The sequence below is a fragment of the Pseudoalteromonas citrea genome (genome assembly GCF_000238375.3).
Classification (GTDB): domain Bacteria; phylum Pseudomonadota; class Gammaproteobacteria; order Enterobacterales; family Alteromonadaceae; genus Pseudoalteromonas; species Pseudoalteromonas citrea.
Map to the genome: position 1 here is coordinate 115344 of NZ_AHBZ03000021.1, position 57671 is coordinate 173014.

51 protein-coding genes, 6 tRNA genes and 1 pseudogene (2 of these 58 cut by a window edge) are annotated in these 57671 nt (G+C 40.7%); 20 read left to right on the forward strand and 38 right to left on the reverse strand.

What is annotated here, in order from left to right; all coding sequences use genetic code 11:
* The 3 genes in view from sdhA to sdhC are tightly spaced (each overlapping or abutting the next) and all read right to left on the reverse strand, a layout consistent with a single transcriptional unit that may run on beyond the window.
* On the reverse strand, positions 1 to 283 hold the beginning of the coding sequence (gene sdhA / locus PCIT_RS12400; protein ID WP_010363914.1) for a succinate dehydrogenase flavoprotein subunit. Its footprint begins 1490 nt before the window's first position; the window shows 283 of its 1773 coding nt (coding positions 1-283); it begins with the start codon at positions 281 to 283; the stop codon falls past the left edge of the window.
* A complete protein-coding gene (gene sdhD, locus PCIT_RS12405; RefSeq protein ID WP_010363915.1) occupies positions 284 to 631 on the reverse strand; it encodes a succinate dehydrogenase, hydrophobic membrane anchor protein in 348 nt (115 codons plus the stop codon).
* Positions 622 to 999 carry a succinate dehydrogenase, cytochrome b556 subunit gene (sdhC, locus tag PCIT_RS12410; protein ID WP_052023287.1) on the reverse strand — a complete coding sequence of 126 codons (378 nt, stop codon included), beginning with the start codon at positions 997 to 999 and terminating at the stop codon, positions 622 to 624. Before sdhC ends, sdhD begins: the two co-directional genes overlap by 10 nt.
* Positions 1000 to 1410: 411 nt before the next feature.
* Here sdhC and PCIT_RS12415 point away from each other — a divergent pair, with 411 nt between their 5' ends.
* From PCIT_RS12415 to PCIT_RS12425, 3 genes are all read left to right on the forward strand, one after another.
* On the forward strand, positions 1411 to 2697 hold the full coding sequence (locus tag PCIT_RS12415) for a citrate synthase (RefSeq protein ID WP_010363918.1): 1287 nt from the start codon (positions 1411 to 1413) through the stop codon (positions 2695 to 2697).
* Positions 2698 to 2801: 104 nt separating this feature from the next.
* Entirely contained in the window at positions 2802 to 4019 is a 1218-nt protein-coding gene (locus PCIT_RS12420; RefSeq protein WP_010363919.1) for an aminotransferase class V-fold PLP-dependent enzyme, read from the forward strand.
* Positions 4020 to 4022: 3 nt separating this feature from the next.
* Entirely contained in the window at positions 4023 to 4427 is a 405-nt protein-coding gene (locus tag PCIT_RS12425) for a SufE family protein (RefSeq protein ID WP_040696598.1), read from the forward strand.
* A gap of 19 nt (positions 4428 to 4446) precedes the next feature.
* Here PCIT_RS12425 and tcdA read toward each other — a convergent pair whose 3' ends face one another.
* The 7 genes from tcdA to PCIT_RS12460 form a co-directional block, all read right to left on the reverse strand.
* Complete coding sequence (gene tcdA, locus PCIT_RS12430) at positions 4447 to 5247, reverse strand: tRNA cyclic N6-threonylcarbamoyladenosine(37) synthase TcdA (RefSeq protein WP_040696600.1); 801 nt, start codon at positions 5245 to 5247, stop codon at positions 4447 to 4449.
* Position 5248: 1 nt separating this feature from the next.
* Complete coding sequence (locus PCIT_RS12435) at positions 5249 to 5914, reverse strand: TIGR01621 family pseudouridine synthase (protein WP_010363922.1); 666 nt, start codon at positions 5912 to 5914, stop codon at positions 5249 to 5251.
* Complete coding sequence (kdsB, locus tag PCIT_RS12440) at positions 5901 to 6662, reverse strand: 3-deoxy-manno-octulosonate cytidylyltransferase (protein ID WP_010363923.1); 762 nt, start codon at positions 6660 to 6662, stop codon at positions 5901 to 5903. The genes PCIT_RS12435 and kdsB overlap by 14 nt, the downstream gene beginning before the upstream one ends.
* Entirely contained in the window at positions 6650 to 6847 is a 198-nt protein-coding gene (locus PCIT_RS12445; RefSeq protein ID WP_010363924.1) for a Trm112 family protein, read from the reverse strand. The genes kdsB and PCIT_RS12445 overlap by 13 nt, the downstream gene beginning before the upstream one ends.
* Positions 6837 to 7817: a tetraacyldisaccharide 4'-kinase gene (gene lpxK, locus PCIT_RS12450; RefSeq protein WP_010363925.1), complete on the reverse strand. Its 981-nt coding sequence runs from the start codon at positions 7815 to 7817 to the stop codon at positions 6837 to 6839. The genes PCIT_RS12445 and lpxK overlap by 11 nt, the downstream gene beginning before the upstream one ends.
* A 3-nt stretch (positions 7818 to 7820) precedes the next feature.
* The gene (gene msbA, locus PCIT_RS12455; RefSeq protein ID WP_010363927.1) at positions 7821 to 9557 is read right to left on the reverse strand and encodes a lipid A export permease/ATP-binding protein MsbA; all 1737 of its coding nucleotides are present in this window, start codon (positions 9555 to 9557) and stop codon (positions 7821 to 7823) included.
* Between the two features lie 110 nt (positions 9558 to 9667).
* Entirely contained in the window at positions 9668 to 11764 is a 2097-nt protein-coding gene (locus PCIT_RS12460; protein WP_010363928.1) for a DNA internalization-related competence protein ComEC/Rec2, read from the reverse strand.
* Positions 11765 to 11929: 165 nt separating this feature from the next.
* Here PCIT_RS12460 and PCIT_RS12465 point away from each other — a divergent pair, with 165 nt between their 5' ends.
* On the forward strand, positions 11930 to 12436 hold the full coding sequence (locus PCIT_RS12465) for a DUF2062 domain-containing protein (RefSeq protein WP_010363929.1): 507 nt from the start codon (positions 11930 to 11932) through the stop codon (positions 12434 to 12436).
* 61 nt (positions 12437 to 12497) lie between these two features.
* On the opposite strand, the gene PCIT_RS12470 is transcribed toward PCIT_RS12465, so the two are convergent.
* The 23 genes from PCIT_RS12470 to PCIT_RS12580 form a co-directional block, all read right to left on the reverse strand.
* The gene (locus PCIT_RS12470; protein WP_010363930.1) at positions 12498 to 14249 is read right to left on the reverse strand and encodes a DUF3466 family protein; all 1752 of its coding nucleotides are present in this window, start codon (positions 14247 to 14249) and stop codon (positions 12498 to 12500) included.
* Positions 14250 to 14260: 11 nt separating this feature from the next.
* Positions 14261 to 16186, reverse strand: a complete 1926-nt coding sequence (gene uup / locus PCIT_RS12475) for an ATP-binding cassette ATPase Uup (RefSeq protein ID WP_010363931.1) — start codon at positions 16184 to 16186, stop codon at positions 14261 to 14263.
* 1 nt (position 16187) lies between these two features.
* Complete coding sequence (locus PCIT_RS12480; RefSeq protein ID WP_010363932.1) at positions 16188 to 16418, reverse strand: glutaredoxin family protein; 231 nt, start codon at positions 16416 to 16418, stop codon at positions 16188 to 16190.
* Complete coding sequence (gene rlmKL / locus PCIT_RS12485; protein ID WP_010363933.1) at positions 16411 to 18522, reverse strand: bifunctional 23S rRNA (guanine(2069)-N(7))-methyltransferase RlmK/23S rRNA (guanine(2445)-N(2))-methyltransferase RlmL; 2112 nt, start codon at positions 18520 to 18522, stop codon at positions 16411 to 16413. The genes PCIT_RS12480 and rlmKL overlap by 8 nt, the downstream gene beginning before the upstream one ends.
* Before the next feature lie 68 nt (positions 18523 to 18590).
* Positions 18591 to 19121 carry a cell division protein ZapC domain-containing protein gene (locus PCIT_RS12490; protein WP_040696604.1) on the reverse strand — a complete coding sequence of 177 codons (531 nt, stop codon included), beginning with the start codon at positions 19119 to 19121 and terminating at the stop codon, positions 18591 to 18593.
* 122 nt (positions 19122 to 19243) lie between these two features.
* The gene (pyrD, locus tag PCIT_RS12495) at positions 19244 to 20254 is read right to left on the reverse strand and encodes a quinone-dependent dihydroorotate dehydrogenase (protein WP_010363935.1); all 1011 of its coding nucleotides are present in this window, start codon (positions 20252 to 20254) and stop codon (positions 19244 to 19246) included.
* Between the two features lie 98 nt (positions 20255 to 20352).
* Positions 20353 to 25191, reverse strand: a complete 4839-nt coding sequence (locus PCIT_RS12500) for an NAD-glutamate dehydrogenase (RefSeq protein WP_010363936.1) — start codon at positions 25189 to 25191, stop codon at positions 20353 to 20355.
* Between the two features lie 202 nt (positions 25192 to 25393).
* Positions 25394 to 27724 (reverse strand): efflux RND transporter permease subunit, encoded by a 2331-nt coding sequence (locus PCIT_RS12505; protein ID WP_010363937.1) that lies wholly within the window; start codon positions 27722 to 27724, stop codon positions 25394 to 25396.
* Complete coding sequence (locus PCIT_RS12510; protein ID WP_010363938.1) at positions 27724 to 28719, reverse strand: YCF48-related protein; 996 nt, start codon at positions 28717 to 28719, stop codon at positions 27724 to 27726. Before PCIT_RS12510 ends, PCIT_RS12505 begins: the two co-directional genes overlap by 1 nt.
* A 97-nt stretch (positions 28720 to 28816) precedes the next feature.
* The gene (locus PCIT_RS12515) at positions 28817 to 30184 is read right to left on the reverse strand and encodes a DUF1329 domain-containing protein (RefSeq protein ID WP_010363939.1); all 1368 of its coding nucleotides are present in this window, start codon (positions 30182 to 30184) and stop codon (positions 28817 to 28819) included.
* Between the two features lie 11 nt (positions 30185 to 30195).
* Entirely contained in the window at positions 30196 to 32313 is a 2118-nt protein-coding gene (locus PCIT_RS12520; protein WP_010363941.1) for a DUF1302 domain-containing protein, read from the reverse strand.
* 238 nt (positions 32314 to 32551) lie between these two features.
* Positions 32552 to 32773, reverse strand: a complete 222-nt coding sequence (locus PCIT_RS12525; protein WP_010363942.1) for a DUF2835 family protein — start codon at positions 32771 to 32773, stop codon at positions 32552 to 32554.
* A gap of 3 nt (positions 32774 to 32776) precedes the next feature.
* Positions 32777 to 35377 (reverse strand): aminopeptidase N, encoded by a 2601-nt coding sequence (gene pepN / locus PCIT_RS12530; RefSeq protein ID WP_040696609.1) that lies wholly within the window; start codon positions 35375 to 35377, stop codon positions 32777 to 32779.
* Between the two features lie 40 nt (positions 35378 to 35417).
* Entirely contained in the window at positions 35418 to 36872 is a 1455-nt protein-coding gene (gene nhaC / locus PCIT_RS12535; protein WP_010363945.1) for a Na+/H+ antiporter NhaC, read from the reverse strand.
* A 180-nt stretch (positions 36873 to 37052) separates the two neighbouring features.
* The gene (prc, locus tag PCIT_RS12540) at positions 37053 to 39083 is read right to left on the reverse strand and encodes a carboxy terminal-processing peptidase (RefSeq protein WP_010363947.1); all 2031 of its coding nucleotides are present in this window, start codon (positions 39081 to 39083) and stop codon (positions 37053 to 37055) included.
* A 10-nt stretch (positions 39084 to 39093) separates the two neighbouring features.
* Positions 39094 to 39744, reverse strand: a complete 651-nt coding sequence (gene proQ / locus PCIT_RS12545) for an RNA chaperone ProQ (protein ID WP_010363949.1) — start codon at positions 39742 to 39744, stop codon at positions 39094 to 39096.
* A gap of 15 nt (positions 39745 to 39759) precedes the next feature.
* The gene (locus PCIT_RS12550) at positions 39760 to 40038 is read right to left on the reverse strand and encodes a hypothetical protein (RefSeq protein ID WP_010363951.1); all 279 of its coding nucleotides are present in this window, start codon (positions 40036 to 40038) and stop codon (positions 39760 to 39762) included.
* Entirely contained in the window at positions 40038 to 40496 is a 459-nt protein-coding gene (locus tag PCIT_RS12555) for a GAF domain-containing protein (RefSeq protein ID WP_010363953.1), read from the reverse strand. Before PCIT_RS12555 ends, PCIT_RS12550 begins: the two co-directional genes overlap by 1 nt.
* Before the next feature lie 133 nt (positions 40497 to 40629).
* Positions 40630 to 41004 (reverse strand): hypothetical protein, encoded by a 375-nt coding sequence (locus PCIT_RS12560; protein ID WP_010363954.1) that lies wholly within the window; start codon positions 41002 to 41004, stop codon positions 40630 to 40632.
* Between the two features lie 150 nt (positions 41005 to 41154).
* Positions 41155 to 41245, reverse strand: a tRNA-Ser gene (locus tag PCIT_RS12565).
* Positions 41246 to 41283: 38 nt separating this feature from the next.
* A tRNA-Ser gene (locus PCIT_RS12570) sits at positions 41284 to 41374 on the reverse strand.
* 36 nt (positions 41375 to 41410) lie between these two features.
* Positions 41411 to 41501, reverse strand: a tRNA-Ser gene (locus PCIT_RS12575).
* A gap of 54 nt (positions 41502 to 41555) precedes the next feature.
* Positions 41556 to 41646, reverse strand: a tRNA-Ser gene (locus PCIT_RS12580).
* A 238-nt stretch (positions 41647 to 41884) separates the two neighbouring features.
* On the opposite strand from PCIT_RS12580, the gene PCIT_RS12585 reads away from it, so the two are divergent.
* The 5 genes from PCIT_RS12585 to PCIT_RS12605 are packed head-to-tail and all read left to right on the forward strand — an operon-like array spanning position 41885 to position 43914.
* Positions 41885 to 42550 (forward strand): Bax inhibitor-1/YccA family protein, encoded by a 666-nt coding sequence (locus tag PCIT_RS12585; protein WP_010363956.1) that lies wholly within the window; start codon positions 41885 to 41887, stop codon positions 42548 to 42550.
* A gap of 56 nt (positions 42551 to 42606) precedes the next feature.
* Entirely contained in the window at positions 42607 to 42960 is a 354-nt protein-coding gene (gene tusD / locus PCIT_RS12590; protein WP_010363958.1) for a sulfurtransferase complex subunit TusD, read from the forward strand.
* Positions 42957 to 43313, forward strand: a complete 357-nt coding sequence (tusC, locus tag PCIT_RS12595) for a sulfurtransferase complex subunit TusC (RefSeq protein WP_010363960.1) — start codon at positions 42957 to 42959, stop codon at positions 43311 to 43313. Before tusD ends, tusC begins: the two co-directional genes overlap by 4 nt.
* A 2-nt stretch (positions 43314 to 43315) precedes the next feature.
* The gene (locus PCIT_RS12600) at positions 43316 to 43582 is read left to right on the forward strand and encodes a hypothetical protein (RefSeq protein ID WP_010363962.1); all 267 of its coding nucleotides are present in this window, start codon (positions 43316 to 43318) and stop codon (positions 43580 to 43582) included.
* Positions 43583 to 43584: 2 nt separating this feature from the next.
* The gene (locus PCIT_RS12605) at positions 43585 to 43914 is read left to right on the forward strand and encodes a TusE/DsrC/DsvC family sulfur relay protein (RefSeq protein WP_010363964.1); all 330 of its coding nucleotides are present in this window, start codon (positions 43585 to 43587) and stop codon (positions 43912 to 43914) included.
* Positions 43915 to 43998: 84 nt separating this feature from the next.
* On the opposite strand, the gene PCIT_RS12610 is transcribed toward PCIT_RS12605, so the two are convergent.
* From PCIT_RS12610 to PCIT_RS12620, 3 genes are all read right to left on the reverse strand, one after another.
* A complete protein-coding gene (locus PCIT_RS12610) occupies positions 43999 to 45228 on the reverse strand; it encodes an amidohydrolase family protein (RefSeq protein ID WP_010363967.1) in 1230 nt (409 codons plus the stop codon).
* An 11-nt stretch (positions 45229 to 45239) separates the two neighbouring features.
* Positions 45240 to 46622: an amidohydrolase gene (locus tag PCIT_RS12615; protein WP_010363968.1), complete on the reverse strand. Its 1383-nt coding sequence runs from the start codon at positions 46620 to 46622 to the stop codon at positions 45240 to 45242.
* A 110-nt stretch (positions 46623 to 46732) separates the two neighbouring features.
* On the reverse strand, positions 46733 to 47527 hold the full coding sequence (locus PCIT_RS12620) for a hypothetical protein (RefSeq protein ID WP_010363970.1): 795 nt from the start codon (positions 47525 to 47527) through the stop codon (positions 46733 to 46735).
* Positions 47528 to 47799: 272 nt separating this feature from the next.
* Here PCIT_RS12620 and PCIT_RS12625 point away from each other — a divergent pair, with 272 nt between their 5' ends.
* The gene (locus tag PCIT_RS12625; protein WP_010363972.1) at positions 47800 to 48156 is read left to right on the forward strand and encodes a DUF3718 domain-containing protein; all 357 of its coding nucleotides are present in this window, start codon (positions 47800 to 47802) and stop codon (positions 48154 to 48156) included.
* Between the two features lie 59 nt (positions 48157 to 48215).
* Here the strand turns inward: PCIT_RS12625 and PCIT_RS12630 are convergent, their stop codons facing one another.
* Positions 48216 to 48914: a hypothetical protein gene (locus tag PCIT_RS12630; RefSeq protein ID WP_010363974.1), complete on the reverse strand. Its 699-nt coding sequence runs from the start codon at positions 48912 to 48914 to the stop codon at positions 48216 to 48218.
* Positions 48915 to 49131: 217 nt separating this feature from the next.
* Here PCIT_RS12630 and PCIT_RS12635 point away from each other — a divergent pair, with 217 nt between their 5' ends.
* Both PCIT_RS12635 and PCIT_RS12640 read left to right on the forward strand, forming a co-directional pair.
* Positions 49132 to 49986 carry a fructosamine kinase family protein gene (locus tag PCIT_RS12635; RefSeq protein ID WP_010363975.1) on the forward strand — a complete coding sequence of 285 codons (855 nt, stop codon included), beginning with the start codon at positions 49132 to 49134 and terminating at the stop codon, positions 49984 to 49986.
* 85 nt (positions 49987 to 50071) lie between these two features.
* A complete protein-coding gene (locus PCIT_RS12640; protein WP_010363976.1) occupies positions 50072 to 50275 on the forward strand; it encodes a CPXCG motif-containing cysteine-rich protein in 204 nt (67 codons plus the stop codon).
* A 29-nt stretch (positions 50276 to 50304) separates the two neighbouring features.
* Here PCIT_RS12640 and PCIT_RS12645 read toward each other — a convergent pair whose 3' ends face one another.
* The gene (locus PCIT_RS12645; RefSeq protein WP_010363977.1) at positions 50305 to 50940 is read right to left on the reverse strand and encodes a riboflavin synthase; all 636 of its coding nucleotides are present in this window, start codon (positions 50938 to 50940) and stop codon (positions 50305 to 50307) included.
* Positions 50941 to 51087: 147 nt separating this feature from the next.
* Here PCIT_RS12645 and PCIT_RS12650 point away from each other — a divergent pair, with 147 nt between their 5' ends.
* The 8 genes and pseudogenes from PCIT_RS12650 to PCIT_RS12685 all read left to right on the forward strand — a co-directional run.
* Positions 51088 to 52437 carry an MATE family efflux transporter gene (locus PCIT_RS12650; RefSeq protein WP_010363978.1) on the forward strand — a complete coding sequence of 450 codons (1350 nt, stop codon included), beginning with the start codon at positions 51088 to 51090 and terminating at the stop codon, positions 52435 to 52437.
* Positions 52415 to 53425, forward strand: coding sequence for a DUF3080 family protein (locus PCIT_RS12655; RefSeq protein ID WP_010363980.1), 1011 nt, complete (start codon positions 52415 to 52417; stop codon positions 53423 to 53425). The genes PCIT_RS12650 and PCIT_RS12655 overlap by 23 nt, the downstream gene beginning before the upstream one ends.
* A gap of 114 nt (positions 53426 to 53539) precedes the next feature.
* Positions 53540 to 53616, forward strand: a tRNA-Val gene (locus tag PCIT_RS12660).
* 27 nt (positions 53617 to 53643) lie between these two features.
* Positions 53644 to 53720 (forward strand) — tRNA-Val (locus tag PCIT_RS12665).
* A gap of 94 nt (positions 53721 to 53814) precedes the next feature.
* Positions 53815 to 54710 (forward strand): annotated as a pseudogene (locus tag PCIT_RS12670) (IS5 family transposase).
* Positions 54711 to 55383: 673 nt separating this feature from the next.
* Positions 55384 to 56070: an ABC transporter ATP-binding protein gene (locus PCIT_RS12675; protein ID WP_010363982.1), complete on the forward strand. Its 687-nt coding sequence runs from the start codon at positions 55384 to 55386 to the stop codon at positions 56068 to 56070.
* Positions 56071 to 56082: 12 nt separating this feature from the next.
* The gene (locus PCIT_RS12680; protein ID WP_010363984.1) at positions 56083 to 57399 is read left to right on the forward strand and encodes an ABC transporter permease; all 1317 of its coding nucleotides are present in this window, start codon (positions 56083 to 56085) and stop codon (positions 57397 to 57399) included.
* 10 nt (positions 57400 to 57409) lie between these two features.
* A protein-coding gene (locus PCIT_RS12685) for an ABC transporter permease (protein WP_010363986.1) crosses the window boundary here: on the forward strand, positions 57410 to 57671 show its 5' portion. The gene runs 941 nt beyond the window's last position; only the first 262 of its 1203 coding nucleotides appear in the window; it begins with the start codon at positions 57410 to 57412; its stop codon lies beyond the right edge, outside the window.

A 57671-nucleotide genomic window follows, 5' to 3' on the forward strand; every position in this document is an offset into this window, starting at 1 on the left:
CTTCTGGACCAGTTTGACACATATACTCGATTGCATCTTGGTCACCGATAAAGTCAGACCCTTTGACCGTATCGTACATGTGCCATTCCCAGTTATCTTCATGTGAGTTACCTAGCGCGACAGTAATACCGCCTTGCGCTGAAACCGTATGAGAACGTGTTGGGAAAACTTTCGAAATCAATGCACAAGTTTTGCCTGATTCAGAAATTGCAAGCGCTGCACGCATACCAGCACCACCGGCACCGACTACAACAGCGTCAAATTCACGTACATGATATTTCACTTAAACACCCCACAAAACAAACAGGCCTATTGCTACGTAAGCAAGCGCCATAAGGTTTAACACGAAGCCAAGTACCGAACGTAATGTCGTACACTTTACATAATCCGTTAAAACTTGCCATAAGCCGATAGTTGTATGCACCATAATGCACACAAGCGTCACCAAGGTCGCCGCTTTAACAGCTAAGTTCGAAAACAAACCTTGCCAAGCTTCGAATGTTAGTTCTGGTGTTAGAAGTAAATAACCAACGATAAACACAGCATATGCTGCAATGATTAACGCGGTTGTACGTAGCGAAACGTAATCTTGTACGCCATCGCGTTTCAGAGTTGCTTGATTTAAGACCATATCCACACTCCTGCTAATACAGCTACAATTACAGAAATTGCAATCGCAATATTAGCGCTACTGTTACCTGACTCTAACTCTTCCCAATGACCCATATCTTGGATCAAATGACGGATACCAACAATTAGGTGATATGCCAACACAGAAAGCGTGCCCCACGCGATGAATTTTGCAATAAAGCCGTTAAACAGCTCTTTTACTAATTCAAAACCTTCAGGAGAAGAAAGAGACTCAGACCATGCCCAAAGTACAAACGTTAAAGCGAAGAATAAAGCCACACCTGTTACACGGTGTAGAATTGACGCTTTAGCCGTTGCTGGCATCGATATAGTCGTAAGATCTAGATTTACAGGTCTTTGCTTTTTCACAGTTACTTGCCCATCTTGCCCACAAAGGAGCTCATCTACTTTGTTTTTATAAAATCCACTTGCACGACATGCGCAAATGGCACACTCTAGGTATACCTTCTTTTTGAACAAACCGATCTCAATATGTTCTGTTTGTTGTAAAAAAAGGTTTACCCACAGACGATACGGTGTAAAACCTATCACAGTATATAAGGCCATGCGCGCTTTTACAATTCTTGTTTAGATTGAGACGCTTGCGAATTAGCCAATGGTATAATATTTAAACTGCACAGAATATTTATTATACATCTTTGCATAATTCCTAGAAAAATTGACTTTATACCCTAGTTTTACGTTAAAATGATCTGAATTTGCTTAACATTAGTATCACAACATAACAATCAGAATTGTTATTCCATAGGAGATAAATAGATGGCAGATAAAAAAGCCACAGTCCATATTGATGGTCACGACCCAATAGAGCTACCAATCTACTCAGGTACCGCTGGTCAAGATGTAATTGATGTTCGTACTTTAGGGGCTCATGGCCACTTCACATATGACCCAGGTTTTATGTCTACCGGTTCTTGTGAATCATCTATTACCTACATCGACGGTGGTAAAGGTATACTTTTACATCGCGGTTATCCGATTGAGCAGTTAGCTGAGCATTCAAACTACATCGAATTATGTTATTTACTATTAAACGGTGAGTTACCAACAGCTGAACAACATGCTGAATTTGCAGATGAAATCACTCGTAACACCATGATGCACGAGAAGATTGCAGCATTCTTCCAAGGCTTCCGTGTAGATTCACATCCAATGGCTATGCTATGTGGCGTAGTTGGTGCTTTATCGTCTTTTTACCATGACGATTTAGATATTTCAGACGCTAACCAACGTCAACGCAGTGCGGTGAAATTGGTCGCAAAGCTTCCGACAATCGCGGCAATGGCTTACAAATATAATGTTGGCCAACCGTTTGTGTACCCGCGTAACGATCTAAGCTACGCTGAAAACTTCTTACACATGATGTTCTCAGTACCGGCTGAAGATTACACAGTAAACCCAGTTGTTGCTAAAGCAATGGACCGTATCTTTATGCTTCACGCAGACCACGAGCAGAACGCTTCAACGTCTACAGTACGATTAGCTGGTTCATCAGGTGCAAACCCATATGCATGTATTGCTGCTGGTATTGCCTCTCTTTGGGGACCTGCTCACGGTGGTGCAAACGAAGCGTGCCTTAACATGCTTGAAGAAATCGGCTCATTAGACCGGATTGACGAGTACGTAGCGAAAGCAAAAGATAAGAGCGACCCATTCCGTCTTATGGGCTTCGGGCATCGTGTATACAAAAACTTTGACCCTCGCGCGACTGTAATGCGTCAAACTTGTCACGAAGTTTTAAAAGAGCTTAACATTCAAGATCCACTGTTAGACGTTGCAATGCGCCTAGAGCAAATCGCCCTTGAAGACCCATATTTCATCGAGAAAAAGCTTTATCCGAATGTTGATTTCTATTCAGGTATCATCTTGAAAGCTATCGGTATTCCAACAAGTATGTTCACAGTTATCTTTGCTATGTCTCGTACCGTTGGTTGGATCTCTCACTGGGATGAGATGTTATCTCAGGCAGGCCACAAAATTGGTCGCCCTCGTCAACTTTACACAGGCTACGCTCAGCGTGACTATGCAGATGCGGCGAAAAGATAAACTTTATCTTTGTTAAAAAGGCCGCCTATGCGGCCTTTTTTTATTGCATCTGATACAAATCAAATTACAATTCTCTTCGTTATATTCATCGGAAAATACTACAAATGAACAACATTGCTGAGCTTCGTCATGATTTCCCTTTACTCACTCGAGCAGTAGGAGATCAGCCTTTAATCTACTTAGATTCTGGTGCTACCAGTCAAAAGCCTCAGTGCGTTATCGATGAAATAAATGACTTTTATAGCAAAAACAACTCAAACGTACACAGAGGTTTACACTCCCTCAGCGAAAGTGCTACTTCTAAATATGAGCAAGTTAGAGATAAATTAGCAAAATACTTAGCGGTTTCATCGCAAGAAATCGTATGGACAAGTGGTGCAACAGAAAGCCTTAATATAATCGCTTCGGGGATCACTCAAAGTCTAAGTTCGAATGATATTATCCTCATTAGCGCATTAGAACATCATGCTAATATTGTTCCTTGGCAACAAGCTGCTCAACTAAGTGGTGCATCTATTCATATTATGCCAATAGATAAATATGGCGTACTTGATCTTCCAAATGCATTAGACATGATCACCCGCCTAAAGCCCGCAGTAGTTGCATGCACTCATGCATCTAATACATTAGGTAATATCACAGATATAAAACGTATTATTGGCACCGCAAATCAAGTCAACGCCACTACCGTAATTGACGGGACTCAAGCATTAATGCATCTAAGGCCAAATCTATCTGAGTTAAAATGTGACTTTTATGTTGGCTCTGCTCATAAAGCGCTAGGCCCTACAGGCTTAGGGTTCTTATTTGGTAAATATGACAAACTAAATGCGCTGCCAGTATTTAAAACCGGTGGAGAAATGATAGATACGGTCAGTTTCTCAAAGACCACTTATCGTAATGCCCCCGCTAAATTTGAGCCAGGAACACCTAATATCTCCGGAGTTCTAGGCTTTGGCGCCGCATTAGATTATTTGAATGCCATTGATATTGCACGCCTGAAAGAGTACGAACAAACGTTATTCAAATACTGCTTAAGTCAACTACAAGAGATTCCGGGCATTATCATATATGGCGATATGCAGTATAATATCGGCACTATAAGCTTTAATTATCGTGAAGAACATCACTACGATATAGCCACATTATTAAATAGCTATGGTGTAGCACTGCGAAGTGGCCACCATTGCACACAGCCACTAATTTCTGAACTTGGGATCCAAGGTACTTTGAGAGTAAGTCTGGCTTTTTATAACTCTCACGCAGACATCGACACATTTATTACAGCGTTAAAAAACAGCATTGAACTAATTGAAGGTTAAACATTGAATTATCAAGAAATACGCGAAAAAATCACTAGCACTTCTAGCTGGCAGCAAAGTTATAGGGAGATCATGCTCCTTGCGAAATCACTTCCTAGCCTTCCTGATTGCTTAAAAACAGATGAAGCTTTAATTAGAGGCTGTGAAAGCAAAGTTTGGTTGCATATAGACTTAGATGAAAGTCAGCACAATCTAGTATTGGTTGGCGATTCAGACACTCGTATCGTAAAAGGGTTGTTTGCCATAGTTTTAAGTATGTACAGCGGTTTAACACCAGCACAAGCAAAAGAAATTGACGCCTATGCTGAATTTGAAACTCTAGGGTTAATAAAGCACCTAAGTCCATCTCGTGGCAATGGAGTTCGCGCAATCGTAGACACTATCCAAGACAAACTTTCTCAGTGGTAACCACTGAGAAAGTAACTCTCTAACTGCTTTGCGTTTTTTCTTTCTTTTGTAAATATTTTTTAATGGCTTTTGAAGCCGCAAAAAAACCAAATGTCCCTGTCACCATTGTTGCAGACCCAAAGCCTGTGGCGCAATCCATATTTTTTGACCCATCGGCTTGCTGCTTAGCCTGGCATACTTCTCCATTAGCAGTAGGATACACAAGCTGCTCTGTCGAATATACACAATCAACACCAAATTTACGCTTTGGATTTGACGTGAAATTGTAGTTTTTGCGTAAGATATACCGTACTTTAGCCAGTAAAGGATCTTGAGTGGTTTTCGCCACATCGCCATATAAAATTTGGCTTGGATCAGTTTGACCACCAGCTCCACCTGTAGTAATAACCGGTATTTTCCGGCGTTTGCAATGGGCGATTAGTGCTGATTTTTCTTTAACTGCATCAATACAATCAATGACATAATCATAGTCGACAATATGCTCTGCTATGTTTTCCAAGGTCAGAAAATCATCAATCAGGTTCACTTTACAATTCGGATTAATATCCTGTAAACGCGACTGCATTGCTTCTATTTTCTGTTCACCCACCGTACTCGTCAGCGCGTGGATTTGACGGTTGATATTAGTGACACAGATATCATCTAAATCAACTAGTGTGATATGGCCAACCCCAGTACGAGCCAGCGCTTCAGCAGCCCAACTCCCCACACCACCAATACCTACCACACAAAAGTGTGCTTGTTGTAGCCAATCCAGTTGCTGCTCGCCATATAGACGCGAAATTCCACCAAACCTTAATTGCGCTTGTTGTTCCATCATACTACCACTCTAACGACCAAGGGTTTTTCCATTTAATGAAAACCTCATGATTAATTAATTTCAAAAACTGTTTGCCTTCACTGGGCATAGCCTGATATTGATATATTTTACCATGCCACTGAAAGCGCAGTGCATAAGCATGCAAATAGACACGATCTGCGACCTCACTTCCGTATAACTCATCACCATAAATTGGTGCTGAAATGCTCTTCATTGCCACTCTGAGTTGGTGTGTTTTTCCAGTAAATGGTTTTAAAATAGCACCTCGAATGCCCGCTTCAATACTCGCTGTATAAAAGCGTGTTATTGCAGGGTTATCTTGTGATTTAAGTAATTTATGAGCACCTCTGCGCGCTTTAGACATATCACCTTTGATCCAGCCTTGTTTTTTATTTGGCTTATTAGCAATGAGGGCTAAATACACTTTGTCTATGGCTCTGTTAGTAAATAGCTCGCTAAATCGGTTGGCAGCAGCACTCGATTTAGCAAAAATTAATAGCCCTGACGTTACCTTATCTAAACGGTGCACTGAAAAAAGCTTTATCTGTAGTTGAGCTTCTAATTGTACAACGAAGCCAGCACCACTTTCGCTGTGAAAGCTCATTCCCGCAGGCTTCAGTGCGACAATGAAATCACTCTCATCAGCGATTATTTCAAACTTTGCCATTTACCAACTCAACAACTCGCGCTAAGTCTTCTGGTGTATCTACGCCTGCATACACGGGCTTTACAGCCTTTGATATTTTGATCTGGTGACCATGATACAACACGCGTAATTGCTCAAGTGACTCTTGAACTTCAAGTGGTGATACAGCCAGCGATAAATACTCTTTAATAAACCCCGCTCTGTAAGCATAAATGCCAACATGGCGCTGAAAGTTATCTACAGGAATTGCTTCTTTATCTAACGCTAGCATACTGCTACGTTGAAAAGGGATGGGGGAGCGAGAAAAGTACAATGCATTATCATGAACGTCGCTCACCACTTTTACGGCGTTAGGGTTTAGTACTTCTTCTACATCTTCAACATCAACACTGAGTGTCGCCATCGGCGCATTGGAGGTTGTTAATAAACTTGCCACCTGATTTATATTCTCAGCGTCTAACAAGGGTTCATCACCTTGTACATTCACAACGATTGTGTCAGGGTCTAGTTTGAGTGTTTCAACAACTTCAGCTAACCTTTCAGTGCCTGACTGGTGATCTTCTCTCGTCATTAACACCTTATCAGTAAAACCTCGAACCGCGTCAAAGACTAGTTCATGATCTGTGGCAATGTAAACGGCACTAGCATCAGAGCGACAAGCCTGCTCAAAAACATGTTGGATCATTGGCTTGCCACAAATATCTGCAAGTGGCTTCCCTGGTAAGCGACTCGATGCATAGCGCGCAGGAATAACGACTACGAATGCCACTTTTCAACCTCTTCTAAACTTAATTCTCGTGCTTCGTTCTCTAACAAAACCGGAATATCATCTCTGATTGGATACGCCAATTTAGATGCAGTACTAATTAGCTCACTGTGCTCTTTGTCATATTGCAACTTACCCTTGCACACAGGACAGGCTAAAATTTCTAATAACTTTTTATCAAAGGCCATGATGGATCTCTTTATTCTTTAAAATTTCTAATAACTGTTTAACTAACATCTTACTCGGTTGCGCTTCAACTTTTAAGTAATACCAGTTCTCTTGCGCAAAACTTTGGCATTTTACCGCGTCTTTTTCGGTCATAAATATTGCTATATCACCAAACTGACTAAAGTCCGACTTTATATACGCATGATGGTCGCGAAAATGCGCAGTATCGTGGATAGCAATACCTTCTTCTTGCAGTGATTTTTCAAAACGCTGAGGATTCCCTATTGCGCTAACCGCGATGCCATTATTAGGATAATCGTCACTTTTTAGACCCGTTAATACACTGTAAACACCTGCACTTTCTAACGCATAACTAATGTCTTCCGCCCCCCCATTTTCAACCACAAGATCAACACTGCGCAACCGACTAGGTAATTCTCTTAATGGTCCCGCGGGAAGTAAACACCCATTACCAAAGCGGCGCTTGTTATCAACAATGCACAACTCGATTTCACGGGGCATTTTATAGTGCTGAAGCCCATCGTCAGAAACAATTAAATCTATCTTATAGTTTGTTTTTAAATAATTACAGCTAGCTTCCCGATCAGGGCCAATCACCACAGGGCAACCAAGACGAGAGTGCAATAAATATGGTTCATCACCGGCCTGCTCTACCGAGCTTCTACTCGTTACCTCAAATGGATAAGTGGGTGCTTTGGAGCCATACCCTCGGCTGATCACGGCAACTTTAATCCCTCGCTCCTGTAAGAACTCAACTAACCACAAAGCAAAAGGCGTTTTTCCATTACCGCCAATACTAATATTTCCCACAACAATAATCGGTGTGTGTGCTTTAAATTGCTTTAAAATTCCTAATGAAAATAGCGCACGCCGAACAGTCGAAATACCCCAAAAGATTAAGCTTAAGGGCAATAATAAATACGTTATGATTGACTTAGATCGATACCAAGTTTTCTCTATATTTTTCAAAACTTACTCACCGTATTGCATTTTACATAAAGCAGCATAAACCCCTTGCTGGGCTAATAAGTTTTGATGAGTCCCTTGCTCCACAATTTCACCTTGCTCCACAACATAAATTTTATCTGATTTTTCAATCGTTGAAAGTCGGTGCGCTATTACAATGGAAGTTTTATTTTGCATTAAGGTATCCAGCGCGTCTTGTATTAATCTCTCAGACTCAGTATCAAGCGCTGACGTTGCCTCATCTAAAATTAGGATTGGTGCATCTTTCACTATCGCTCGCGCAATCGCCAACCGCTGCCGCTGACCGCCTGAAAGCATCACCCCATTCTCTCCCACCATTGTATCCAACCCTTCAGGGAGATCTTTAATAAACTCCCAAACATGGGCTTGCTGTGCAACAGACTTTAACTCTTCATAAGATAGAGGCGTTTCAAGCCCATACATGATGTTATTCGCGATGGTATCGTTGAACAATACAACTTGCTGAGATACGACAGCAAACTGTCTCCTTAAATCCTGCAAAGAAAGCGATCTAATTTCTATACCATCAAGTTCAATTGAACCTTGTTCAATATCATAGTATCGGGGTAGTAAATTCGATAACGTAGACTTCCCTGAACCAGAACGTCCTACTAAAGCAATGCTTTCTCCCGCGTTGACTGTCAGGTTCAGTGATTTTATCACCGGAGTTTCTTTCGTTGGATAGCAAAAGGTTACGTTTTTTACCTCTAACTTCCCCTTGGCTTTACCAAGCGACATCGAACCAGTATCTTTTTCTATGTCTGTGTCTAATATCTCAAAGATACTTTGCGCTGCAGAAATTCCACGTTGTAAATCACTATTCACATTAGCTAGTTGCTTTAACGGCCTTAACATCATCATCATTGACGTTAGTAATGACACAAATGCACCCGCAGTGATGGTATCAATCATCGACGGCATCGCAATAATTGCTAAAATTAACGCCATCGCACTCGCAGCTAATATTTGAATCACAGAAACGCTTAGTGCGCGTGTAGCATCCATTTTGACTCGTTGCTGTCTGTTTTTGTTATTCACAATTGAGAATTTATCAATTTCTCGTTTTTGCCCTCCAAAACCATGAATAACCTTATGACCCGCTAACATTTGCTCTGAGCCACGAGTTACTTCCCCCATCGCATCTTGAATATTTTTTGATATTTTGCGAAAGCGCTTAGAAACAAGCGTCACGATGAGCGCGACTAATGGAATAATGATCAGAAAGATAGATGACAATTGCCAACTTGAGCGAAACATAACGACAAGTAAAAAAATAACAAATGCACCTTCGCGGATCATAACTTGCAGTGCTCGAGTTATTGCTTGCTGTACCTGCTCTGTATCAAAAGTTATCTTTGATATTAGCTCCCCATTCGAATGCTGATCATGGAATGAAACAGGTAAATACAACATATGTTCATATAACTCTTGCCTAAGCTGCCTAACTACTTGAGAACCCACATAAGTAAGGCAATACGATGCCATATAATTAAATACGCCCCGGCCTATTACCAAGGCGATAACGACAATTGGCGCCCAAGACAATACTTCAACGTTCCTGTCACTTAAGCCATCATCTATAAAGGGTTGCATTAATCGTACAAATAGCGCATCCATTGCGGCATATCCAAGCATTCCTATCACAGCACACACAGCAACAGTTCGATACTTAAATGTATAAGACAGCAAACGTTTGTAAATTTGCTTCGCGCTCATTTGCATATATTTCTTCCAATCTTTTTCTACAAAACAAGGTATTGTACTTGTCATACCAATAAAACAAAATGCCCAACTTAAATTATTCGTCGATGTATCCCAAATTCAAGAGAGGATCACCTAAAAAACCAAAAACCTTTACTAACTCGCGCTTTAATAATCATCAACTCATTATCGAATACCCTGATTTTGATATGACCACTAACTGCCGTGTCTAACTGGTTAATACCTAAATCCCTATACCTTGTCACAACCTCTGGATGCGGAAGTCGCCATGGCGAATAATAGCTGCGCGAATAAATAACATGTTCAGGATTTACTGCCCGAATAAACTCTTCTGACGAGGACGTTTTGCTACCATGATGAGGTGCAAGCAAAATAGTACTTCGAAGTTGACCAACCGGATAGTGCTTTAATAAGCTTAATTCAGCTCGACGCTCTATATCCCCTGGTAACAAAAAAGAAAACGTACCGTCGCTCACTTTAACAACACAGGAGTTATTATTTTTTGAACCTAAGTCAAACTTTGGCCATATTGTTTCTACTGACAGGCTATTTAGCTTTACTGATTTCAATGCACAATGAGTATGGGTATGGCCATTATGGAACTCAGCTAAAGATGAAAAACGATCGAATGTATATAACTCGTCTACCCCCCCAATATGATCGTTATCCTGATGGCTTAAAATTGTATGCGTCAACTCTATGCCATTTTCTTGGATATATGGCTGAACAACATGCTCAAAAATAGCATATTTGTCGAAATACTTTGCACCTAAATCATACAGTAGAGCCTTACCTCCGCTCGTAATTAATACCGAAGTACCATGCCCTACATCGAATACATCTATCTCCCAACGAGGTTGGACAACGGTTAATCTATGAATACCGTATAAAACTACCGGCCACCACATCAACTTCCGAATAGGTGCAACCAAAAAGAAAATAAATACGCTATAGATGAATAACAGAGTAATTAGGTCTATTTTTCCTGAGTTCCACCAGCCATTTGACCCGGTTACGTCGATTGCACTTTGTAACAACCAACTGAATACACTGTCGAAGCCCTCTAAGACTTTATTTATATTGACTAAACTGGCGAGGAAAACACCAAAAAGCATAAACGGAAAAATTACAAAGCTGAGCAATGGTATTGCTACTAAATTAGTGAATAGCCCTGCAAGGCTAAGGCCATTGAAAATATAAATACTAAGCGGGCCAAGCAAAACTCCAATGTAGCACTGTACTTTAATAAGCTGGATAAGCCAGCTCATGCGTTTGACAGTCGCAGCTCTTTTTTGTACGACAACCATGAAAATAGCGCAAACAGCAATGAATGAGAAATACCACCCAACATTCAACAATACAAAAGGGTCTATAAACAAAGTGGCACTTGCAGCTAGCAGCAGTAATCTAGGCTTATTCATATCCTTTTTGATAAAATAAACCAGTGTGCCTAATAAAAGCATAGAATAGGCTCTAATGGCGGATACACTCATTCCACTCAAATAGACATAAATAAACGCAATAATTAACCCAAAAAGCACATAGAAAATTCGCAAGTGATAACGTTGCGCATTGTGGCCTTTCATAAGCGTCAAGGCTAGCCAACAAATTAGTTTACCGACCCAAAACGTTATCATAAAAACAATGCCTATATGCAGACCTGAAATCGCCATTAAATGGCTAAGCCCAAGCGTTCGCATTACTTCTCGTTCGTCATGCTCAATCTTACTTTTATCACCAGTAAGCAAGGTATAATAAAACCAATTTAGCTCTAAAAAACCAAACGTCTGCCATACAAAGCGTTTATATCGATGATATAAGTTTTCTTCCTCTGCTGCCAAAACGTGAAATTGGCTAATTCGTCCTTTAAATAAGATTTGGTTTTTAAAGGCATACAATTCGCTATCGAATCCGGATAAATTCTTCCGCCCTCGAAACAGCCTTAGTTTTGCAACTCCTCGTAGTTCCATATCTGAACTAATTTTTAAGTGTGTATTTTTGATAGCTAAGTTAGCAAGGGGTTGAACAATCGGCCCATAATGTGTACCGCCTACTTGAGACAGACGTACCTGAATATAATTTGTAGGTTGTTCTCCGAAGACCCGATGTACTTTTCCTACAATGGGTATCTCATCCTGAAACATGATGTTTTCAGTATTAAATGTATAAATCAGGCTGTGATGAGCAATAACATTAAAAATAGCCAAAATAAACCCTAACAATACAGGCAGAAACCGCTTAAAATAACGGGACAAAATCGTGAGGAAGACAATACAGCTATAAAACTGCCATGTTTTGTATAAAAATACGGTGATGATACAGCCGAATAGAAATCCCCAACACATAAAAATTGAAGTATACGGTTGCTTGCTATGGCTAAAAAAACGATTCAACGCTTTTTACCTGATCACAATAAAATAAAAGAACAAAAATCCTTGAAGATTTTTGGCCGTTGGTTACATGATGCTAACCTTTGGCATTTAAATCGCCGTTCTGCACGAGGTGCTTTTTCGGTGGGTTTATTTTTCGCATTCATCCCTGTTCCTTTTCAAATGATACTGGCAGCAGCATTCGCAATTCCATTTCGCGTAAACTTGCCTCTGTCCGTTGCTTTAGTCTGGTTAACGAACCCGTTAACTATGCCTCCTATATTTTATTGTTCATACATTGTTGGGGTTTTTGCTCTCGGCCAAGAAACTCAGCCATTTCACTTTGAAGCAAGCTGGGAGTGGTTAGTCCAAAGCATCGCAACAATTGGCCCTGCTTTCATGGTTGGCTCGCTGATCTGTGCTTCAGTTGCAGCGATAATCGGCTACTTCAGTATAGACTATTTATGGCGTCGCTCTGTAAATAAAGCTTGGGCTGCGCGCAATAGATAATTAGTATTTTAGACGAGACAACAAAAAAGGCCCATAGGGCCTTTTTTCTTTGAATAACTGACTAAGCTAACTTCAATTTTTTACGTCTTAACCAAACAAGCGGCATAGCTAGTAAACTAGATAAATACAGTGCACCCGATTGACGCTCATATGTTTCAGCCTCAGGCGGTGCACAATTTTCTACCTCACCACTAATCGGCGTTAATAACACAGGCACAGTAACCGACTCGTACTCAACTTCACCTTTACTATCGGTTTCAATCTCACCAAGCCTATTGCGACGCTCTACCGTTTTCACAGCAATCGCATAAATATTATTAGCATCTGTTATTTTAATCGCCTCAGCTATAGTATAAGGGTATGCGTCACCATTAGTATCTTTACAAGGCAACAGCGAATTAATATTAACAACGCTTTCGTCACCTAATTTATATATAAAGCCTTCTCTGCGGCGATTAGTCCCACTTTTTTCAACTTCACCTTGACCAACAACATAACCCGTATTATTTATGTCATTAATAGCGGTCTCTGAGCCCGTAAAGTAAGTTGGAATATCATTAATTTTCTGGGTCGTCATGTCATAGTAAAAACCAACAGTATCGAATGGTGATCCTTGGCTCGACTTGGCTCGATACCCTACAATCACGTTACTATTATTTACATCAACAGCTTTACCCGTTTTATACCACTCATCCTTTTCAGAGATATCCGTAAATTGACCGTTCTGAAAATATCCAGGAACAACCAATGAGTTTATCTTGTCATCATATCTCGCTATCGAGTAACCCACCGTGATACCGGCGTTATTCGTCGCCATAGCAACACTATAAATGTTACTCTCTTCATCGTCCCTTCGAACTGCACCTACCCCAATTTCTTCTGCACTAGTAACAACAAAGTTATCATCTAGTGTCCACTGATAAGCACGAAGGTCATAAAAAGATGACGAACCATTTAAGTTTGTGGCTCTTCTCTCTTCCGCCCACACACAGGCTTGTATAGGGGTTGTTTCGCCTTTGCATCTATCATTAAAATCATCTTGACGACGCTGGATAATTCCTACACTTGCATAACCCACTACATGATAACGACCATCTGCCATACGTTTAATGTCAGTAGCAATACTAGCGCCACCATGCTCGGTGAACGAAGGCTCTAACGTGATTTTTTCACCTGATGGCGTGATTACTATGCCACGCGTACCCCAATCTCTTACAAAAAAGGTATCTTCCTCAGTTTCATCTTTTGGCGTAAACTGAGTTTTAGAAAAAGGTGCTGAACCCCAGCCAACAACCACACCGTCATCACTAATTGCTGTTAAATAATTTCGAACAGAACGGGTTAACGAATTATAATTCGGACTTTGAACGTCAAATAAAACTTGCTCATCAGCAAACTCTGCACCAAACGATATGCCTATACGATCTTCAAGTTTTTGATATTCAGATGACCCACTCAAACTACTTAAAAAACCAATCATAAACACATTAGCGTCTGCATTAGTTGCGGTAGCGCCATTTTGAACATCTTCTAGTGTAAATGTGATTGTTTCATCAATTAACTCATATCTTCGCTTTTCGGCGTCATAAGCATTTTTAATGTTTGAATCATCAAAATCGATGTAACTTACGTCGATGGGTAAATTATAGGTAGTGGACGCAGTCCCGATAACCTGGCCATTTTCATTCGCATCTGAAACGATCGTGTTAGCCGCACCATTATACCTTGGTAACTCTGTAAGTTGATATGTGGCCGCCAAAGCTTGGCCACTTAAGCCAGCAAAAATGCCCGCTGCGATTAAAGTGTGCTTCATTTTATTCCTTACTACTGATTCTGTAATTCTTCAAGTTCTTCCCAACGCTCAAATGAGGTTTCAAGCTTCGACTCAAGGTCAGATAAATGGTTCAACGCGGCTTGTGTTGTTTCTGCATCTTGCTTGAAAAAGTCGGCGGAGTTAACAATTTCTTGCTGCGCTTCCAATGCAAGCTCAAGCGCCTCTACTTTACTTGGCAGCTCTTCTAATTCAAGTTTTAATTTGTAACTTAACTTCGTGTTTTTGTTATTCGATTGCGGGGTAGGCTTTGAATTTAATTTTTCGTTCTTTTGCGTTTTTTGTTTATCAAGTTTTTCTAACTCTTTAGCTTGAGCAGCGCGATGAGCAACATATTGTTCATAATCGCTATACCCGCCAACAATTTCAGTGATCACGCCTTTCCCTTCGAACGCCCATACACTATTACACGTATTATCAATAAACTCCCTGTCGTGACTCACAATCAAGATTGTGCCTTGATATTGGTTGATGATCTCTTCCAACAATTCAAGCGTTTCGATGTCTAGATCATTGGTTGGCTCATCCAGTACTAGAATATTTGATGGCTTAAGAAATAGTTTCGCCAATAATAGTCTATTCTTCTCACCACCAGACAACGCTTTTACAGGCGTTCTTGCTCTGGCTGGAGGAAACAGGAAGTCTTGTAAATAACCGAGTACATGGCGGCTACGGCCACCCATCATAACTTCTTGCTTACCTTCTGCGACGTTGTCTTGCACCGTTGCATTCTCATCTAGTTTTTCTCTATATTGGTCAAAATAAGCAACTTCTAAATTAACACCTTGCTTAATTTTGCCTTGATCGGCAGCTAAATTACCAAAAAGCAACTTAAGAAGCGTTGTTTTACCCACACCGTTAGGGCCAACAAGACCGACTCTATCGCCTCGCATCACCAAAGTAGAGAAGTCTTTCGTGATCACTTTGTCTTTAAATGCATGATCAACATGTTGCGCTTCAAAGACCAACTTGCCAGAACGGTCGGCTGTTTCGATGTTAAAGTCTGTTTTACCTACTTGTTCTATGCGCTGCTTGCGCTCAGTTCGTAATGACTTCAGGGCTCTAACACGGCCTTCATTACGTGTTCTTCGCGCTTTGATCCCTTGTCGGATCCACGCCTCTTCCTCTGCTAATTTTTTATCAAATAGCGCATTTTGCGTTTCTTCTACTTTTAAATCATGGGCTTTTTGTTCTAAATAGGTCGCATAATCTCCCGGGTAAGAAATTAACTTGCCTCGGTCTAAATCTAATATGCGCGTTGCGACAGCACGAATAAATGCCCTATCGTGAGATATAAATACAATACCGCCTTTAAACTCTTTTAAAAACTGCTCTAACCAAATAACACTGTTCATGTCTAAGTGGTTAGTTGGTTCATCAAGTAGCAGTAGATCGGGTTCACAGACCAATGCTTTGGCAAGCGCTACTTTACGCAACCACCCACCTGACAACTTTTCTAATCGCATATCACCCGTTAATTCAAGCTGACTTAATACGGCTTGAATACGACTTTCAAAACGCCATGCGTCTGCAGCTTCAATTTTTGTTGATAAACGTTCAAGCTTATTCAGTTGAGCTTGTGATTGGTCTGTTTGCAGTATTTCATTGACCTGATTAAACTCAATAAGCAAATTAGCAATATCAGGTAAACCACTGGCGACATAATCAAACACAGGGCCTTCAGCCCCTTTAGGTGGATCCTGCTCTAATCGTGAGATTTTTAGTTCACCGACACGATTTATCTCGCCATCATCAAGTAACACTTCGCCATCAAGCACTTTTAGTAGTGTCGATTTGCCAGCGCCATTTCGGCCGACAATACATACTCTCTCCCCCGCTTCAATAATTGCATCAGCATTATCTAGCAAGGGGTGTGTTCCAAACGCCAATTGCGCTTTGGCTATTCTTATTAAATCCATATTATTCTGCGAGTTGTTGAATTTGAGATAGTTCAAAAGGCCATGATAACTGTACATGATCTCTTTTGCGCTCGAATACCGGAATAGTTGTTTGATAACATTGCATCAAAGCTTCATTGCTCGTGATATCAATGAGTTCAATATCAGTGGCAGATAAAGTTTGTAGAGCAAGCGAATGCGCTTGCTCACAAAGGTGACAACCATCGGTATGGTATAAAACAAACCTAGCCATGTGTTATCAACCAGCTATTGTGAATTTGTTTGTTACGCTTAAAATCTGGTGAGAGTGTTTTCTCTGAAATATTATCGGCTTTAAGCCCTAGCCCAATCAGCGCCACTTCATCCATTTTAAAACCGCGTTTATTATTGGAAAAAACGAGTGTGCCATTCGGACTCAATATATTTTTTATCCAAGTTAATAACTGAATATGGTCACGCTGAACGTCAAATGCTTCTTTCATTCTCTTTGAGTTAGAAAATGTAGGAGGATCTAAAAAGATCAAATCATATTGCCCTTGCGCATACTCAAGCCACTTCAAACAGTCTGCCTGCTCAAATCTAAAGCGGGTATTTTTCAACTCATTAAGTGCAAAATTTTCTTCAGCCCATTTTAAATACGTTTTTGACATATCTACAGTTGTAACGGCCTTGGCACCACCTAAAGCGGCATGAACCGACACAGAGCCAGTATATGCAAATAAGTTAAGTACACGTTTGCCATTGGCGTTTTCTTGAATATAACGACGTGCTAAGCGGTGGTCCAAAAATAGCCCAGTATCAAGGTAATCAAACAAGTTTACTTTAAACTTAGCACCGAACTCTTCAACAATCTCAAAGCGATTCTGCTTATCCATTGACGTATATTGTGCTTCACCTTTTTGGCGCTTTCTTACTTTTACAGCAATATTCTCAGGTTCTATATTGAGCTGTTGCGCAGTTAATGTGATCACATCTTGTAAACGCTTTTGTGCCACATCATCTTCTATTTCTTTTGGCGCAGCGTATTCAAAAATCACAGCACAGTCGTTGTATACATCAACTGCAACATTGTATTCTGGGATATCTGCATCATATACGCGATATGCAGTAACCTGCTCTTTTTTAAGCCATGATTTTAGTGCTTGCTTGTTCTTTTTTACTCGATTCGCGAACGCGCTTGACCCTTCATAATTAAGCCCTGTCGCACGTTCATTCTGATTCACTTGGCGCTCATTTAATTCATATAGATTAAATTCAGCATCTAGTGGGCCATTCTTAAATTTATAACGTTTTTCGCGCGATAACTTCAATAGTTTAAACAAACTATCATCTGTACCTAATAAAGCCAGCTTCCAATTAGGAAAGTATTTTTTAAATGCCACACCCATATTACGGTGTAAATTGACTAACTCAGCCATTGAACCAATACGTTCACCGTAAGGTAAGTTACTGATCACAACACCTGGACGTTTAGCAATGCTTCTCAATTGATTCGCGTCACCTTGCTTAAACTTAATTGTATTGCTCACACCAGCACGGTCAGCATTTTGCTCAGCCACTTCAACTAGCTTACTGTCAATATCTGAACCAACCAACCATAAGTTATTATCTTGCTGCTGTTCTTTAAGTTCGGCTTTAACTATATCAAACTTCGCTTTTCGAAAACTTGGTAGGCGCTTAAAAGCGAATTCACGATCGGTATTGGTTGGTGCGTTATTTGCCATACCCGCCGCTTCAATCAACAGCGTACCCGAGCCGCAACATGGATCAAATAAAGGTTGCGTAATGTCATCCAACCAGCCACTGCGCTTAACTAACGCGGCAGCTAAGTGCTCACGGATAGGTGCTTTACCTTGTTTGGTTCTATAACCACGGTCAGATAAACGCGGTCCCGAATAATCAATATATAACGCGCATTTATCGCGATTAAGTTTCGCTATAATTCGAATATTTGGCTCAGATTTATCAACATTTGGCCGTTGTTCATATAAATCATTAAAATAGTCTACAACTCCATCTTTAATGACTAAGCCTGAAAATTGCGTATTTTTTAGTTCGGTGTTGGTCCCATTAAACTCAATCGCAAATGTTTGTGTTGGCCCGAACCAATCTTGCCATGCTTGAAAGCGGGCAAATTTATAGAGCGCATCTTTATTAGATATCTCTTCACTTTCATCAATTAAAAGCATGATCCGAGTGGCAAAGCGCGTCATCATACAAATTCTTTGCGCGGTGCTATTATCCGTTTCAAATCGGACCGAACCGACACTTTGTTTACCCAGTGTCACGCCTGCTTGTTCTAATTCTTCAGCTAATAAGTGCTCTATGCCGATAGATGTAAGTGCGATAAATTGCAATGTGCTAACCCTATGTATTCAATTGAAAGCGAGTATAACATAGGTTAACGCGGGGAGGAGTAACAGGATTACGCTGATTTGATAATTTTATCAGCGATGACTAACGGATATATCCTATCGTTCAAAACCTTGATAGCTTGAAATTGTTCAAGTTCTAAATGCTCATCAAGTTTGAAGTTAGCGGTCAAGTTAATACAAAGTGATGATTTTTCACAATACTCAACGATAAAAAACTCACCAGTTTGAGTTTTAGAGTGTAAGCTGACAATCGCCTCGGTACATGCTTCACTCCCTTGATAAGAATGAAAAAACCAACTCTTTGCTTGTACTGGCAACAAATAAAACTTTGCAGCGGTTGCGTTCAGTGCAATTTGACAACATTGTGCTTCACTCCACACTGCAAATTTGCATAGGTAGGCAAACACATTTTGATAGTAGCCAGCTTCATTTAAGCTAAAACTTGGACTGTGAACAATATCTTGCGTTAACTGACGCTGTCTGAATGGGGTGCATAAACTCAGGTCTTCGCCTAGGTTTACGAGCAAGCGATTTCGTTGGCTACATAACTGCCACTGCCATTCTTTAGATGCTTGCACAATACTACTCCCACCAACTATTTATAATTATGTAATAGTAGATGGGAGTATAACTAAAAAACCTAAACTGTGAAATTTTTTATAATAACAATTTGTTTAGGATCATTTTGTTATATAACGGATCCTTATAACCCGTCAACGATCCTTTTTACCAAACCTGGACCTTCATATATAAAGCCTGTGTAAACCTGTATCAAGTCTGCTCCAGCAGAGAGTTTCTCTTTTGCTGATTCTGCTGAGTCTATGCCACCAACGCCTATTATTGGTAACTTACCCTCGGTAATACGTCTTAATTCATCAACAACAAAAGTCGACTTTTCTCGAACGGGACGACCAGATAAACCTCCGGCTTCTTCAGCATATTGCATGCCCTGAACCGCAGTGCGTTCCAGTGTCGTATTGGTCGCAATCACGCCATCGATACGGTTTTTTGTAAGTGATTCAGCTATTTGAGCAACTTGTACCGCGTCGATATCAGGCGCTATTTTAACAAGCATAGGCACTGATTTATTGTGTTTTGCAATTAGATCCATTTGCTCACTCTTCAAGCTTTCAAGCAAATCATCGAGTGCATCTCCGTATTGAAGATCACGTAAACCTGGTGTGTTAGGCGATGAGATGTTTACCGTAATGTATGACGCGTGTTCGAATACTTTACGCATACAGTGGATGTAATCATCTTTACCCTGTTCATTCGGCGTATCTTTATTTTTTCCTATATTGATCCCTAAGATCCCAGAATACTTTGCCGCTTTTACATTATTAACTAAATTATCGACGCCTTTATTATTAAATCCCATACGATTTATAACCGCATGTGCATCAGGGAGCCTAAAAATACGTGGCTTATCGTTTCCAGCTTGAGGTCTTGGCGTCACCGTACCGACTTCAAGAAAACCAAAGCCCATTTGTCCAAACGCATCTATGCACTCTGCGTTTTTGTCTAACCCTGCTGCCAATCCAACCGGGTTTTTAAAATCAAGTCCTAAGAAGTTCACTGGCTTGTCAGCCACTGTTTGAGACCACGCAGCACTCAGTGGTGTATTTGCAAAACGACGTAAGTTATTTAATGCAAAGTCGTGGGCCCATTCAGCATCGCGGCTAAACATATAACGTCGTGCAATATCGTAAAACATGAAAACTCCTAAAAGATCCTAAGTAACACAAATCTGCTGCATAAACAGCAGATAAAAAAATACCCCAGCAAGGCCGGGGTATTTTAACGAATTATAATTTATTTGGAAGTATCACAGTTATGACTTAGTAACATCAATTCTCGTAATGCAACCGAGAACTTAGCAAAATCATGGCTTTGCGAAGTTTTAAACTCTAGTAGCATTTGTTGCCAACGGTGTAATAACGCTGACTGACTGTCCATCCACTGCTCAACGAGTGCATTCACATCATGATCGTCACCTTCGAAGCTATTTAACACAACTTCTGATAACGAACGTTGCTGCCAATCCAGCTCTTCACGATACGAAGCACGTGCAAGCGCTTGCCAATGGTTTGCTACTGGCTGAGCGGTAATTTGATCCAAGAACCAATGAAGGCCCATGCTCGAACCTAGTTTAAAGTAAGTATTCGATACAACGTCAATCTTACGTTTCGAGTTATCGGCAACTTCAGCTAAATCCATCACTGAGAACAAGCTAGATAAAGACACAATACGTAATGCTATGTCAGCAGGTACACCTTGCGCTTCTAATTCAGTCGCTTTCGCTGAAATAGTCTCTTTCTCTTCTTCAATCATGTAACTATTTAAGTTCGCACTGACATCTTTAAACGTTGGAGTAAAGAACTCAATAGTTTGTTCAATCGTCATCGCTTTATTTCGATGGCGCAAGAACCAACGTGTTGCTCTGCGAACCGTTCTACGTAACTGATATAGCATCTCTGTTTGTACTGAAGCTGGGATTTTATTATCCAGTGCAGCAATAGACGACCACGTATCGCTCATCTCAAAAATAGCACTTGCAATTGAATAACACAGTGCAATTTCACTATCCGTTGCGCCCGTTTCTTCGTTCATACGAACCATGAAGTTTAGGCCCATATCATTGACGATATTGTTCGCTAACTTGGTGGCAATAATTTCTTTTCGCAGTGGATGGTGATCCATTGCAGTATTAAATTTATCGCGAAGTGGCACAGGGAACGAAGTAACCAGTAATTGACGGTAATACGGATTTTCCGATACTTCATCAACAACTAAAGACTCTTTAAGTACCATTTTAGAATAAGAAACTAGCACTGATAACTCAGGGCGCGTTAAGTCTTTACCCGCCGCTGCACGCTCTGCTAACTCTTCATCCGTTGGTAAAAACTCAATATTACGATCAAGCTTACCGTCTTTTTCTAATGCATGAATAAAGCGTACTTTCTCTTTAAGCGTTGCAGGACCTTTAGATTTAGTTATCGATAACGTATGCGTTTGACGATAACAATCTGCAAGTACCAACTCAGATACTTCGTCAGTCATTGAATACAGTAGTTCATCACGCTGTTTCTGCGTTAAATCACCTTCAGCAACCAAGCCATTAAGTAAAATCTTAATATTTACTTCGTTATCCGAACACGCCACACCACCAACATTATCAATGAAGTCAGTGTTAATACGGCCGCCTTTGGCTGCAAACTCAATACGTCCAAGTTGAGTCGCACCTAAGTTACCTCCTTCACCAAACACTTTAGTACCTAGCTCAGAACCGTTTATGCGTAGCGCATCATTCGCGCGATCGCCCACATCGGTGCTCGTTTCGCTGCTATGCTTGATGTACGTGCCAATACCGCCATTCCAAAGAAGATCTGATGGCATCATAAGCAATGCTTTGATCAGTTCATTTGGCGTCATGCTGGCTTTTTTCGTGCCAACCATTTTCTTCATTTCTGGTGTCAGCGTAATTGACTTCGCTGCACGAGAGAAAATACCACCACCAGCAGAAATTAAAGACTTATCGTAGTCTTCCCAAGAAGAACGTGGTAAGGCAAATAAGCGGTCACGCTCTACATATGAAGATGCCGCATCAGGCGTCGGGTCAATAAAGATATGCATATGGTTAAATGCAGCTTGTAAACGAATATGCTTTGAAGCGAGCATACCATTACCAAATACATCTCCCGCCATGTCACCAATGGCTACTGCTGTGAAGTCAGTTGTTTGACAATCAATCCCCATTTCACGGAAGTGACGTTTTACAGACTCCCAAGCACCTTTTGCTGTAATACCCATTTTTTTATGGTCATAACCGATTGATCCACCAGATGCAAATGCATCTCCTAGCCAGAAGTTATAATCATCAGCAATGCCATTGGCAATATCAGAGAATGTAGCTGTGCCTTTATCGGCCGCAACAACTAGATATGGGTCATCTTCATCATGACGAACTACATCAACTGGCGGTACAATATCACCGTGGATAATATTATCCGTAATATCTAACAAACCGCGGATGAAGATTTTATAACACGCTTGACCTTCTTTAAAGAATGCGTCACGTTCACTTGGCAGCTGCTTACAAACAAAACCACCTTTTGAACCAACCGGCACAATCACCGTGTTTTTAACTTGCTGCGCTTTTACTAGACCAAGTACTTCCGTACGGAAATCTTCTCGACGGTCAGACCAACGCAAGCCACCACGGGCAACTTTACCACCACGTAAATGCACACCTTCAACACGAGGTGAGTAAACAAAGATTTCAAATGCTGGCAAAGGTAATGGCATATCAGGAATGCCGCTTGATTTGATCTTGAATGATACATATGACTTATTTTCACCATCGGCTTCTTTTTGGAAGAAGTTAGTACGAAGCGTTGCATTGATCATATCAACGTACAAACGAATGATTCTGTCATCATCCAAGTTTGCTACATTTTCTAGTTCTTCATAAATGCCCGCGATCAGCTTCTCTAGTGTTTTCTCTGAAGCTGGTTTTACTGGGGTAAACTTCTTAGTGAATAGCTCGACAATCTTGGCTGCAATATTTGGATAGTTATCAAATGTGCTTTCAATATATGTTTGTGAGAATGTAACACCAATCTGGCGCATGTATTTTGCATACGCTCTCAAAATAGATGCTTCTCGACCAGTTAAACCACCTAGTAGCACTAAACGGTTAAAACCATCATTTTCTAAAGTATTGTTCCAAACATTAGTCAAAGCAGCTCTAAAGCGTGCTGATACTTTATCGAAATCAGCAACCCCTTTACTGTCTAGCAACATCGAAAAGTCCATGATCCAGTTAACACGACCATCATTACTTTTCACTGCATAGGGTGTTTCACCAATAACACGCAGACCAAAGTTTTCCAGCATTGGCATGACGTCCGATAGATGAATTGGTTCATCTTTATGGAACAAGCTTAAACGTACAATGTGCGAGTTTGCTTCTTCTTGTGGACGGTAAAACAACATTTCAAGCTTATGCTCATCATCCAGTTGCTCAAGCTTTTCAATATCTACAACCGCAGCACTTGGCAATACCTGATCTTTATAAGCATGTGGGAACGCACTTGCATATTTACGATTTAATTCATTACCTCTAGACTCACCGGCACTTTCAAGTAGTGCACCTTGTAGTTTGTCTTCCCAAGTACGAGCGGCTTCAACCAAGTTGTTTTCGATGTCTTTCACGTTATATTCAATGTTGTTGTCAGCTACGCGCACGGTGTAATGCGTTCGTGCAAGCGTAGACTCGGAGAAATAAGTTGTGAACTCAACCTTTTCAGAAGACTGAAACGCATTTGCTAAAAGTTGCTGAGTTTCACGACGAAGTGCAGTGTTATAACGCTCACGAGGAACATATACCATGCACGATAAGAAGCGACCATATATGTCTTTACGAACAAATAAACGACACATATCACGTTCTTGAATTTGTAACACCCCCATCGCAACTTCAAGCAATTCTGCTTCACGAGCCTGCACAAGCTCATCACGAGGGTAGGTTTCTAAAATATTCAATACCGCTTTATATGCGTGAGTGCCCTGAGCAAAATCACACATTTGCATAATACGGTTAATCTTTGATTTTAAAACGGGTACATCTGCAGCACTGTTATTGTAGAAGCTTGATGAGAACAAACCAATGAAGCGATCTTCACCAATAACGTTTCCTTTATCATCAAATCGTTTAATGCCTACATAATCAACGTATGCTGGGCGATGAACACGCGATAATGAGTTGGTTTTAGTCAAAATCAGTAAATTTTTACTACGCGCTTCTTTGCGTGCGACTTCCGGTAACTCTGATAGAAGGCGACTGCCTTCTGATGATGAGTTTTTCATCAGGCCAAGACTTGTTCCCGCAACTGGTTTTAATTCATGATCCCCTTGCACTGGGCACAAATCGTATTGGCGATAACCCATAAAAGTAAAATTATCGCGAACTAACCAATCGAGAAACTCAACCGTCTCATTAATTTCAGCTTTGCTACACTCTGAATCTCTTGACGGTAACTCTTTACTGACCGAAACCAGCCTTTCTCGAATTGCCAACCAATCCGTAACAGCAACCGAGACATCTTTTAATACCGACTCAAGCTCTGTTTTAAAAGATTCTATGATTGCTTCATCGGTCTGGCGGTCAATTTCAATGAAGAAAACGGTTTTTGTCGAAGTAAGTTCTTGTTCTGTTTTTAAGTTCGTCAGGTCGCTTATTTGCCCATTGTCACTGCGCTTTATTTTTAAAGGGCAATGAAGTAACAGGTGAGATGCAATATTTTCGCGGCTTAATGCCATACGAACAGAATCAACCAAGAAAGGCATGTCTTTAGCTATGATCTCAACAATCGTGTGTGACGACTGCCATCCATCTTTCGCGACTTCTGGGTTAAAAACACGAATGACCGCATCATCCGAAGTGTTTTGTTCTAGAGAGTTCCAAAGACTAAGTGCGGCGCCATATAGGTCACTGTCGTTACGATTGGCCAAATCCTCTTTAGACATGTTGCTGTACAAGGCTTTGGCGAATGTTTCAACGAGTGACACGTTTTCGGCATGAACTTTCTTATGAATCAACTTGCAGACGTTATCAAGAATAACCGATGCTGAACCTTCATTTTGTGTCATTATGTGTTCCTTAATCTATACCACCTTTGAACGGTAGATTATTTGTACAGCCATTTATTAGCGTGGAGTCAAATGAATTTTAACCTTTCTAGCGCTAATAAACAGCTTTTTCGATGAAAACATTTTAGCCTTTTCAGCTATTTGCTCATCTATTCACAAAATATAGATATAAATGGCCAATCATGGCCATTCTAAAGCACAATTATTCACAGTTTTTTTTCTGGTCGGTCCACAGTAGCGTGCCTATAGCAGGTAATAACAGCACGGCACCCAACATATTAACCAAAAACATGAAGGTTAATAATATGCCCATATCAACTTGGAACTTCAGCGCGGAGAATATCCAGGTACTCACACCAATTGCTAATGTAATTCCCGTAAATAAAACCGCACTGCCTCGTTCAGCTAATGCGTTTCGATACGCTGCAGTTAATGGCACCCCTTGCTTTAATTGACCCATCATCGATGACAATATATAAATACCATAATCCACACCAATACCCACCCCCAATGCAATAACCGGTAGGGTAGATACAGTCAGTCCAATCTCAAGTTTAACCATCAGTGCCTGTGCTAATGTCGACACGATATAAAGTGGTAACACAACAGCAATAGTTGCTTTCACACTTCTAAAACTGACCAAACATAAAATAATCACAGCACCATAAACATAAATCATCATAGGTAACTGAGCTGCTGCAACTGATTCATTTGTAGCGGCCATAACACCGATTGGCCCTGATGCCAGCTTAAAGGCAACCTTATCTGTGCCCTCTTCTTCTGCAAATAACTTTATATTTGAAATGACATGATCAATTGTCTCCGCTTTGTGGTCTTGCATGAAAATGATCACTGGCATCACAGAGCAGTCGCCGTTCAATAAACCGGTGCTGGTCTCAACTCGAGAAGTAGCCTGAACCAAAGAGGCGCTATTTCTGGGCAAGGTCTGCCATTTTAGATTACCTTCGTTGTAACCCGTGTTTACAGCTTGTGCGACAGAAGACAGAGAAACCGCTGATTGTACGCCAGCTAAGTTCTCAACCCGCCACTGAAAACGGCTAATACGCTCCATGGTGTCATGCTCAGTACACGCTGCAGGATAAGCCTCAACAATAACCTTTAAAATATCTGACGAAATGGCATATCTATCTGATATTAAGAACGTGTCCTGATTATATCGTGCGTCTTGATGCAAGGCCGGGGCACCGGCATGTAAATCACCTATGCGCATGCTCTGAGCTTGCCAATAGCCAAACACAAATAAAATAGCCGACACAAACAAAATAACTCGTGCCCACTTTTTATCTGTGGCTTTAACCAAACATTCCCTAACCATAGTAAATGCTTTATTAGACTTACTATTACCATCATCTACACGCTTTATTTTGCTTGAATTAAAATACGAAGCCAAAATAGGGAGTAACACTAGATTAGTAAATATAATCACCGCAACACCTAAACTGGCAGTGATCGCTAATTCACGAATTATACCTATATCAATGGCTAACAAAGTCAAAAAACCAACTGTGTCTGAAAGTAATGCAATCCCGCCAGGGATCAAGAGTGCTTTAAAGCTCGCTTGAGCAGCTACCTTACTTGAAACGCCCTCAGCGACCTTTTTACCTATCGCATTGATCATTTGCACACCATGACTTACGCCAATAGCAAAAACCAAAAATGGCACAAGAATAGACATAGGATCTAAGCCAAAACCCAATGTCGACAGCAGTCCAAGTTGCCACACAACAGCAATAAATGAACACGCTATTGGTAACAGGGTTAGCTTAAAGCTCTTACAAAACAACCAAACCATGATGAAAGTAAACGCAATAGCTAAGGCAAAAAAGAACACCACCCCTTTTGCACCATCTGCAATATCGCCAGCCATTTTGGCAAAACCAATGATATGAATTGAGACTGACTCTGTGCTTAGTGGCTTTCTGATCTCATCTTCTAGCTTTTCAGCAAACGCCAATGTATCTAGCTTTTGTTGTGTTTGCGGATCTATCTCCATTAATTGAGCTGACACCATTGCACAGCTATAATCACTGGCAATCATTCTGCCCACGACGTTCGCTTTTTCAATGTTTTGCTTTACTGTTGCTAAACCTTGCTCTGTTGGCGAAAAGTTGGCAGGAATTATAGGTCCACCCGCAAAACCATCTTCTACAACTTCAACAAAGCGCGCGCTTGGCGAGAAAATAGAATTCACTAGTGGTCGATTGACACCGGGGATAAAATAAAGCTGATCATGAACTGCTTTCAGCTGCGCGAAAAAGTCGGCATTAAAAATATCTCCACTTTCATCACAAACGGAAAGTAAAATACTATTAGCCCCACCAAACTGCTTTTCATGTTTTAAATACAGCTGCATATACTCATGCTGCAGCGGAATATTTTTATTAAATGAGGCATCGAGTTGAATGTGAGTCGCTTTATAGCCCAGCACTGCCGTCAGCAAGCTGAACAAAACAACCACTATCAACCTATGTCGAAACACCATATATTCAAGTTTACTTAATATAGCTTGCATTACTGCTCTACCTCCCAAGCTACTAACCCTTTCTCTGTTGCCATAAACAACTTATTGTTAAGCTTTACTGCCGCAAGTACAGAATAACCACTTTCAAGTTGCGATTGCGCTACTTGAGTACCGTATTTGAAAATAAAGCCACTATTCGCTAACAAATAAGCTTGTTGACCTACCTGCACAATAGAATTAATCGTCGCTGTTGTATTTATGGGTAATGCGTTAAAATCGAGTTTATCAATATCAGTAACAAAGGCATTTCCTCTTAACCCAGCAACTATTAGTTGGTTATTTTTATGTTTAGCCACTGTAAAAAACGATCCTGGGTAAAATTCCTCTAATCTCTGCCATGACTTACCATCATCGTCACTGAGTGCTACAAGCCCCATTTCACCGACTAAAACCTGTTTGCCTTCTAATAACAATAGTCGATTAAAATGTGGCAGGATAAACTGGGTTTCTTCTTCATAAGCGGCAATATCTTCTTCTTTTAATTGCGCCAAATATTCTTTGTCATCGGGGTGGACAAACTCATTAATAAACTTTTTATGCCAGGTTTTACCACCATCTTGTGTGCTATAAAACATGCCATATGCGCCGATAGCATAGCCATTATCTGCGTCTTTAAATTCGATGTCTAAACAAGGTTTACCGATATCTGGGGAGTATTGTTGAATTTCCCAGTTTCGACCGTCGTCACGACTAAATAAAATAGTGCCATCGTGGCCACACGCCCACGACAAATTTGCACTTAACGAGGTAACTGCTGTCAATAATACTTGCACTGGTACATTTGCTTGCTGCCATGCTTTGCCATCCAAACTTGTTACAACCGTGCCATGCTTACCTACAGCAATTAAGCTAGACCCATTATATGTAATATCAGTAAATAAGGTTTTTTCAGGTGACTGTACTTGAAGTGCGGCCTCCGGCACAGCGTAACTATTTGCAGAAATTACAAACAGCATAAATATACTAGCAATGGTTTTTTTAATCATGCTGACTACTCAAAATGCTATATGAACGGCGAGAGTTCGCCTAGATATGAAATGCCAATAGCCCTATGGCTATTGGCAAGGTGGAAGTAACGTTATATTAACGCTTACCTTCGCGACGTAATGCGCTTTGTGTAAACTCATTATCTTGGAACGACTTGCTGAAGTCATACATCTTTTCTTCGTTATCTAGGCCGATTGCTAGGTAACGACGAGAATTAAGATCATGATACACATCTAATGTACTCCAATGAGTAGGTACATCATAATAGTTTAAACCATGTGCCATCGCTACTCGATACATTTGATCTCGATTATCATAAAGATCAGCAACATGAATTTGCCAACTGTCTTCATCTATATAGAAGACACGCTTTTTATAAATATGACGCGTTCCTTCTTTTAAGTTGGCTTCAACCACCCATACACGGTGCTTTTCATAACGCACATGCTCGGGGTTAACATGACCGGCCATAAGAATGTCTTCATACTTTAGCTTATCACTATGTAACTTATAGCTATTGTATGGAATGTACAGCTCTTGCTTGCCTTTCAATGTCCAATTGTAACGGTTTGGTGAGCCGTTAAACATATCAAAGTCATCAGTCGTACGTAGACTATCTGAGGCTGTTCCTGGTGCATCATAAGCAACGTTAGGCGCTCGACGCACTCGACGCTGACCTGTGTTATATGTCCAAGCCTGACGTGGTGTCAAAATTTGGTCCATCGTTTCATGCACAAGCAAAGCAGTACCTGCCAATCGGGCCGGTTGAGTTACTTTTTGCTTAAACTTAAACAACACGTTTGACTCTCTAAGCTCATCAGGTGTTGCACTTGGATCTGAATATTTAACTAATAACTTTTCATCAAAACCAATGACATTATAAGAACCCGACTCAGTTGGCATCGCCTGCCCACCAAAACGTGCAATAGACAAACCACGATATCTTAATAAATGATTCCAGATTGCTTCTAGACCATTTTTTGGTACAGGGAACGGGATCCCAATCGCGGTATTTTTAATACCGTTACCACCTTCAATAAGCTCAGCGGTAGATGCGTACTGTTTTGTTGCGTCATAAACAAATTGCGGATAAGCAGCTGTTCTGCGTGTTTCATACACATTCATTTTAAACGTATCTGGGTAAGTCTCGAAAAGCGAAACCTGACCAGGGCTCAGTAATGACTTGTACTTATCTAAATTTGACTTATCAATCGTAAATAAAACTTTGTCATCTGCGAACGGATCTGGGTGATGCATTCCAGGCTTGTAATTAGCTGGAGGCTTCGTGATCCCACCAGACCAGGCTGGAATGGAACCATCGGCGTTACCTGCTTTTTGCGCACCAATTGGTGTTAGATCTGCACCTAAACGTGCTACTTCTTCTGCCGACATCTTTGCCATCGCACTTGGTGCTGAGAGCATTGCTATTATTGTAGCGGCGATAAATGTAGGTTTTCTAAACATACTGAAAGCCCTTAAATTGAATACTTAATATTGAAAGATACAAAATCACGGTCTGCAAATGTGTTGGTTGCACCACCACCCCAGAATGTGTTGTAGCCAAAATCAAATGACCATGCATTTTGATAGTTGAAGTTCATAGTCACGCCCAGTGATTTACGATCTTCTACAAACAAAAACATTGGGTCAGGAGTAATACCATTTACATCATGCGAAAAAACGACACGTGGAGAAAAGTTAACCCCTGCAAATAAGTTGTTATAGTCACCCTTCGCGATAAGTCGGTAACCCCATGCTGAAGCTGACGGGAAGGGATTAACCTCAGGCCCATTAGACACCGCTTGGTGAATAAGGTCATAGCTACGTCCTGTTAACCCTTCGACTGTACCACTTCTGCCTGTACCCGCTACATTCAAACGTAATTCGTCATAGCTAGGCATATCTTTGATTGTCACACCACCGACTTCACCAACCACTGCCCAGCTGTCGGCACCAAGACTTGGACCAAACAAGTGTGTCGCCGTAAATTGTAGCTGCATTGTATCTTTCAAGACGTAGCCTTGTGCGATCTCACCTGGGTTTACGTAACTCACCGCATCCCCTTCGCTCAGTTGTGAGAAACCAGCAAAATCATCACGACGACCCGCATAAGCTAACTGCTCTACCATACCAGCATACAATAACTCTACATCATCAATTTGAAGAGGCTCATCTTGACGGTAAGTGAACTCACCAGCAAATGCTGTTTCACCTATCGCTGTATTAAAACTAAGGCCGTAAAGTTTAATGTCTTCAGGATACGCAATTTGACCCTGAGTAAATGCTTTTAGGTTAGTAATGTTGTCTTCTGTAATGGTATTTTGCGAAATATATTGCAGATCTGCACCAACCGCAGCGTTTGTAAAATCAGATGCTTTACCTGATATCAATGGACGGCGACTATGGTAGTTGATGTAGTACAAAGCAAATTCTGTATCGTTAAGCTCAGGAGAATAAATACCTAAACGTAGACCATACTGACCAGAGTCTTTTGGCTCCACTTTACCCGCATCACCTTTGCCTTTTAGCGCAACTTTCGTTGGATATTGTAAATACATACTTGCAAGGAGGGTTTGCGCTGAGGCACTGCTCAAAACACTGGGGTCAGAGGTATCTAAACCTTGTGAGGCTAATGCACCCAGCCAATTGGCTTGTAAGCCATTTAAAGAATCACTTAAGTGCATTAGGTCAATATCAGGGTTCGATGTAAAACCAAGCTGTATATTTTGACCATACCCATTTTCAGAAGCGAAGTCGTTTGTAGAGAAATAACTTCCTGAAGCAGGTAAACGCGTTTCATGCCATTGGTACTGATAAAAACCTTCCAACGTTATGTTTTCAGTGATCCCTAGCGATGCCCAAAGCATACCTACCGGAATAAATGCTTCTTTCAATTCAGAGCCCGGCGCTTTTAGGCGGTCAATGTCGACAGGGTTAACGTTAATACCATGGGAAATAAGCGTGCTTTCGCCCCAATTCACCACTTGTTGACCTAGTCTAACTGAAAGTGGGTTATTGCCACCATTAAGATCAAAGTCAGCCCATACAAACGCATCTAACAAGCGAATGTCAGAACACACTTGCTTTTTCGTATCGTCATCCGCGCATGGATCGACTTTTCCACCCGATACTGGGTTACGATATGCAAAATCACCATCTTCCATCGCAAAATCGTAAAAATACATAAAGCGAGAAAAGAAACCGTAATTGTCTTTGGTTATGCCAAAGTCATGAGTCCCTTTCACAAGCTGTGAGAAGGTGTCTCCTGAATCAAAATTTAAGTTCCCCGCATCACCATTGTTTGAGTAGGCACCTGAGTTTGCCCATACTTCCGCTGATGAATAAACAGTATTACCAATCAAAGCGTTATAGCCGTCCCAGTTAAACCTTGGGTGATTACTTTTACCGATATATTGAAAATCTCGATCCTCAACACGGATACTTTGTCCGTAGGAAAAAGTAGAATCGAATGTAATTTCAAAGTCACCGACTTCAAAATTTGCAGCGAGCAAAGGTGAACTGCCCAGCGTCAACGCTGCAGCACTAAGACCGAGCATTATTTTGTTTTTAACAAAGAGCGATCTTTTTATCATTATTTCTCCCCCTTAGAGCGGGTTTTTATAATCAAGTTATTGTTTTTTGTTGTCGTAACGATAGAAGCGATTAAGTCAAATTACAAATAGAACGCGTTCAATCGGTGATTTTTTAACGTTTTAGGCTCTATATTACTCATGGTAAGACGTCCTACCAGATAATATATAACACGTAATTTAAGTTTATAACAAACTCATTTAACAAAAATACAATATTAGTCATAAGAAAACGTCATCACTAAGCTATTTTTTCAAGCGAAATGAATGCACTTTGCTCATCTAAACAGAGCCGAAAACGTCCACGGATCCCTATAGACGATACAAATTTTCTTACATGGATAACCGGGAAGCGAATTCGCTTCCCGCCGTCTTCTACTACCTGAACAAATTTAATGCTGCCATTATAAAAATCTAAGCACTGTTCATAGTCTAAATACATGCTAAAAAAGTACTCTTGCATAACCTAGCTCAGTGCTTTCTCAACTTTTTCGTATAAATCGTCACTTAAATTAGGTAAGTCTGCCAAGCGCTGTAATTGCGCCTTCATGCCATCTTGACGCTTACCGTCAAATTGACGCCACGACATAAATGGCGTGACCATGCGAGACGCATTCTGTGGATTTATGCCATTCAATTCGATTAATAAATCGCCCAATAGCTTATAACCTGCGCCATCTTCTCGGTGAAATTGAGCGGGGTTATTACGCGCAAAACTTCCGACTAATGCACGCACTCTGTTAGGGTTTGATTTATCAAAGCACGGGTGCTCATAAAGCTTGTATAAGGTGTCAATCGTAGTATCTGTATCAATCGTTGCCTGCAAAGAAAACCACTTGTCCATCACTAGTAGGTCATGTCGCCATGCAGCATCGAATTTATCCATCAGTTTATAAGAGCAATCAAGTTCGGCTGACGTAGCAGCCTTCAATGCCCCTAATTTCAACGTCATATTCTCACTCTCACTTTGCACACGGATCCAGTCCTGTATTTCACTGTCGTTCACTAACGCGAGATAATATAGGCATATGTTCTTCATTGCGCGCGCTGACACACCATCATGTGATAACTGTCCATACTCTTGAGAAGCGCTGAATGCTGTTTTAAGCTCAACAACTAAGTTATTAGCAATATCTTGTTTAAAGCTATGGATAACTTTCACCAGCGCATCGACAGGCACTACTTCAAACATTGCAGCTAAGGCATCGAAATTTGGCAAGGTCAAAAGTTCAGCCAGTAACGCAACGTCACCACTTAGTTGGGCCACAAGTTCTTTAAGCGTGTTAAGTAGCGTCGAATGAAGGCTATATATATTGCCCTCATTGAGCTGTTCTACACCTGTTTTGACTTCTAAAGAGAAAGCCTGTTGCATCGCTTCCCAACGCGCATAGTCGCTGCTGGCATGTTTAATAATATGCAGTAGCTGTGGGAGTTGATAATCGTATTTAACGATGCAAGGTGCTGAGAAGTCCTCTAACAAGACAGGTACCGGCATTGAGTCAATTTTTTCAAATACAAATTGATGAGTATCAGCGGTTAGGCTTAAAGTTTTAGCAACTTCACGGCCGCTAAAAATGAGTGGGATTGCATCGCCAGCACTGTCTAATAGCTCAATCGCAAACGGAATATGTAGCGGCTCAGATACAGGGTCGTTCTGTGCATGATATTGGCTCACATTAACAGTGAACGTTTTCGCTTGATCATCATAGTGCGTCTTCACATCCAATGTAGGTGTACCAATCTGTTCATACCACAGTTTAAACTGCTGTAAGGCTACACCACTGGCATCTTGCATTGCACTAACAAAATCATCACACGTCACCGCCTGTCCATCATGCCTGTCAAAATATAACTTCATTCCCTGTTGGAACCCCTGCTCACCAAGCAAACTGTGCATCATTCTAATGACTTCTGCACCTTTGTTGTAAACAGTCACAGTATAGAAATTATTCATTTCTATTACTTGTTGTGGTCTAATTGGGTGTGCCATAGGGCCTGCATCTTCAGCAAATTGGTGCGCTCTCATTGCCATCACTGCATCAATACGGTTTAGCCCTCTAGACCCAAGGTCGCTACTAAACTCTTGATCACGAAATACTGTTAGGCCTTCTTTTAGCGATAATTGGAACCAATCTCGACAGGTTACTCGGTTGCCAGTCCAATTGTGGAAGTACTCATGACCTACAATTGACTCAATGGTATGGTAATCTCGGTCTGTTGCTGTTTGTTGATTTGCCAATACACACGCGCTATTAAAAACATTTAACCCTTTGTTTTCCATCGCACCCATATTGAAAAAATCAACCGCCACAATCATATATATATCTAGATCGTACTCTAGATCAAATCGACTTTCGTCCCATGCCATCGCGCGTTTAAGTGATCCCATAGCATGAGGGGCTTTATCCAAATTGCCTTTATCAACAAATAAAGCCAGTTCAACTGAACGACCAGAACTGGTAATAAATTCATCTTTTAAGACATCAAAATCACCCGCAACCAAAGCAAACAAATAACTTGGCTTTTTAAATGGGTCTTGCCACTTAGCAAAATGACGACCGTCTTCGGTAGTTCCCTCGTCCACTTTATTACCGTTAGATAACAAGTAAGGAATCGACTTATCTCCAACAATGGTGACATCGTACGTCGTTAATACATCGGGTCTATCTAAAAAATACGTGATCTTTCGAAAACCCTCAGCTTCACATTGAGTACAGTATGCACCCGCAGACTGATATAGCCCTTCAAGCGAGGTATTTGTGCTTGGTGAGATCTCAGTGTGGATCTCTAAATCAAAAGCATTTGGTAAGGCGCTAAGTAATAGATGAGTCGTTGATTGTTCAAAATCTGTATGCGCAACACCATTAACCAGCACGTGTACTAGTTTTAGTTCAACGCCATTGAGGCTTAACTCGGTTTCACCGCTTTGCGCAATATAATGGGCTTTTGAAATAACCGATGTGGCGGTTGAGTTTAAATCAAATGACAAATCCAAGTGAGAGATTTGGTGTGATGGAGGTTGATAATCTTTCAGGTATTTTGCTTGTGGCTTTTCTTGCATATTCATTTCCTTAAAAACGCCCCAATTCAAATTGGGGCGTAACGAATTAAGCTTGCTCTAAATTTTTAGGCTTGATCCTCAATATTTTGACGCCTAAATAAGCATAGATAACGGCTAACAGAGGGTTAATTAGATTAAAGAACGCATATATCGCATAGTCAAATGGGTTAATTAGTAGAACGCTTTGCATGTAAGCACCACAGGTATTCCAAGGGATCAACGGACTGGTGATAGTCCCCCCATCTTCCAGTGTTCTTGATAGGTTTACACTGCGTAATCCACGCTTTTTATACTCATCTTTAAACATACGCCCTGGTACGACAATAGCAATATATTGATCGGCCGCGACCACATTGGTCCCGATACATGTTGCTATTGTTGAAGCAATTAATGACCCAGTGCTTTTGGCTATTTTTAGAATGCTTCGGACAAATATCTCTAATAACCCCGTTTTCTCCATAATGGCGCCAAACATTAAGGCTGTCATAATCAACCAAGTCGTTGTCAGCATGCTCGCCATACCACCACCACTGAGCAGATCATCCATTTTAACGTCGCCCGTTGAGATGTTAAACCCTTCGTAAAAAGTAGCCCACACCAGTTTAAAGTACCCTATTAGCTCTCCTTGAGAAGCATCAATTTGACTTTGTAACAGCTCCCCCTGAAATAAGATAGCCCATATAGCCCCTACGACAGCACCAATTGATATAGCTGGAAAAGCAGGCATTTTCTTAAAGGCTAGCACTAACAGTACCAATAACGGAATAAGCATGAATAAATTGATGTTAAAATTACCTTGCAGGATCCCTACGATTTCGTCGATTCGTCCTACGTCAGCACTGACATCAGCGTTAAACCCCATGAAAATAAATATGATCAACGCAATGACAAAGCTTGGTACCGTCGTCCACAGCATATGATGTATATGCTCAAACAAGTCAGCACCAGCTACCGCAGGCGCTAAGTTCGTTGTTTCAGATAATGGACTCAGTTTATCACCAAAATACGCTCCTGAGATTACCGCACCCGCAGTCACTACTTGGTCTAATCCTAAACCTGTGGCTACGCCGAGTAATGCAACACCAATGGTAGCGGCTGTGGTCCAAGAGCTACCAATGCTCATTGCAACAATGCCGCAAATTAAACAGCTTGCAGCATAAAACCAACTGGGGTTGATGATTTGTAGCCCGTAGTAAATTAATGTCGGTACGGTCCCCGATAATAGCCAAGTACCAATTAATGCACCAACCATCAATAGAATTAAGATAGCACCAAGAGAAATCGTGATCCCTTTGATCATGGCCTCTTCAAGCGTTTTCCATGTATATCCATTCTTTAAGCCAACTAATGCTGCCGTAAATGTTGCGAACAGCAAAGCTATTTGATTAGGGCCAGAAGATGAATTATCGCCGTATAGATAGACAGCAGCCCCTAATAAGCTGACAAGAACCACTATTGGCGTCAGTGCATCCAATAGTGATGGTACTTTTTGTTGTTTCAAATTGAGCACTCCTCTGCATAGCTAATGCTAATGCTTATTCTTATTTTTCTAGTCCCAAGGTGGGACCATTGTTGCCATATTTGCGGGTAGCAAATTAATTGTCAGCATAATAACAAATTCACTGTTAAATACGTAACAAAAAAGGCGCCTAAGCGCCTTTGTATCTATATAGGGGTCGTATTAGAGGTCGTTTTTCGCCAGTCGACCAAACGAAATCAAGTCCTGTGTGATTAACGCCGCTTCTTCAAGATATGGGTCTAGCTCTCCAATTACATCTGGTACGTCATCTAAATCTTTAATTGCTTCCAGTCCTAAGCGTTTTAATCGCGCATTCGTTCTTGCTAAGGCTCTTTGCTCAGATTCTTCGCGTTCTTTTAAGCGCTCGGATTCCATCAAAGAAATTTTCTTATCATCTTTTTGCTCTTTATAACGAGCTATATCGTCATAAACATAATTGAATTCAGGTTCCGTTTGCATACGCGCTATATGCTTAGAGTCTACATATTTAACCAATGGAGTGAGATTATCCAAGCTATTGTATGATGCACGTTTAATACTATCCCAAGGGAGTGCATTATCCTCTTGGCTCTCACCCCACTCTTCTGGTTCAATTGCTGACGGCAACATAACATCTGGGATCACGCCCTTATGTTGAGTACTCCCACCATTAATACGGTAAAATTTCGCAATTGTATATGTCACGCTACCCAGTGGATTACTAAATAAATCGAGTGTTTTTCCAAGACCACGATGTTGTTGAACGGTACCTTTACCAAAAGTTTGCTCACCAATCACAACACCACGACCATAATCTTGAATGGCTGCTGCAAATATTTCTGATGCCGATGCACTGTACCTATCAACGAGTACACTCATAGGCCCATCATAAAATGTGATCCCGTCTCGGTCTTTTTGCGCTTCAACGCGATTATATAAGGTGTGAATTTGTACTACAGGACCTTTATCTATAAACAAGCCAGTTAATTGAGTTGCTTCGTACAGTGATCCTCCGCCATTTTGACGAAGATCAATGACGATACCATCAACCTCTTGCTCTTTTAGCTTGGTGATCTCAATTTTGACATCTTTTGATAGGTTATTGTAAAAACTAGGTATTTCAATTACACCAATCTTACTCGTCAAATCTGAGTACTTAGCTTCGAATACTTCTGACTTTACTGCGCGGTCTTCAAGACGAATTTTATCGCGTGTAATTTCAACTACTTTTGGCGTACCGTGCGCATCAGAGCCTTTTAAATACTGTAACCTTACTTTGGTCCCTTTAGGGCCTTTAATTAAATCCACGACATCATCAAGACGCCAGCCGATGACATCAACGAATTCTTTTCCATCTTGAGCTACGCCTACGATTTTATCATCAGCTTTGATCCGCTCAGATTTATCTGCTGGGCCACCCGGTACCAACGACCGGATCACCGTATAATCTTCATCATATCCTAGTACCGCACCAATGCCTTCAAGCTCTAGGTCCATGTCCATTTTAAACTGCTCAGCTCGACGTGGAGAAAGATAAGAGGTGTGCGCTTCCACACTGCGTGCAAATGCATTCATCATTACTTGGAAAGCATCTTCACTATTGGTTTGTACTAACCGCTTTTGCGTATTTTTATATCTTTTAGTCAGGATTTTCTTTATTTCATCCCACTCTTTACCGGTCAGCTTTAGACGCAGTGCGTCTGACTTCACTCTCTGACGCCAATATTCATCTAACTCTTGTTGGCTTGTCGCAAAAGGGAGATCTTCTCTATCGTAATAAAAAGCATCTGGTTTATCGAACGTGATTTCAGTGCCTAATAAGTCAATAGCAAACTGAAAGCGCTCATAACGACGTTTCATACTCATATTGAACATATCAAACGCAAAATCTAGCTTCCCAGCTTTCAGAGCATCGTCAAATTGAAGCCGATATTTTTTATAAGCATCGACGTCGCTTTGCAGAAATAATGACTTTGTATAATCTAGCGACTCTACATAACGATCAAATATTTCTTCAGCCAAAGCGTCATCGAGCTTAAAACGTTTATAGTGTTGGCGAGTAAATAAGTTGGTCACCCGTTTGCTTGCCGTTGTATGTTGAATTTCCGGTTTTAAGTCCGGTATGTCTTTTTCTGTCACCGTATCAGGTGACGCAATCGATACGCTTGATAACAGCGCTGCTACAACGGGAATGAGTGTCAACTTTTTACTCATACACAACTCCTTAAACTATATAAAGGCTATCTACTTTGGTTTTTACTTGCATACCAGTTACTAATTCTACGTGAACATCATCTTTGTTCACTTCAGTAATAGTCGCATTAACCAAAGCTTGTCCTAATTTAACTTTAACTTTGTTATTAACCTTGACCTCATTGGCTGGCAATGGTTCAACTTTACCTGGGTTTCTTTTTGCTTGCTGTGGAGCAGGCTTTTTATTAACTCGGGTATTTTTATCACCTGAACGAGGATGGGCTGGGCCTTTCTTTTTAAAAGACTTATTATCACCATCTTGACGAGGACGTTGGGTTTTCTTGCGTTTAGCCATTTTAGCACGGCTTTCTTCAAGGGCTTTTTGCGCGTGCTCTACGTGCTCTTGCTCAACCTTTTCTGCGTCTTTTCCATCAAGATCGATACGGAATTCGTTTTTAGTAACCGCTTCCAAATAGCGCCAGTTTGACGTGTACTTACGCAATGCTTGACGTACTTGAGTTTTACTTACCTTTTCAGAACCTTCAATACGCTCAGCAATATCTTTAAAGATACCGACCTTAAGCGGCTTGATGCCCTCTTTTTGTTTAAAACACTGAGGGAACTCTGAATATAAAAAATCCAGAACCTCATTAATATCTTTTAGCTTGTTTGTGGCTTCCATTTTTAAACCTATTTGTTATACCTTTTCATCTAATGATGAATGGATATAGTGTATTACCCAGTCAGTTAACTCTTCAAATTCAACTTCAATTAAAGCTAAATCACCACGAAGATGTTCCCATATACCGTTGATTATATTGTCGATGGTCTCACAATCGAGATCATCTGGTAAAAGTTGCCAAGCAAAATGAATTAACTCATTTAAAGTCTCGGTAACTTGCTCTTCTTCCCCTTCCCAATCACCCACATCGGCTATTGCAAAGAGGTAATCTTGCACATTGACTAAATCTTTCATTATAGAGTTGCCTCAAAGCATCTCACCAAAGCTTCAAGTCCGACTTGATCTTGCTCGTCAAACCTTGCCAAGCTAGGGCTGTCAATATCTAAAACTGCAAATAAACGCCCTTCTTTCATCACAGGGATAACAATTTCAGAGTTTGATGCCGCATCGCATGCAATATGCCCAGCGAAAGCGTGCACATCATCGACTAATTGAGTTTCTAATGACTGCGCAGCTGTACCACATACACCTTTACCTACAGGGATACGTATACAAGCAGGGTTGCCTTGGAAAGGCCCTAACACGAGCTCTTGAGGTGTATCTATAAGATAAAAACCAGCCCAATTAATATCGTCTAAAGACGTAAATAAAAGTGCACTGATATTCGCCATATTTGCAATGACGTTACGTTCATCACAAATTAAAGAATTAGTTTGGTTTACAAGTGTCTGATAAAAATCTTGCTTCTGCATCTACTTAATATCACAGTTACGTCATACAAAAGCTTAAGGTACTCTTTCAAGCTATTAATTGAAACCTTTTCTGCAGAAAAAGTATTAATTATCTGTAAATTTCAGCTTGCTTGATTAAATTAGCAGCAGCCAGCTAAGCAAAGCGCCGTAAGCCATAGAGAAACAACCCAGCAGCCAGCGCCGCCATGACTGTATTCACTAAAAAACCACCCCCTGTGCTTGCTCCCAGTAAATAACTAAATACCGCGCCACCAAGCATGCCAAGTGTTAATACAGCCGAGTATTGCACCTTGTTGTGTTTATACATCAATAAATACCCAGGCACCACAAAAGCAGCCATGGCCAGTCCCACGATATGTGCATTAGCGAGCGCGCTCATCAGTAAGCCAACAAATACCGAGAGTAGCGGTTGTTCCAACACCAACCCATAATATAACCCCAAAATTGAGCCTATAATGAGCGGCGATAATAACGACATCCCTATACTTTTTACTAACAACTGTTTCATGTCTTTAATCCAGCTACTACAACAATGCCATTACTATTAAAGCATTGGCCATCAGAAGCCAGTCGACTTTAGTCGAATTGAATCAACACAGTGAAATTTAGAGTAAAAAAAAGCCGCTATAAAAGCGGCTTGGTATCCATTTAAGAATAATGGCGGAGAGATAGGGATTTGAACCCTAGAAGGGCTACAAACCCTTGCCGGTTTTCAAGACCGGTGCTTTCGACCACTCAGCCATCTCTCCGAAAAAGTGCACTAGCTTATCTCAAGCTAGTTATAAAATGGCGGAGAGATAGGGATTTGAACCCTAGAAGGGCTACAAACCCTTGCCGGTTTTCAAGACCGGTGCTTTCGACCACTCAGCCATCTCTCCGAATACTGCGCTAACTATTCGATAGTTAGAAATAAATGGCGGAGAGATAGGGATTTGAACCCTAGAAGGGCTACAAACCCTTGCCGGTTTTCAAGACCGGTGCTTTCGACCACTCAGCCATCTCTCCGAAATTTTTACTGCTAAAGCTTGTAAAAAACACCTACAAACCTTATATATTTAGTGGCGGAGAGATAGGGATTTGAACCCTAGAAGGGCTACAAACCCTTGCCGGTTTTCAAGACCGGTGCTTTCGACCACTCAGCCATCTCTCCGCAGCGGGGCGAATATTAGATAATCCCTTTGACAATGTGAAGCTTTTTTTTTAAAAAAGCGTTTAAGTGCTTAAAAAACAGCTCATTCGTTTAAACATACAGCAAACACAGGAGAGAGATGGAACTTTTTATTTTATTAAGGCTCTATTTGATCGACAAAGTTTGCCCAACCATATAAGTCTTGGTAACCTTACTACAGTTTAATTATCGGAACATTGTTTCACTTAAGGAGTTTAACATGGCGTTCAACCACTCATATGGCACAGCTCAACCAGCTATGTCGACAATCGAAACTAATAAGGTACTTAAAAATACGTACTTTTTGTTAGCTATGACGCTTGCTTTTAGCGCGGTTACTGCAGCTATTTCAATGACAATGGCTTTACCTCGTTTCACTGGTATCGTATGTTCACTGATTGGTTTCGGTCTTATTTTTGTTATCCAGAAAAAAGCGAATTCGTCTTCTGCAATTGGTCTAGTGTTCTTATTTACCGGCATTATGGGCTTTGGCTTAGGTCCACTGCTTAACCATTATGCTGCAATGCCAAATGGTACATTGTTGATTATGCAAGCGCTTGGTTCGACAGCTCTAATTTTCTTCGGTTTATCAGCATATGCACTAACAACCAAAAAAGACTTCTCATTTATGGGTGGCTTTTTAACGGTTGGTTTAATCGTTGTTGTCATTTCAAGTATCGTTAATATCTTTATCGGTAGTAGCATTGCATTCATGGCAATCAATGCCGCTGTCGTGTTATTAATGTCTGGTTTGATCCTTTATGATACGAGCCGTATCGTAAACGGTGGTGAGACTAACTACGTTATGGCAACCGTTAGCTTATACCTAAATATCTATAACCTATTCACATCATTGCTAGCCCTTTTAGGCTTAAATGATGACTAACCAGCTAGTTCTGGTAAACTAAGCCCCATTGTTGGGGCTTTTTTTATGGGCTAATTTTGAGTAAATTTGTACTCTCATTACATTCTGGTGTCTCGGATCACCTTACGCTGCACAATTTATCTCGGTTTGCTGATGCTGTTTTAGCGGAAGGTCACCAAATCCCCTGCATTTTTTTATATCAAGATGGTGTTTACCATGCCTCTCAAAATCTGCAACTGGCCAGTGACGAGCTTAATATCGCTGAAATTTGGCAATCGCTGTTCAACAGAGGTATCTCACTTATTTTATGTGTTACAGCAGCAGAAAAGCGCGGTATAGACACCGCTAACACCGGTATATTTAAAGTTGCAGGACTTGCCGAATTTGCGATGTTAACCGCCCAATCTGATAAATGGGTGCAGTTTAAATGAAAAATATAATGGTGATCAGCAGTCATAGTCCATTTGATAATATGCATGCGCGTGATGCATTAGATATGGCACTTATTTTTGCCGCAATTGACCAAAATATCAGTTGGCTTTTTCAGGGGCCGGCTGTATTGGCACTAAAGTCGGAGCAGGCGCCACATGAAATGGGCATAAAAAACTTTTTAAAGTCTATAAAAATGCTTGAAATATATGACATAGACCAAGTGTATGTTTGCCAGTCAGCACTCGATTTATATCAGCTAACAGCGACGGAGTTGAGCATTGATGTTCAAATTGTCAACACTGAGCAACAGCGTCAGTTAATTACTCAACAAGACCATATAGTGACATTATAAAAATGAACACATTACATATTTTCTCAAAACCGCTCAGCACACTTAATAGTATTGCTGTCACCTCATTAATTAGTGAAACAGATGGTATCTTATTAATGGGTGAAGCGTGCTTTGATCAAGCTAGCTATCAAAACTTAGCAAGCAAACAATATGTGTTATCTCATTGTCTAGTGGCTAGAGGCATTACTGCACATCCATCATTTTCTTCTATAAGCGACGTTGAATGGGTAAATCTCATCGACAATGCAAAAAAATCAATTACTTGGTAACTATGTTAGAAATAAATAATCAAATCATTGAAACAGACAAGCAAGGCTACTTACTCGACCATACGCTTTGGTCTCACGAATTAGCGCCTATGATTGCAGAGCAAGAAAATATTACATTGAGTGATGCGCATTGGGAAGTGATCACTTTTGTGAGAAATTTCTATGAAGAATACAACACCAGTCCAGCAATTAGAATGCTAGTAAAGGCCATGGCAAAAGCCCTCGGTGAAGACAAGGGGAACAGTATCTATTTATACAAGTTATTCCCAAAAGGTCCCGCGAAGCAAGCTACTAAAATAGCAGGTTTACCAAAACCGGCGCGCTGTATTTAAGTTCTAGGGCATAACCCGCCCTAACATGGGTCAAAAATACAAAAAAAGGCGCTATGAAAGCGCCTTTTTAAATCATAATTTAATTTACTTTGTATAAGCGCGTGGTAGCTTAGAGTCTGTTGTATAACGCTCGCGTAGCTTATCGTGGCGAGATTCAGTACTAACCTCTTCACCATTGATCCACATTTTTTGGACATGTGTACTGATCTCGAACGGATCCGCACTCCAAAGAACGAGGTCTGCACGTTGACCCTCAGCAATTTTACCACCTTCAATACCAAAGGTGTCAGCTATATTAGACGTCAGAGCTTTGATTGCGCCTTCATGGCTCATACCATTTGACACAGCAATACCCGCATCAAAGCGCAATTGGTAAACGTTGTGGCTACCATCTCCGCCAATAGACAATATCACTTTAACACCCGCTTTCTCTAACGCACCTGCCGTTTCTAAACTCGCATGTAGTGAATCAAAATCAGACGGTAAATTCGAGACCGCGCTTACAATAACGGGGATTTGTGCATCAGCAAGCTGATTTTTCACCAATTGAGCATCTTCACCGCCCCAAATTATGACATTAATACCAAACTGCTCTTTGATCTTAATGATCTCTAATATGTCTGAAGCGCGCGTCAAATGCGTTACAACAGGCATAGAGCCATCCAGGACTTGCGTCAAAATTTGTGCTTCTAAAGACGGCTTTTTGTCTTTTTCATCATCTTTTTCTGCCAACGCCTTTTGCTGACCTTCTAACTTATCAACAAACTGCTTATAAGATAAAGCACGTGAACCTTTACTTTTTGCACCCAAATGCACAACTAAGGCAGTATGTTTATCAGTAACACTGCCAAACTCACCGCTTAAGTCAGCGACAAACGCTAAACCAGCGAAAATGCTATCGCCACCATGAGGTACTGTCACATTTTGTGTTACACCGCCCTTACGTGCATAAGGGATCAAGGAAGAGCGAGGGTTAAATGCTGTGCTCGTGTCAAAATCAATACCCGCTTTATCGTCTCCCGCATCACGAGAACGTGATACAGCACCGACTTCTACCAACCCTAATTGATTCATCGACCCGATAAAGCCCGCCGTTAAAACTTGACCTTTCGCATCAATGGTTACATCCGCGGCTAACTCAGCCGGATTAATCGCTGTGATTTTTCCGTCTTCAATAACAACAGTCGCATCATTTAAAACGCCTTGCTTTGTTGAAGTGTGGACAGTGGCATTCGTGATCGCTGTCACTTGAGCAAATACCGAAGAAGTAGCAAGCAACGCACCGGTAATTAATGATATTTTAAATTTAGTCATGGTGTGCACTCCTACCTTTGGCCAAGCATGAAATCACTAACAGCTTGATATTTTTCATCATTTCTATCGTATACTTTGGCGCCATCAACATAAACGGTCTCTGCTTTAGAATAAACGCTAAACGGGTTTTTATCCCAAATCACCACATCCGCTTGCTTACCCTTGCTTAATGAACCAGTTTCATTTTCAACACCTAACGATTTAGCCGCATTGTAAGTGATCCACTTGATGGCATCTTGTTCTTTTATCGCAAAGCCATTTTGGTTCACCGTATGCATCACTTTTGACGCTTCATGGTTTAGTCGCTGGATAGTAATGTCAGAGTCTGAATGGACAACAGCACACGAGTTCTTAACAGCATCAACGATGGCCACATTTTCTTGCACCATATCGTACGCTTCCATTTTGAAGCCCCACCAGTCTGGCCATAGTGCCGCACAACTGCCATTTTCAGCTAACATATCTGCTATTTTGTACGCTTCAATACCATGATGGAATGTGCCTGCGTGATAGTTAAATTCTTTTGCTAAATCAATCATCATTGCCATTTCTTCTGCTTTATAGCAGTGGTTATGGATCATGACTTCTCCGTCTAACACGCCACGTAGCGTATCATACTTAATATCACGCTTTGGTGCATCAGGGTTCAAACCTGCGGCATGGGCAGCATCATACTGCTCCCAAGCAGATTTATACTCTGTCGCTTCAATCCACGCCTGACGGTACCCTGCCATATTACCCATGCGCGTCTGAGGCGCAATTTTATGAGAACCATATACACGCTTGGGGTTTTCACCACAGGCCATTTTTAGCCCATAAGGCGCATTTGGAAATTTCATGCCTTGCATTGTATGCGCAGGGACATTTTTCAATGTAACACCGCGGCCACCAAATAAATTTGCTGAACCAGGTAATATCTGTAACGTTGTGATCCCGCCTTCACGTGCACGATTAAATCCAGGATCTTGAGGCCATACTGAATGCTCAACCCATACTTCTGCTGTATTAGGACTAGTCATCTCATTACCATCTTGATGAGATTCAACAGACGGACTCGGGTATGCACCTAAATGGGAGTGAACATCAATAATACCTGGAGTTACCCACTTACCTTGCGCATCAATGGTATTGTCAGCGCTGACACTTAAGTCTTTCCCAACCTGTGCAATCTTGCCATCAACAATAAACACATCTGCTTGCTCTAACTTTTCACCTGTACCAGTTAAAACGGTGGCATTAGTGATCAAAGTTGAACTATTATCAGACACTGAATAGGTGCTTGGATATGGGTTTTTGTTAATCTTAACGTGGTCTTTTTGCGGGCCTTGGTCTTGACAGCCCGCCAGCGCAGCACCAAGTGCTAGCACTAATACGGAGGGAGCAAATTTTTGCATTGTTGTCATCTCTTCTGTTTTTTTGCACTGTAACGAATATAGCGTTAAAAGGCGATTTAAATACTTTAAAACGCAATATTACACGATAAATTTCACGATTATCTGCTGCACTATCGCGCTATGTAGTCATCATATAACTTAGCAAGCACTCCTTCCAGATCAAGTTCTGGATGCCGCTTTGATAATTGTTCACTGGCTCTAATCACAAAATCAGAGTTTTGTTTGTGCTGTTTAGCAAACGCTTTTATGACATCTGATGATTTTGCAGTACTCTTCACCTTAGTATAGCGATGTTTATATTTACTCAACGCTTTATCAAAATCCCCACTACATTCTTCGACTAAAAGCGTATAAAACGCCCCTTTTTTGACACTATGATGGGAGTAGCAATACGCTAACGCGCTTTTAAAATTATCAAAACAGCTACCATCAACAAAAAACTCTGTACGTGATTCGAAAGGGGCCACAGAAGACCCCGAAATTTCTAATGCATAGTTTGGAAAATCTAATCGCTCTTGGGTTTCTTTACCTAATCGAATACCTGCTTCAATACTGGTATGAAATTCTGGGCTCATTTGCGATAGTTCATCTTTTTCCCAAACATGGAATATACGCACGGCTTGAGCATACTTTTTGGCGAGTTTACTTTTGAGCTTTTTAACTCGGCTAACCAAAGTTAAATCGCGTTCATTTTTTAGTAAAGCTGAACACTCATAACAACTAGACACTGCAACAAAATCTGCTGTTTCAGACAGCTCAATCACCAATTCACAATCACTTAATGGCGGGCAATAATCTGTATCTGTCGCTTCACAACCACAGTAATAACATGCATGGTTAAACTCTATAGATTTTGCCAATGCCTTTTGATAATACTTTGACAACGTTTCGAAATGTTTTGACATAAATTTACATTACACAAATGATAAGTTTTAAAATAATGCTAAAGCAAAGGTAAATTACTGATAACACAATGTGAGAATAACGAAACTAAAAAATTAGATAATAAAGTATGTCTGTTTTATTTTAAAAAGCCTTTTAATATTATGATCTTGTGCCAGCCTATTTACATTCACACACTTGGTTACACTCTGTCGATATTGCTTTACAGCATTCATAAAGAAGTCGAGTAATACTTGTACTGTATTCACACACCACCATAAAATGGAGCAACACAATGAACACAGTCACCGTATTAGCCAGCGTCGCAATTATTTTTACGTCTACATATTCTTCTGCAAATGAATTTGTAGCAAATGACAACTCCGTTGCCACACAACTTTGTATGGCCGTGGCCTCTAACCATAAACTCACACTGCGAAAAGAGATCCGTGAGCATAATATAAGCAAGGCCGTACTAAATAATCGTTTAGCTTGTAACGAAATGCCAATTACTGCATTTGCTTCACGCTACAACCTCACGAAATCAGTGCAGTTTTTAAATATAAATACGTCAACCAGTACCCACATTAAGGACCTTTCCGCAATGACAAAGGATACATCCGCACCAGTCATGCTATCAGGGTCTAAATAAGTGTTTGAGTTAAATTAATAATGCGCTAAATACACTTAGCGCATTCACTTTGTAAGACCTTAAGTAACATCTATCAGGGCAGCTATTAAACCAAATACACCGCCAAATACGCCACCCCACACAACCAGCCAGCCTAAATGTGTTTTTATCATATTTTGAATGATATCTTTGACCATAGAGGGAGTTAATTCATCTAACCGGTGATCAACAGCCTGTTCAATCGTATCGTGGATTGTCGATGCATTGCCCCCTACCAGTTCACTCACCATCAGTTCTTTAAATTTAGACTCTTGTGTAATATCAATAAGAGTATCTTGCATTTTTTCCACAAATGAACTTCGCATAGGCTGCAACGCTTCAGTGCCGCCAAACATCGTAAGCATAGGTCCAAATTGTGAAGACTCAATCACGCCTACTAGCGTGTCAAATGCAGGATTTAAATCAACTTTCTTAATGACGGGTGCCAAGTCTAAGTTATCTTGCTGGCTTTGTAATAAATTAGCAATTTTATCTTTGTGAAAAAACTCCTCCAAGATCAATACTCTAATGGAGCTTTTAAACTCTTTAAATTTTAAGGTGATCACGCCTGAACCATACAGAAATGGCACTTTCTCAAAGAGCATATGGATTGCAACTAAATTAGTCACAGCCCCCGACAGCGCAAAAATACCAACTGAGAATACAATAGCATGCCCACTGAGGTATCCAACCAACACACATAACGTCGCAACAATATTTGTAATTAAGCTTTTATTCATTGATACACCTTATATATTTCACCGCGGCATTTTATACGTTTGAATCAAAAAAATATACGTTCCTTAAGTGTAAAAACAGCCGCATAATGCACTTATTACTATGCCTAATTACTGACAGCTTCTCATGAGCTGTAAAAAAAGCGACTATTCATTTGAGTTCTATCCGTTTTCATCCATAGTTTGTTTAACCAGTTGTCGTTTTCAGGTAATGTTTCACATGTGGAATATGGTTAATCAACAAATCTCAAGCGCACTTCATAACTCATTTGAGTTTACACACAAAGAGCAATTAGCCTCTCCTAACACAGAGAAGCTGTATAAAATTTCTGATGAGCAGCATACCTACCTCGTGAAAGTAGATCGACTCACTGCACTAGAACGATTCGAAGCACAAGCACACTCATTAGACATTTTGACCAGAGATAGTGATTTCATGGTGGGTGACACGATAACAATAGGCACTAGTTTAGATTTTAGCTTTATGGTTCTAGAATGGTTAGATACCCAGCCAGACACGTCTAATTGGCACGATTGCGGCGCTTTACTTGCTAAAATGCATCAACGTCATGAACAAGAAATGTTTGGTTTAGAACAAGACAATTATATACAACACGTACTACAACCAAACCAATGGCATAAAAAATGGGAAACATTCTTTGCAGAAGACCGCATCGGCTGGCAGCTGCAGTTATTAGCAGAAAAAGGGGTTATGCTGATCAATATTGATGAGTTTATAGCAACAATAAAAACATTGTTACCGCATCACGTACAACCCTCATTATTACATGGGCACTTTTGGTCGGGTAACATCGCATTCAGTCATGGCAAGCCCTGTCTGTTTAACCCCGCCTGTTATTACGGCGACAGTGAAGTAGATATCGCGATGGCAGAACTATTCAATCCGCTACCTGATGCCTTTTACAGCGGCTACAACACGATCAAACCCATAGAGCAAACTAACGTTCCACATCGAGCAATTTACCAACTTTACCCTATTCTTTTGAATGCAAACTTGTTTGCTGGTGATTACCTCTATCAAGCCAAACAAAGGGTTCAAGACATTTTAAAATAAGCATAATAAATCTGTCATACTGGCATTAAGTGCTATATTTAGTTTAGTGCAATAATTAGGTTGATAAGGCCTAATGGAGAGCCAGATGAAAACTGTTTATGACCAAAGAATTAGTTGCCCACATTGTGGGCACCACATATTTGTCAGTCTTGATGCCAGTGAAGGAGATCAAGATTTTTATGAGGATTGTACCGCCTGCTGTAACCCTATACACCTAAACATGCACATAGACCGAGCCTTTAATAAGCTCGAGTTGCATGTCGATAGTGACGACGAGCAAATATTTTGAAATAAAGTCAGAAGGAAACTGCACTTTCCCTAAGCTACTTGCGTACTTTTCCTGAGGTAACCTTCCACCGTATTAACAATCGTGTAGGTTTGTTGATCAACTTCAATATTAAGTAAATCTCCAACTGCTGCGCGCCCTAGATTAGTGATAGATAACGTTTCGGGAATTAAGTGTAACCAGAAGCCACGCTCATCGACTTCCCCTACCGTTAGGCTTGCGCCATTTATCGTAATAAACCCTTTATACAGAACAAACTTTAGCCATTCACTAGGCAAGCTTAGATGCATTTTACAATTATCATGTTGTTTTATCACAGAGACAACCTCGGCCGCACAGTGAATATGTCCCGACACGATATGGCCGCCAATTTCTGTACCAAATGTTAATGAGCGCTCAAAGTTTACTTTAGAGCCTCGTTGTAATAACCCCAAGTTTGTTAGCTTTAACGACTCATCAATCACATCAAAGTATACTTGCCCTACGACATCTTGTGGATTAACTTCATAGCGCACAACCGTTAAACAACAGCCGTTAATTGCAATGCTCGCGCCTATATCTAAATGTTGTAAATAACTGCTTGCAACGGAGAGAACAAGTCTCAATATACCTTCTGACTTATTACAGGAAATAACAGCGGCTTGAGTTTGGACAATACCTGTGAACATGAAAGACCTTGATAAGTAATAGTGCTAACGATGATACCTCATTGCACCTCATCGCTAAAGCCATAAGCCACATTCAGTGAGTGATTAATCTCTGGCTTTATGATGCCTGTATGATTAATATTGGGTTTTTACTCATGTAGTGTAATTATGAAGTTCAGTTATTGGGAAGCAAAGCGCTTACTCCAACTTGCCACTCCGGTATTTTTAGCACAAATCATGTTGGTCCTCATGTCTGTGGTTGATACGATCATGGCTGGGCAAGTCAGCACCAATGATCTGGCAGCCCTATCAATTGCAACAGGCATTTGGAATCCACTCGTTTTTTCATTACAAGGGATCCTACTCGCATTAACAGGGATCGTAGCGCATTGCTACGGTGCAAAAGATGAGCTAGGCATAAAACAGTATTTTCAGCAAAGCCTTTACCTATGCTTACTCCTTTCTTCTTTTGGGTTTATCCTCGCAAGCTTCACGCCAACTATATTTTTAAACTTAGGAACGACAACCGAGATCACAGATTTAGCGCAGGGGTACATCGATTTTGTCAAATGGGGCATTCTTGGGTTTTTACTTTTTTCCGTGTATAGAAATGTGACTGAAGGTATCGGGCTCACTAAACCAGCTTTTTACATTAGCATCATCGGGCTTGGTATTAATGTGATTGCAAACTATATATTTATCTATGGCAAGCTCGGAATGCCAGCACTTGGTAGCGCTGGATGCGGACTCGCCACGGCATTAGTTTTTTGGGCTATGGCGCTAGCACAAATCATTTATAGCCTTAAAAGTAAAAAGTTAAAGGGACAATGGCTATTACAAAATTTTAAACTGCCTAACTTTCAACTCATGACCTATATCACCAAGCTAGGCCTACCGATCTGTTTAGCTACATTCTTTGAGGTAACGCTATTTGCTTGCATACCTTTATTTATTGCTGATTTAGGGGCAATAGCAGTTTCAGGACACCAAGTCGCTGCGAGTGTAACAACTATACTCTTTATGATGCCGTTGAGTTTATCTATGGCAATTGCAATTAGAATTGGCAACTTATCAGGGCAACAAGCCCACCAACAACTTAGAACGGCCATTTCAACGAGCTTGGTGCTTGCTGTAATGATTGCGGCGTTTGTGGCACTCATTACATATTTGGGTAGAGATGCCATCGTGTTGCTTTATACAAATGATACGCAGGTCGCGTTGTTAGCTTCAAGTATCATTATTTTAGCCTGTGTTTATCAACTTCCCGATGCGTTACAAGTTGCAGCTAATGGTGTACTTCGCGGGTTAAAATACACCAAACCAATCACGGGGATCACGTTTTTTTCATATTGGATCATCGGTTTTAGTTTAGGCTACGTATTAACTAAAACAGATATTCTCATTCCAGCAATGGGACCAAAAGGTTTCTGGGTTGGGATAATAGTTGGCCTTAGTGTCGCTTCAATTTTACTCTTAATGAGTGTAAGGCGCCGTCTTGTTAAAATTAGTATTACTTAGCATAACTATCTTGTGTATTGTTGGCTGCTCTAAGCAGCCAACGGACACATATATAGAATACCAAAGCAGGCTTAGTAGCCTATTAGAAACCGCTGGCCCGGATAACACCGAAATTGAAAAACTCTTCAGACCCTATGTCGAAAAGCCCACTTCTCAAGTAAGTTTGTCCATCATAGAGTTTGCAAAAATAAATCACTGTAAGCTCAGTCAAATTATTGCCAAAAAGAACAATCAACTCGGTAAGGTGCAACTGCCTAGTGAGGCACTCAAATATAATATTGAGTTTATACAACAAGCACAAAAGTGTATTGATGACCCACTCACAGATGCTAATACCATTGAAGGTAAATTAATCGCAGTCAAAATAGAAAAGCAGCAACAGTTAGTACAGTCGTTTGAACATATGCTGTTCAAAGAGGCTGAGCTAGCAAAATTGACTCATCTAACAGCCAATGAGATTACTTTTGACCGCCATAGAGAACAGCAAACCGCAAGCCTCGAAGCGCTCACACAACTGTCAAACCTACAACGTCAGATACAAAATAAAGCTGAACTTGAGCAAGTTATTGCGTCAGATATCACCTTAGCGCTCCAAAAATTGCATAAAAATAGCTTTATCCCAAAACTTGTCACTTCAGCGCAGTACCAGATAGCATTGAATAATAGCACTACTCACTGGCTAAACAAGATAGATATAGAGAACGAACTATGCCCTACTGGGAAAAATAAGCAAAAAGCCAAAATATTCAGTAATATATTTGCAAAATTTTATTTAAAAACACTACAGCCCTACCAATCAAAACTCACTAATATGTTAGAGCAAACCTCACCTTTACTCGTTAAACTTTGGCAAAACCATCCTGTATTGGCTGAGCGCTTTAATCCAGAACACAATCTCGCTTTGTTAAACCAAATCAAAGCCAGTGCTATATTGCACGTAAAGTGGTGGCAAAGCTTTTATAAAACGTGTGAAATTCGCCCGCAATGAGCAAAAAAACTGCAAACAAACAAAAATTTAAAAAACACGCTTGATCCAAACGCATTGTCGCTATATATTAGCCGCCGTTGCCAAGTAATATTCATTACATAACAACGTTATAATACGACCGTAGCTCAGTTGGTTAGAGCACCACCTTGACATGGTGGGGGTCGGTGGTTCGAATCCACTCGGTCGTACCAACTCCTTTTGGAGTTTATACCTTCAATACAACCGTAGCTCAGTTGGTTAGAGCACTACCTTGACATGGTAGGGGTCGGTGGTTCGAATCCACTCGGTTGTACCAAAATACTTAAACCTCATATATTTCCAACCTCGCTTCATAAAAATTCAATTATTCATCACTATAAATACTTCACTTGAGATAAACTCACCCCCTCATCACACCTCTTGCTCAATACAATCGTGCTTTAGTTCAACGCGGTAACATCAACATTTGGCTAAGTGATAGTGCCATCTCAAAGTGGCAGAATACTGAAAAGCACGGTGGCCGTGGTCGTTCAAATTACTATTCTGATTTAGCAATTGAAACGTGTTTAACCTTAAGGGCCGTATTCCATTTGCCACTCAGGGCCTTAGAAGGGTTTGTAAATTCCTTACTTACTACGATGGATACCTCGCTGCAATCACCGGGTTATAGCTGTTTATGCAAACGCAGTAAAACACTTGATGTGCAATATAGAAAAAACGCAGGCAAAGGCTTTATAGATATCGTAGTCGATAGCACCGGCCTTAAAGTGTACGAAAATGGTGAATGGCATGCGAGAAAACATCGTGCGACTAAGCGCCGAACTTGGCGAAAATGGCACTTGGCCATTGATGCGACAAGTCACGATATTGTGGGTGCTGAGCTGTCGATGGTCAATGTGTCAGATGGTGAAGCCCTTGCTGATTTAATCAGGCCATTGCGCAGGAATAGTGACAGAGTGACAGGTGATGGAGCATATGACACACGCAGTTGCTATGAAGAGGTCGCAGCAAAAAAGCGATTATGCGGGCGCCACCAAGAGACAATGCCCGATACTGGGAAGAAGGACACCCCAGAAACAATGCCGTATTTATGATGCACCAAATAGGGTTAACGCAGTGGAAAGTGAATTCAGGGTACCATCTTCGTTCACTAGCCGAGACGGCGATGTATCGTTTTAAACAATTAATGGGTGATAAACTAAAAAGCCGCCAGTTTAATAGTCAGCATACAGAAACAATGATTAAAGCGCAGGCAATAAATAAAATGGCTGGGCTAGGTATGCCCAAATATCAGCAACAGAGTTAAAACTGAGAAATTGATTGGTAATTAGCTATTTGATCAACAAGGCCCCTAACATTACAAAACAATGAGTTGTTTATAACAGAAAGCCGTATTCGTCACCTGTTATTGCCAAATGATAAAAGTCCAGAACCCGATATATTTTTCATAAGGAAAGTTAACTTACCGACCACTCTCTGATTAGCTTTCACATTTATGTAGCCTGCCATAAAACATACGTAAGTTAGGCCTTTAAAATTCTTTTGATTCAGCCTAGCTTGCCTCTCAACAAATTGGAACAGGTAATTTTATAAACAAAAGGATTAACAACCATAATGCTCCTCCATCTTATATTACCCAACACAAATAAAAACATTAATTTAACGTAGGTGACATTTTAGATAATAAAGTGTACTTTGTACCTGATAAGTACTTTTAACATATTGCAAACCATATGCTAAGGCAAAGTATAACCTTTACTACGTAGGTTATGTTCGATACTCAATATAATGTGAGAGACTTGCCGAGTGGGTGGTTTTCAAAAACTAATAATTGTTACTTTAGTTTAGCCACTTTGAGGGCTGAAACGTCACTATTAAAACCTCGATTAAAATAGAGCCGTATTTCCGAGGAAAGTAGTGATGATTTCTTATTTAAATATGCGCTAGGTGGGCGTATTTTACCATAACAAGGAATAATAATGTTAAAAATGAAGAGTTTATCTAAGGCGTTTCTCACGGATGCAATAAAAACGCAAGCGTTACACCCCTTCGATCTTACCATTGAGCAAGGTGAATTTGTCAGTGTCATCGGCCCTTCAGGTTCAGGTAAAACAACCTTTTTGAATATTGCAGGGTTGCTCGAAGAGCATTCCGACGGGTTATATGAGTTAGACGGGAAAGATGTGGCACAATTTACCGATAAGAAAAAATCAGCCTATCGAAACGAAAAAATCGGATTTGTATTTCAGAGTTTTAACCTCATTCCCGAACTAAACCTCTACGATAACGTCGATATGCCGCTACGTTACAGAAAGTTTAATAGCGAAGAACGACACAAACGTATTATGCAGGCACTTGAGCAAGTCGGGCTCGCGGGAAGAAAAGATCATTACCCAACCCAGCTTTCCGGTGGCCAACAGCAACGTATTGCCATCGCACGTGCCATAGCGGGTACCCCATCCGTTATTTTAGCGGATGAGCCAACCGGTAACCTCGACTCAAAAATGGCAGAAGGCATCATGTCGTTACTTAAAGATATCAATGCAGCCGGTACAAGTATCATCATGGTGACTCATGATAATGAGCAAGCAGCTCAGGCAAAGCGTATTGTGCAAATCAAAGATGGACACTTATCTGAATACACACAACAAAAAGCCATAGCATAAGGGTCATCAAGGATGTATTTTTATTATTTCAAGCTTGCCCTACTGAGCCTGCGCAAAACACCGCTGTTAACCTTGCTAATGGTCGCAATGATAGCAATTGGTATTGGTGCAACCATGACCACTTACACCATCAGTTATATGATGTCCAAAGACCCAATCCCGAATAAAAGTGCTAACTTATACCAAGTTCAGCTTGATAGTTTAAATTATGAGTTCGCTGATAATGATATTTTGCCAAACACTATCGCATATCAAGACGTTCAAGCATTACTAAAATCGGATATACCAAAAAATCACGTTGCGCTAGGCGCTATTCAAACGGAGATTGGCCCTATTGATAATCCAAGTATAGAACGTCAAACTTTAGAAGTTCGTACAGCAACCAGCGACTTCTTTGCTATGTTTGAAGTGCCTTTTTTGCATGGCGGAGGCTGGAGCGAACAAGACGGCAAAGATGCAGCTCAAGTAGCCGTTTTATCTAAAGAAACTAACGGCTGGCTGTTCAATGGTGAAAACTCTGTTGGTAGAACCTTTTACTTTGGTAAAGACACTTACCGAGTCATTGGAGTGCTAGATGATTGGAACCCTCTCCCTAAGTACTATGAACTATCTTATGCAGCGTTTAAAAAACCGAATGGTGTATTTATCCCCTTCAATACACAAATTAAAAACGAATTCCTCACTTTAAAATTGATAAGTAATTACTGTTGGAAAGAGCCGGACGATCAATCTTTTGCAGCTTTGCTCACATCAGAGTGTATGTGGATCATTTTTTGGGTAGAACTCTCCAATGCGCAAGACCGTGACCAGTATCAAGCATTTATTGATAACCATGCGAAAGAGCAGCAAGCTCTGGGCCGATTCCCACGCCGTATTTTCAATAAGCTATTACCGTTAAAAGAGTACCTGACCGACGAAGAGATTGTAAGCGATGACAGTAAAATGGCCGTGTGGCTAGCAGCTCTGTTTTTACTTGTATGCTTACTTAATTGTATGAGCCTTATGATTGCTAAATTTGATGCCAAAGCGGGCGAAATTGGATTACGCCGCGCTGTTGGAGCAAGTCAAAATGATATCATCAAACAATTTGCAATTGAGTTGTCGGTCATAGGCCTAGCGGGTGGGTTACTTGGGTTATTATTTGCAAAGCTTGGGCTCATGGCAGCAGCCAATACCTATCACTATTTACATTCAGGTTTGATGCAAATGAATAGCCAACTCCTTATGAGTACTGTGATGTTGGCAGTTGTTTCGAGTTTACTATTTGGGCTTTACCCAATCACCAAAGCAAGTCGTATGCAGCCATCAAGCCAGCTGAAAAGCTTATAGGATATAAAAAATGCGTGATTTTTTACCTATCATAAAAACATTTAAAAAGAAAAAAACAGCCCCTATTCTATTGGCATTTCAAATTGCAGTGACCTTTATGGTGCTGGTGAATGCCATTTATATGATTTCTGATCGAAATGATATAATTGCCCGCCCTGTTGGTGTCGATATAGCAAATACTCTGAGTGTCATTACCAATTTGTCTGACGAACAAGGCGATCTAGTCAATCAATTAGAAGACGACTTAATTGCGTTAAAAAGTATTTATGGCG

Coding starts and splice junctions, on each gene's coding strand:
- sdhD (WP_010363915.1), bottom strand. CDS start 631: ATGGTCTTAAATCAAGCAACTCTGAAACGCGATGGCGTACAAGATTAC.
- PCIT_RS12415 (WP_010363918.1), top strand. CDS start 1,411: ATGGCAGATAAAAAAGCCACAGTCCATATTGATGGTCACGACCCAATA.
- PCIT_RS12420 (WP_010363919.1), top strand. CDS start 2,802: ATGAACAACATTGCTGAGCTTCGTCATGATTTCCCTTTACTCACTCGA.
- tcdA (WP_040696600.1), bottom strand. CDS start 5,247: ATGATGGAACAACAAGCGCAATTAAGGTTTGGTGGAATTTCGCGTCTA.
- PCIT_RS12435 (WP_010363922.1), bottom strand. CDS start 5,914: ATGGCAAAGTTTGAAATAATCGCTGATGAGAGTGATTTCATTGTCGCA.
- PCIT_RS12445 (WP_010363924.1), bottom strand. CDS start 6,847: ATGGCCTTTGATAAAAAGTTATTAGAAATTTTAGCCTGTCCTGTGTGC.
- msbA (WP_010363927.1), bottom strand. CDS start 9,557: ATGCAAATGAGCGCGAAGCAAATTTACAAACGTTTGCTGTCTTATACA.
- PCIT_RS12465 (WP_010363929.1), top strand. CDS start 11,930: ATGGCTAAAAAAACGATTCAACGCTTTTTACCTGATCACAATAAAATA.
- PCIT_RS12470 (WP_010363930.1), bottom strand. CDS start 14,249: ATGAAGCACACTTTAATCGCAGCGGGCATTTTTGCTGGCTTAAGTGGC.
- uup (WP_010363931.1), bottom strand. CDS start 16,186: ATGGATTTAATAAGAATAGCCAAAGCGCAATTGGCGTTTGGAACACAC.
- PCIT_RS12480 (WP_010363932.1), bottom strand. CDS start 16,418: ATGGCTAGGTTTGTTTTATACCATACCGATGGTTGTCACCTTTGTGAG.
- pyrD (WP_010363935.1), bottom strand. CDS start 20,254: ATGTTTTACGATATTGCACGACGTTATATGTTTAGCCGCGATGCTGAA.
- PCIT_RS12500 (WP_010363936.1), bottom strand. CDS start 25,191: ATGACACAAAATGAAGGTTCAGCATCGGTTATTCTTGATAACGTCTGC.
- PCIT_RS12505 (WP_010363937.1), bottom strand. CDS start 27,724: ATGCAAGCTATATTAAGTAAACTTGAATATATGGTGTTTCGACATAGG.
- PCIT_RS12510 (WP_010363938.1), bottom strand. CDS start 28,719: ATGATTAAAAAAACCATTGCTAGTATATTTATGCTGTTTGTAATTTCT.
- PCIT_RS12515 (WP_010363939.1), bottom strand. CDS start 30,184: ATGTTTAGAAAACCTACATTTATCGCCGCTACAATAATAGCAATGCTC.
- PCIT_RS12520 (WP_010363941.1), bottom strand. CDS start 32,313: ATGATAAAAAGATCGCTCTTTGTTAAAAACAAAATAATGCTCGGTCTT.
- PCIT_RS12525 (WP_010363942.1), bottom strand. CDS start 32,773: ATGCAAGAGTACTTTTTTAGCATGTATTTAGACTATGAACAGTGCTTA.
- pepN (WP_040696609.1), bottom strand. CDS start 35,377: ATGAATATGCAAGAAAAGCCACAAGCAAAATACCTGAAAGATTATCAA.
- prc (WP_010363947.1), bottom strand. CDS start 39,083: ATGAGTAAAAAGTTGACACTCATTCCCGTTGTAGCAGCGCTGTTATCA.
- proQ (WP_010363949.1), bottom strand. CDS start 39,744: ATGGAAGCCACAAACAAGCTAAAAGATATTAATGAGGTTCTGGATTTT.
- PCIT_RS12550 (WP_010363951.1), bottom strand. CDS start 40,038: ATGAAAGATTTAGTCAATGTGCAAGATTACCTCTTTGCAATAGCCGAT.
- PCIT_RS12555 (WP_010363953.1), bottom strand. CDS start 40,496: ATGCAGAAGCAAGATTTTTATCAGACACTTGTAAACCAAACTAATTCT.
- PCIT_RS12560 (WP_010363954.1), bottom strand. CDS start 41,004: ATGAAACAGTTGTTAGTAAAAAGTATAGGGATGTCGTTATTATCGCCG.
- PCIT_RS12585 (WP_010363956.1), top strand. CDS start 41,885: ATGGCGTTCAACCACTCATATGGCACAGCTCAACCAGCTATGTCGACA.
- tusC (WP_010363960.1), top strand. CDS start 42,957: ATGAAAAATATAATGGTGATCAGCAGTCATAGTCCATTTGATAATATG.
- PCIT_RS12600 (WP_010363962.1), top strand. CDS start 43,316: ATGAACACATTACATATTTTCTCAAAACCGCTCAGCACACTTAATAGT.
- PCIT_RS12605 (WP_010363964.1), top strand. CDS start 43,585: ATGTTAGAAATAAATAATCAAATCATTGAAACAGACAAGCAAGGCTAC.
- PCIT_RS12610 (WP_010363967.1), bottom strand. CDS start 45,228: ATGACTAAATTTAAAATATCATTAATTACCGGTGCGTTGCTTGCTACT.
- PCIT_RS12615 (WP_010363968.1), bottom strand. CDS start 46,622: ATGCAAAAATTTGCTCCCTCCGTATTAGTGCTAGCACTTGGTGCTGCG.
- PCIT_RS12620 (WP_010363970.1), bottom strand. CDS start 47,527: ATGTCAAAACATTTCGAAACGTTGTCAAAGTATTATCAAAAGGCATTG.
- PCIT_RS12625 (WP_010363972.1), top strand. CDS start 47,800: ATGAACACAGTCACCGTATTAGCCAGCGTCGCAATTATTTTTACGTCT.
- PCIT_RS12630 (WP_010363974.1), bottom strand. CDS start 48,914: ATGAATAAAAGCTTAATTACAAATATTGTTGCGACGTTATGTGTGTTG.
- PCIT_RS12635 (WP_010363975.1), top strand. CDS start 49,132: ATGTGGAATATGGTTAATCAACAAATCTCAAGCGCACTTCATAACTCA.
- PCIT_RS12640 (WP_010363976.1), top strand. CDS start 50,072: ATGAAAACTGTTTATGACCAAAGAATTAGTTGCCCACATTGTGGGCAC.
- PCIT_RS12645 (WP_010363977.1), bottom strand. CDS start 50,940: ATGTTCACAGGTATTGTCCAAACTCAAGCCGCTGTTATTTCCTGTAAT.
- PCIT_RS12650 (WP_010363978.1), top strand. CDS start 51,088: ATGAAGTTCAGTTATTGGGAAGCAAAGCGCTTACTCCAACTTGCCACT.
- PCIT_RS12675 (WP_010363982.1), top strand. CDS start 55,384: ATGTTAAAAATGAAGAGTTTATCTAAGGCGTTTCTCACGGATGCAATA.
- PCIT_RS12680 (WP_010363984.1), top strand. CDS start 56,083: ATGTATTTTTATTATTTCAAGCTTGCCCTACTGAGCCTGCGCAAAACA.